We start from the raw sequence: 56385 nt of genomic DNA on the forward strand, positions 1-56385 counted from the left end.
CGGCTCCAGCCGGGCCCACTGGCCGTTCGTCAGATCCCCACGCCCCACAAAGTGTGATCATCTACGACCAAGATCCACTTTCGCAACAGACCCTAGGGCCCGTGCGAAACGAATCCTCCCCGAACGCACTGAGAGTCTGAGGCTGTCGGGGCGTAGCCGGCCTCTCTCCGGTGCCGGGACCAGTGCGTTGTACGCGCCGGAGACGTCGATGCCCTGCCTGTGCATACGCCAAGACCTGCCGCAGCCCCACGCACGTGGAAGGCTTGCCCACCGAATGGGCAAGCCCCTTCCGCCCGGGGCAACCCTGGTGCCGCTCCTGGGCAAGCCTGTCGGGACGGCGATGCCCTTCTCCTGATCGAAATCGCTCAGTGCGTCCGACAGCCCGCGTGTGGACCTGGGCATGGCCGCTGACCGGCCGATTGCCGCAGCCGATCGGCCGCAGAACCAGTCGGCCACGTCGTCCGTCGGATACCCACGGAAGCCGTGACGAGCGAGCGTACGGCCGCTCACTGCAGTCGCCCTGGCAGCGGGTTAGGCACCCCAAAGGTAAAGAGTAAGAAAAATAGACGGGATGGTGTCCGAACCGGCCTTCCAGCCGCACTTGGTCCAGGTGAAAGGACCGCAACCGCTGGAGGACCCATGCAGTACACCCGCCCCGGCCGGAGCCGGGCATGAGCGCCGAGCTGCCCGGCGTGGCAGCCGTCCTCGATGCCGCCCACGTCATCGCCACGAGTGCCCCCTACCTAGCCGTCCTCGTCCTGGCCGCAGCCGTCGCCGCGGGGATCATGGGCCTGCGCCGCCGACGGCAGGCCGGGGCAGCCCTGGCTCACCGGACGTGTGTCGAGCTGGTGCCGACGTCCACGTTCAACCCCGGCATGGAAGAGGTCGGCCGGGCAGCCCACCAGTTCGCCCGGATCCATCACGCGGCCGGTGCCCCGGCCCGCGGTTCCGCCGCCCGCCTGCGCTACACCGTCACCGACGGCCAGATGCGCTGCTACCTCGAAGGCCCGGCGGATGCGGCCGCGGTGCTGCGCATGCCCGCCTACGCCGAGGTCGAGGTCCGCACCCCGCAGGCCCGTCCCGACATCCACCCGGTGCACTTCGCGGTGGCCAAGGAGGCCCGGCGATGACCTCCACCGACCTGACCAAGCCCCGCCAGACCGCGCCCGCACCCGCCCCGGCGGCGCCGCAGTACTTCGAGCGCGCCGAGCTGGTCCTGGCGCTCCCCGATGCCAAGCCCCTGGCCTCCTTGGGCCTGGCCCCCGACCCGCTGCAGCATCTGGCCGCCGCTCTGGCCGGCGTGCGCAGTGAGGACGGCGAACAGACGGAGCTGTGCCTGGACCTGGTCCCGGTCAGCGAACGCCGCCTCGCCCGCCGCCGCCGCAGCCTGCTCGCCGCCGCCCGCCGCCGCGGCCCCTCCGCTTACGGCGAGAGCCTCACCGAGGGCGGCGCCGCCGGCCTCGGCAGCGGCCTCATGGACGCCGTGGCCTCCGACTGGAAGGGCAACCGCTCCGTACGCGTCACCAAGCGGGTGCCGCGGCAGAGCGACGTCCGCGACAGCGTCGGCAAGTTCACCCCCGGCGGCGCGGTCTTCGCCGTCCAGCTCCTGCTGCGGACCGGCGCCCGCCACCCCCAGGCCGCCCACGCTCGCATGAACCAGCTGCTCGCGGCCCTGGCCTCCACCAGCGGCGAGAACTACTTGCGGCCCCACCGCCCCAAGAGCCGCCGGGCCATCGCCCGCTTCGACCGCCGCATGGCCACCGGCGAGTTCGCGCCCCGTCGCCGGCAGTGGCTGACCGTCCCCGAACTCGCCGGGTTCCTCAAGCCCCCCACCGTCCGCTGCTCGGGCAGCAACCTCGTGCGCTGCGGCGGCATCGTCCCGCCGGCCCCGGCCACCTTGCCCGTCTATACCGGGCAGTCCGACCTTGTCCCGCTCGGCGCCGTCACCTACCCCGACGGCCGCGAACGCATCGGCGCCGCCCGCGCCAAGGACCTCCTGTTCGGCCTGCAGCTGGGCAAGGCCGGTCACGGCAAGACCGAAGCCGGCCTTGTCCAGGCCATCGCCCTGGCCCACACGGGCCACGGCGTGTGGTTCCTCGACCCCCACGGCGAAGCCTGGACGCGCGCCCAGCCCTACCTCGCCCACCCGCATCTGCAGGACCGCATCTGGGAGATCAACCTGGCCACTCCCACCCCCGGCCAGCGCGTGGTGTCGTGGAACCCGTTGTCGATGGAAGGGCGCGACGCCACCCACGTCCAGGACGTCGTCCGCGCGGTCACCGAGGGCATCGCCGCCGCGCAGGACTGGGGCGACAAGGCGCCGCGCGCCCGCACCATCCTGGCGCGCACCGTCCAGGCCCTGGCCCTCCTCGCGCTCCAGGCGGCCGCCGCCGGCCGGCCCGATCTGCAGCCCACCATCTTCCAGATCCGCACCTGGCTGACCGACGAGAACTGGCGCGAGGCCCTGCTGCCGCAGCTGCCGCCCACCGTCCGCAAGTACTGGACCACCACGTTCCCGAAGCTGGCGGAGAACGCGGTACCCACCGTCACCTACGCCATCGACCGCATCGACACCTCCATGTCCCTGCGGGCCTTCTTCGGCTCACCGCGCTCCGGCTACGACGTCCGCACCGCCATGGACACCGGCCGCATCGTCTTCGTCTGCCCCTCCGGCTCCGAATCGGACGCACTGGTCTCCTGCCTGCTCATCCACGACCTGCACCGCGCCGGCCTCTCCCGCCAGGACACCCTCCGCGCCGACCGCAAGACGTTCTGGGCCTGGGGCGATGAACTCACCGCCCTGGACTCCTCCAGCAAAGGCTTCCTCGCGGCCATCGCCGAGCAGCTGCGCAAGTACGAGGTCCGCTTCATCGGCATGACGCAGATGGCGCTGCGCCTGTCCGCGACCACCCGGCAGGCGCTGCTGCAAAACCAGTCGCTGCTGTCGACCTGCGCCGCCGACTACGACGAAGCCGCCTTCGTCGCCCGCCGCTGGAACGGGCACGTCACCGCCGAAACCATCACCGAACTGCCCAAATACCACTACGTGATGTCGATCGCCCTCGACGGCCGCCCCACCAAGCCCTTCCGCGTCCGCGGCCTGCCCGTCGACGAAATCTTCGCCCACCACTACAACCCCGACGGCCTGCCCGCCCTGCACCGGGCCATCGACACCAACACCCGCCGACGCCCGGTCGGCGAGATCCTCGACGCCCTCGAAACCCTCGACGACGACATCCTCGCGCTGTTCACCGCCCGCCCCACCCCGCCCGCCCCCAGCACTCCGAGCCCCGGCGGCCCCGGCGACGAGCAGCACACCCACCTCGGCTAGGAGGCGCCATGCCCTACCCCCACCCCGTCCCCGCCGGAGCGAGCGTCACCGGCCAGCACGCCCTCAACGCCCTCTACCAGCACCGTCTGGTCTCCACCGGACAGCTCCACCGCCTGATCACCCCCCAGCACACCCGATCCGAATACCTCCGCCGCCAGCTCCAGAGCCTGCGCGCCGACGGCCTGGTCGAGTGCGTCAACCGCCGCCGCCACGGACAGAGCGAACTGCTGTGGTGGCTGACCGAAGCCGGCGCCGAAGCCGTGGAAGCCACCGGGCTGCTGGCCAAACGCCCCTACCGCATGAGCCCACAGGCCGCCGCCGGCCCCCTGCAGGAGCACACCCTGGCCACCGTCGAAACCGGCCTCGCCTTCGTCACCCACGCCGCCCGCCTCGGCCACGAATGCGGCCCGCTGGACTGGTCCCCGGAGACCGCCCACTACTACCGCTGCGACGACCGCCCCGGCGAAGAGCTGTCCCTCATCCCCGACGCCGTCCTGCACTACGTCCACACCGAAGCCGACCGGCGCACCCTGCTCACCTTCTTCCTCGAGGTCGACCGCACCCAGATGACCGTGGGACGCCTCGCCCACAAACTCCACGCCTACGCCGCCTACCACGCCTACACCCCGCAGCCGGCCAACCGCGCAGCACGCCACCACTCCAGGCCCCAGCCGGCCTGGCGCAGCCGCTACCCCCTCTACCCCCGCATCCTGCTCGTCCTGACCGGCGCCACACCCGCGCGGCTCCAGCGCCGCATCCACGACCTGCGCAGCCTCGCCGCCGCCGACCCCCACCTGGCCACCACCGGCATCAAGGCCGGCGCCACCACCCTCGACCAATTGCGCGACCAGGGCCCCTTCGCCCCCATCGTCACCCCCGTACTCGGCTCCGCCACCCCGACCGGCATCTGGCTCACCGCCACCACGCCCGCCGCCACCGCGGCCTGACCGACAAGGACCCCCATGCTCTGGTTCACCTCCCCCCAGCCGGCCCTCGCTTCCACTCCCGCCCTGTTCCACCGGCCGGCGTGCGATGACCTGGCCACGGCGGACCTGCCGCACACCCCGCTGATCGCCGAAATGCTCGCCCTGTACTGCCACACCCGCCCCCTCGCAACGCTCGCCGGACAGGAGCAGAGCGCGGAGGAGTACCGGATGATCGCCCGCTCCGTCATCCACCACCTCTACGAGGGCTGGCAGCAACAGACCGGCGGCCGCGGACGCATCGACGACCTTCTTCTGATCCCCCGCAGCGACGGGCCGGCCACCGTCACTCCGGCCCCGCCGTACTCGGACAGAGCCCGTACCCCGCACTGAAACGGCAGTGGCCACGGAGACATCACCTCCGCGGCCACCCACGCCTTTCAGCGTCTGCACTCCCCGCTAGGAAAGCGCACTTCTCATCATGCCCGAGCGCCCCACCGGCGACCACCACAGCGCGGAAACCGGCCCGGCACGACCAGAATTCACTCTCGTCCTCGCCCCGGACCACCAGGAATGCCACACCACCGCATCCCGCCGGCTGCGCCGCGCCGAGGACTTCCGCACCGCCGCCCACCACATGATCAACAGCGGCTACCACCCGAAGGCCGGCGTCACCACCCTGCGCCTCGCCGAACTCTTGGCCGCCCGCATGCGCACCAGCCGCGACGGACACTTCGTCTTCGCCGCCGACGCCAGCGCCCGCGCCCTCGGCGTCTCCCGCCGCACCGTGATGTATGCCGCCAAGCACCTGCGCGAGCTCGGCCTGATCGCCTACGTCGAACACGGCAGCAAAGCCAACGTGCTCCGTACGAAAGGCGCCTGGAAAGCGGGCGACGGCTACCGAGCCACCGCCACCGTCTTCGCCGCCGTCGCCCCGCCCGTGTACGACGCGGTCCGAGGCCGGCGCCTCTCCGGCCACGGCTACCACGCCCGCGTCATCGGCGTCACCTCCCGCGGCCGGCGCCGCGCCATCGCCGACGCCCGTCGCACGGCCGCGGCCACACCTGCCGAACACCGGTCGCGTTGCACCCCTTCTGTGGTGGTCTCCACAGACCACCGACATGTGCAGGTAGACGGGGGGAAGAACTACACCTCGCGCACGCGCGCGACGCGCAAAACCCCCACCTCCAGCCGCCACCGCACCACGCCACAGCGCTGCGCCCGCAACATCACCGTCACCGAGCAGCTCCAGAACGAGATCTGGTGGCTCCACCGCACCTGCTCACGCAAACTCGCCTACGCCCTGCGCCCCCTGCTCGACGCCGGCTGGACCGCCCAGAGCCTGGCCGCCGAACTTTGGACCTGGGGTGTCCCCGGACACCTCCGCGATCCCATCGCCTACGTCCACCACGAACTGGCACGCCGCCAGCACACCGGATACCTTCCCCCCACCCACACCCCGGCACCCCAGCCCGCCCCCACCCCTCCCGCGGACGAGACCGCCGAGCGCTACACCGCCTTCCTCCGCTCCCTGAACGGCACCCACACCGGCTTGGCAGCACTATGAGACCAACCTCCGCCCCGGCCTGCGCCGGGCTCTCGCCGCCCGCCGCACCCAGCCTGCCGCGCAGGCGCCCCGGCAGGCGTGGCGACTGCGGGAACCGGAAGGCCACTTCTGGCAGTCGCTCGCAGCCCCGCGCAGCGGCTCTCCGCTCGACATGTACCGACGACGCGCTTGTGGTGCGTGCCCGTCTTCTCGGCCTGCCCCGGACGCGCACGAGGGATGGATGGAAGCGCTGCGCGATCAGCAGGCAGCGCAGCGCGCCTTCGCCGCCCTGCGCGCCGAACTGGACGAGCGCGCCGCCGCCCGCTGACCAGTTGGACCGAGGGGCGGTTTCATGGGCGGCTCCACGGTTGCTTTCATCGTGGGATTCATCGTGGGACCCAAGCACGGACCGAGGGTGGGAAGCCGCCTTCGACGCCACGCCGAATTGATGCAGGTCAGGCCCTGTAGGCAAGCCCTGCCGTTGCGCCGACATCTCTTCCTACGCGATAGACGGAGGAAGAGAATTCCTATCAGCGTGCCGCGCGCCCTGCCGCGCCCGATCAGTCAGGCGGCACTTCAGCCCAAGACCTGCGCAGTCTTCGGTGCACCCGCCGGCCTGGGACGGACCGCGATCGAAACGCAGAACCCTTCCAACAGCACGGTGGGGCTCAGCCACGCCGTGTGAGACTACGCCGATGACCGAGATCGAGACCCCGCGCCTGGTCCTGCGCCGCTTCCGGGTCCAGGACGCGGCTCCCATGGCGGCTTACCGCAACGTCCCGCACATAGCCCGCTACCAGGCATGGCCCTCGCCCCTCACACCCGAAGCCGCCATCCACCAGGCTCGCGTCTACAGCGAACAGGACCCCGAGCAGCCCGGCTGGTTCCAGTACGCCATCGAACTCAAGGCCGACCGGAGCCTGGCGGGCGACCTCGGCGTGAACCTTCACGACAACTGCCTGCAGGCCGACCTCGGCTTCACGCTCGCCCCGGCCCTGCACGGCCAGGGATACGCCACCGAAGCCGTACGCGCCGCGCTCGGCCACCTCTTTTGCCGGGGACTGCACCGGGTGTCCGCCGAATGCGACGCCCGCAACACCCCCTCGGGCCGCCTGCTGGAACGCGTCGGCTTCGGCCTCGAAGGCCGGCGCCCCGAGTACACCTTGAACATCAACACTGGAGAATGGACCGACACCCTCCTGTACGGCCTGCTGGCCAGCCGCTGGCAGACACTGGCTGGATAGACCGGGCCGGCGGCACTCGGGGTCCGACGTCGGGAAAGGGCGTCTATGAGATCGAATACGTCGATGCTGGCGAGCGCTGCGCGGTAGACGATGGGCTTCAGGGACTCGGAGCTGCTCTCCTTCAGCACATCGGCGTGGGTAGCACGGCCGGCCTTGAGGGGCGCGCACTGAGTCGTCTTTCGTCGGTCAGCTCAGGTGCAGGGGACGCGTCATGGCGGCGAAGACGGGGGAGTCGGGGAAGGGCTGCTGGCGGCCGACTTCTTCGTAGCCCCAGGTGCGGTACAGGTCCATGACCTTGGGGTGAGCAGGGTCGACGAGGAGGGTGACGCGTTGTTCGTCGCGGTGGGCGAGCAGTTCGTCGTGCAGGCGCTGGGACAGGCCCTGGCCACGCCAGGGCTTGCGGATCATCAGTTCGTTGAAAGCGAGGGTGCGGTGGCCGTCCTCAACGGCATACCCCTTGGGCAGCGGGGTGATCATGTGGTCCCACCAGGCGGTGTCGGGGCCCAGGGGGACGGCGTAGGCGAAGCCGGCAGGCTCGCCGCCGGCGTAGGCGATGACGGTCTCCCAGCCGGGGCGGGCGGCGTGGCTGCTCAGGCGCTCATCGAACCGGTCGGTGGAGTGGAACGCGTCGTCCTGGTCGGCGTAGACGTCGGCGTAGACCGTCAGGAGGGCCGGCCGGACCGCGTCGACATCGTGGTGGTGGCGCAACTGGACCGTGGTCATGTGGCTATGCCTTCTCTCGGAGGTGGTCGGCCCAGGCGCGGGCCTCGGGGGCATCGGGAGCAAGGGCCTGCAGACGGGCGGTGAAGGCGCTCAGGAGGCGTTCGGTACGCCCGTGCCACGCGTCGTGGGGGATGGCTCGCGCGGTGGCGAGCGCCGGAGTGAGGGCATCTTGTTCGAGCTGGGCACGGGCCAGGTGCACCAGGGCCAAGGCGCGGTTGCGCAGCAGGTCGGGGCGGAGCTGGGCGAGGTGGCGGTGGGCGTGGGCTTCGGTGTCGGCCCATCGGCCGAGGCTGTGGTGGGCGATGAGCGCCAGCAGTTCGAGCTCGGCCTGGTCGTAGAAGTCCATCCAGGGGGGCCGCGGGCGGTCGGAAGCGGTCAAGGCTGCGCGGCCCAGTGCGTCCTGGGCGTGGCCGAGGCTGCGCAGTACGGCCTGCGGGTCGTGGAGGTCGCCGAGGTGGACGGCGGTGCGGGCGTGGACGAGCGAGGCGTACAGCGGATCGCGGCGCACGATGCTGGTGGCGCGCGCGGCGTCATCGGCGGCCAGCGCATCGGTGTATCGGCCCAGCTGCCGGTACAGCGCACCGGCGTGGCCCCAGACGCGGAACTGCACGGGCGAATCGGCGCTCAGGCCCGCCAGCGTGACGGCCTGGTGCATGTGCTGCTGCGCCGCCTCCAGACGGCGCCCGTCGATCGCGGCCCACATGGCCGAGGAGGTGAACGCGGCCGCCAGGGAATACAGGTGGCCGCGGACCCGGGCGGAGGCGGTGCCGCGCTGCTGCAGGTCGAGTGCCTGCCGGGCCAGCGCGCCGGCGCGGGCCTCGATGCCCACCGTGCCGCCGTGCCGGTTGTCACTGGCCACGACGTCGGCCAGTTTCGCGGTCAGGCGCTCGACATCGCTCATGCCCACCCGCCGTCGCCGCTCATCGGCAACGGCGCCTGACGTACTGCCGGCGACACCGAGAGCTGATCCTGCGGTAGCGGTGACGAAGCGGCGACGATGCACGGCTTCTCCCTTCTGCGCGCCGGCGGCGGCCCGCCGGGCGGGCACGACGAAACCCAGCTCGGTCATGTCCCGGCCGGTGACGATGTGCAACGCGACGCTCTGCAGGGACTGGGGCCAGCGGGCCGTGCCGCTGCGCCATTTGTGGATGGTGCGCTCGCTGACCTGGCCCTGGCGTCCGCTCAGGCGGCCGATGGCCGTGTTCACCTCGTCGGCCAGCTCCCGGACCGTCATGCCGTGAGCATCCATCCACCGGACCAGCGCCTCATTGCGCCTGCGTTCCATGAACCCACGGTAGGACCGCAGCACCACCCGAACCCGGTAAAGGAACGGTCAATTGGGCAGGGCGCATGCACGCGGGATTCGGCCCGCTGGGCATGACGGAAGACCGCGGGCGCCGGTTTTCTGTACGTACGGCGCCTGTGGCGCGCATCACACAGGCCCCCTCGCCGGAAGGACCTGCCATGCCGCCCCCTGCCGACCCGAGCACCATGTCATCGCTGCACAAGGGAGCCCGGGTCACCGACACCGTCAGCGGCACCCCCGCCGTCGTCGAAGCTCTGGGCGACGCCACCGGCACGCCCCGCCCCGCGGGGCAGGCCACCCACATCTGGCTGCGCCCTCCGGGCCGGCAGGGCCCGGTCTGGTCACGTCCCGTCGACCGCGTCCGCCCCGCCGACACCCAGGGCGAGGCGTGAGATGAAGCGGCACTGTCCCGGCTGCCGCAGGCTGCGCGCCGAAGCCGAGCAGCCCGGCGCCGACCTGGACGACATCCTGGCGCGTGTCGCGCTGCACGAAACCGCGGCGCACCCCCGGCGGCCGCCCACGCCCAGGACCACGAAGCCGCTGGCGGTACGGAGGTGAGCGCGCACGCCGCACCGCACCGGTGGCGGCCGCGCGAACTGGGCGCGGTCTGCGCCGGGGTGCTGTGGGCCACCGCTCACGCCACCGCGCTCGGACTGCTCGCCGAAATCGTCACGCGTGACCTCGACCAGCAGCACGGCCAGGAGCCGGTCGCCGCGGCCGCCGACACCCTGCCCGACAGCCCGTAGACGGCCGCGCGCCGGGCCGGCGACCGCCCCCGGCGCGCGGCGCAGATGTCGCCCCTTTCCCCCGAGGGGAGCGGCACGGCCCGCCCGCACCCGCGGGCGGGCCGCCACCTCACCACCGGAAGGACACCCACGATGGATGACCAGATGAACACCCTGCCCGACCCCACACAGGTCGGAGCCCGCGCCCGCGAGATCCTCCTGACGTTGCAGTCGTGGCCGGAGTTCGCGCGGCTGGAGGCCAGCACCCTCGCCTACCCGGACTGCTGGGGGACCTACACCGGCTACACCACCATCGCCCGCTTCGACCTGGCCACGGACGCGCGGCCGCTGTGGCTGGAGGCCCAGCGCGTGATGGCCATGAAGACCGCGGTGCACGAGATCACCGGGCAGGACGAGCGGGCCGCCGAACTCGTGGTGCCGGCCCCGGTCGACGAGATGGTCCACGCCCTGCTCGCCCAGCACAACCTGGCCCGCAAGTTCGAGACCGAGACCGGCCTCGCCCTGGTGCACATGACCGACCAGGAGACCTTCGGGTGGGAACCGGGCGACTACACGCACCAGGTCTACGTCGCGGCCTGGGACGCCGAGCCGCCCGAGCGGTACTGGATCCCCAAAACCGAGGCAGCTCGCCGGCACCGCATCCTCGACATGCTCCTGTCGTCCATCGGCATCGCGGACCTGGGGCGCCGGCACCACATCGGCTTCACGCCGGAGCAGGAGGCCGTGGCCGCCGCCGCAGCCTAGGACAGTCGGCCTGACCCCAGCACCCGCCGCAGCGCGGTGACCACCAGGTCCGCCGGGAACCGGGCGGCCGCCACGTCATGGACGCGCTGCAGCGCCGCCTCGAACACCAGCGGTTCGACGCCGCCGAGGTAGGCCAGCAGCCACTGGTCGAGCCCGTCAGCCCCCTCCGGAAGCGGAGGCGGGTCGGCGGGCCCGCCCGCCCCCGGCAGCGGGGCCCCGGCCGACGCGTAGGCGCCGGCCGGCAGCCCGACCCGGTCCGGATGCACGCACACCGGCGTCCCGCCGTCCCGCAGCACCCGGTAGCCGTGGGCACGCTCGTACGCCGACTCCTTCGACGGCTTCGGCACCACGTCGAAGCCGCCCAGCGGCAGACACAGGGACGGGCAGACCCCGCACACCAGGTGCTCACGGCCGGGCGCCAGACGCGGCGCGGCATCAGTCACAGTCCGCACATTAGCCATCCCAGGAGCAAGCCGTGACCGGCTTCATCACCCAGTCCCGCGAAAACCACCCCGAGGTGGAGAACGCGTTCCGCCTCGCCGTCGCATGGTGCGACGGACACCGGATCGACGGCGCACCCGCCATCGCACACGCTCTCAAAGTCACCCGCACCCTCGGAGCACACTGCCCGGACGCCCCCGCGCACGTCATCGCCGCGACGTTGCTGCACGACGCCCCCGACCTCGCCCCCGAAGACGGCATGGAAGCCCGTGTCACCACGGCCGCAGGCACCCTGACGCTGGATTTCATCCGCGACCTCTACGCCGAGCACGCCGTCCTCGCGCACCCGACCGAGGCCGCCGGCAGCGCGCACCTGCGCACGCTCACAACGGTGCCGTGGCTGATGGCGGCCGCAGTCGCCGACAAAATCGTGGCGTTCGAGTACGCCGTCGACCTCGCCGAGCACGCCCCTGACGCGGCCGCCTTCTGGGCCGGACGCCCCGCCTTCACGCGACTGCTGCCGTATTTCCACCGCGTCCAGCGCGCGGCCGACCGTGTGGTGCCGCAGTCCATGAGCCTCGCGTACGGACGTCTGCTGGCCCGATGCCCGAAGGCGACCGCGGCCACCTGACCTACGTCAGGGCGGCCCCCATGACACGAGGGTCTGCTACCGGCAGCCGAAAGCCCGCCGGGGACCGAGCCTCGGGGCGTGTTACTCGGGCACCGGCAACAGGACGCGCTCGTCCTTCTCCAGCGCACCGCTCACAGAGGTGTGCCGCGCGGAACGATAGGCCGTACGGCGCTTGCCGCGACGGTCCCGAAGCCGCTGCGGGACCGTCGCGGCTGCGGCTGCTGCCGGGTGCCGGAAGACGGCAGGTAGCGTCGGGCACATGAACGATTCACCATCCGGCCCCGACGGCAGGACACTGCGCTACCTGGCAGACCAGGTGAACGGCCAGGTACCGATGAGGCTCGTCACGGAGCTGGACCCGCTGCAGCAGGCGGTGCTCGCCACCGGCCGCGCGCTGGAACACCTCGGCGTGCTGGCCGAGCCCGACCCGCGCTTTCCGCAAGACACCGACAATCCAGGCCCGCGGATAGCGGACCTGGCCTACCAGGCCAATGCGGTGCGCCAGCATTCCCACGAACTGTGGGCCCAGCGGCAAAGCGAAGCAGACCTGCTGGCCGCCCAGGCCCAGGAACGCGCGGACGCGGTCGGCGAAGTGCCGTACATCGAGACCGCGGAACTGACGCTGAACCGCCCGGGCGGCGAACCGGTGACGGTACGCGTGTCCTGCGGCGCACAAGGGACCCGCTGGTCGTGCGACGATCCGGCGCTGTCGGGCGCCACCGGCATCGTCGACCATCTGGAAATCGACAACGCGCTGCAGACGCTCGCGCGCGTGCTGGAGCCCTGCTTGCGCCAGGCCGAGTCCGGCGCAAGCACCGCAGGACACGAACCTTCGCCCGGTGGCCGCGCGGCCCTCCTGCCCAGGCGATCCGCGGCGCCGGCCGCTACAGGGTGTGGTGGACAGCTGCGTCCTGCACGCTCGCCGCAGAAGCCCGATGGCGGTGGCGGTGTCCGGGCGCGCTCGGCGGAGCCGTCGATCCGGTCAGTGGCCCCTTGCTTCACCGCGGCCAGGCTCTTGGCATCGGGCTGTTCGCCGCCCGTACGGGTGATCTCCGGGGCGTGGGCGAACCACTGGGCCGCCCGGACGGTCTTGTGATGCGTGAAGCCGATCAGTGAGGTGCAGATCGCCGGGCCGGGGCTGGCCCCGGTGGACGTGGTGGCCGGTGATGAGGAGACCGCGGCTGCGGCTGTCCAGGCGTTGTGCGCGCTGTGGTGGTCCAGCGGCCCGTCGCGGCCGTGGCGGGTCCCCGGCCAGGCCGGTGTCCGGATGCGGGCCTATGTGGACATCCGGCGGGAGCCGGACGGGACCTGCGTCTGACGCGGGGGAGTGGACTCACCGATGGGGGCGGGCCGTCGGGGCGCGGCGGGGTAGGGCTGATGCGTGCCACCACCGTTCTCCCTTCCCACCGGCCTCGCACTGGCGCGCCCCGTCGACAAGATCCGCACCGGACCGGGGTGGACGATGGAGGCCAAGCTCGACGGGTGGCGCTGCAGCGTGCACACCGGCTCCGGCCGTATCTGGAGCCGTCACGGCAAGGAGCTGACCCGGGCCTTCAGCGACGTGGCGGAGGTGGCGCGCCAGCTGCCGGACTGCGTCCTGGACGGTGAGCTCTTGGCGGTGACGGAGGCGGGTGGGATCTCCTTCGGGCGGCTGCAGACCCGGGCCGGACGCGGCCCGAAGCAGGGTGCCGACTTCACCGTGCACTTGGCCGCGTTCGACGTCCTGGCCGTCGGGGACCATACGGACTGCCGCCCCAGCTCGTACGGGGAGCGCCGCGCCATCTTGCTCGACCTTTTGGAGGGCGGGCCGCCGCAGATCCGCCCGGTGCCGGCCACGCGCGACATCGAGGAGGCGATGAGCTGGGTCGGCGCGCTCGGAGGCGTCGAAGGGGTGGTGTCCAAGCCGGACCGGCCCTACGCGGCCGGCCGTACGGCCTCGGGCTGGCTCAAGTGGCGCCAGCGCCACACCCTGGACGTCGCGGTCCTCGGTGTCACCGGCACCACCCCCGCCACCCAGGCCCTCGTGCTCGGCCTGCCCCGTGCCCGTGGCGCCTTGCGGGCCGTGGGTGTGAGCCTGCCGCTGTCGGCCGCGCTGCGCCACCAGCTCGCCGGCCTGCTGCGCCCGCAGGGCGAGGGACGCAGCGAGCTGCCGGGCACCGTCGGCGGGCTGCCCGGTGCGCCGCCGGTCTCCTACCTGCCCGTATGGCCGGAGGTGGTGGTGGAGATCGAGGCGGACCAGCCGGCCGCCTCGGAGTTCGGGCGTTTTCGCCACCGGCCCCGTGCGGTGCGCGTGCGCGGGGACCTGGCCGTCGACGAGCTCCCCGCCGTTCCCTAACCGCACGCCGCTGGCAGCGGGAATACCGGGGCGGGGAGTCGGTTCTTCAAGGTTGAACGAGAGGACGACCACTATGACCACGCCCGCCGCCCGCCCGAGCATCGCGCTGACCTGCCCGTCCGACCAGGTCGGCCGGTGCGCCCGGTGCCAGCAGCCGTGCCACCGCTACGGGTACGGGGGGAATCCTCTGTGCCTGCGGTGTCTGGAGTCGGTCCGTGCCGCCCAGGGCAAGCCCATCCCGCAGGCGGCGGCCTGACCGAAGGCGGCCTGAAAGCCGTCAGGTGTCGGGGTGCAGGGCCTGGCGCAGCAGGGTGACAGTGGCGTCCGCGGCTGTCACGGTGGCGTCGTCCGCACCGTGTGCCGGATCCTGGAGGTCTTCCAGGAGGGCGACGGCGGCTTCGAGGACGCCGGCGTGGACGGGAACGGTGCGCAGGGCGGCCAGGGAGGCGGTGGCGCGTCCGGCCGCGGAGACGTCGCCGGGCTGGGGGATGAGCTGAGCAACGCCCCGGCCGAGGGCCCGGGATGCGGGGGTGGTAGTCACCGCACCAGTGTCCCGTATCGTCCCAGTCCCCCGGGCTGGCGCTGGGAACGCTGAGAAGAAGACAGGAGCCGGGGCGGACCGGGCCGGGTCGTCACCGGCCCGGCCCGCCTGGGCCCCGTTCGCCTTCCTCAGAAGCGAGGGCGAGCCGATCCTGCCCCTGCGGCCGAGCCGATATGCCCCGTGTGCGGCGGGCCCCGGCACGAGCACGACGAAACTCGGCGAGGCCCGCTCAGCATCCTGAGGGCGTCCGTTGGCCGGGCAGCTATCCGGATGGGCATCTGCGGGCGGCCCGGGCAGGCGGGCCTGCCGGGTCCGGCGCTGTTCCTGTGCTCCGGTTCCGTGGTGGTGTGGCCTGGTCAGTGGAGGGCGCCGCCGAGCGCCGTCAGCAGTCGGTGCTCACACTCTCCGGGGCCGTTGACGTGGTCGACGAAGTCGGCGGTCAGTGCGAGCGCGCACGTCATAGCGATCCGCTCGCTGTCGGGGGTCGGCCCGGCCTGCTCCCGCCAGGCGAGTGCGTCGCGTCCTTCGAAGGCGACGGCCGCCACGTGGCGGACCATCGGCAGGTCGGACGGCTCCACGTATCCGGACCACTGCCTGACGATCTTGTTCATCAGGGTGTCGATGAACCGCTGGGCGAACTGCTCACCGCCGGGGGTGCCGGCGCCGATCTGGTCCAGCGCGCCGCAGAGCAGAACGATGGTGCCCCGCAGCAGTTCGCCGGTGCCGTGGGTGGCCGCGGCCGCCGCGATGCGGTTGCCGCCACCCGCTACGTCCTGGCCGCACACCCGGACATGAAGAACGGTCCCATCGCTCCGAGCATCCAGGTCGGAGTCGTGCCATGGGGGTGCGTCCATGCTGCTGCAAAGTGTCCGGGCACAGGTTTCTTCCCCGCGCCTGAGGGCTCCAGGCGCGGGCATCGGCGTCATGGTCCCCTCTCGGCCACTGCGCATGTACCGCACCGACACCGCCGGGCGTGTCCCGTCGGAGGATGGAGTACGACGAGGTGGCCGCTTCCGGCCGGGTGCAGGAGGCGTGATCCCAGGTGGGCGCGTCATGGCGGGCACGGCAGCCCACGGTTCTGGTCCGGGAAAGTCGAAATGCGTATCGACGCATTGCCCGATACTGCTGAGATACGACGCAAAACGGTGTGAAGTCCCCCTGCGGGATGTACTCGCGATGCGGCAGTATCGCCGGGGCTGCGATATCTCTCGCGTGACGCAGTCCTTGCCTTGTCTGAAACCCTTGGTGGTATAGGGCGTATTTGAGCTGTATACATAAAGTGATGGCCAGCCGGGCTGGAGGAGGGAGAAAGCATGGCGCGTGAACAGGTCGCGGAGATCTGTAATGAGGTCAATGCGACGCGTGTGGTGGATGTGGAAGCGGATGTGGTGGTGCTCGAATATTCGGCCACGGGCAGCGGTGAGGTGGCGGGGCAGCGGGTCACCGATATTGCGACGCATGTCTCGAAGAGGTACCCCGATGGCACCGAAAGCGCCACGGCGCGTTTCTTGGTGACGCCGGAAGACGGTGACGGTCAGCTCATTCTGGTCGGCAGCGCGACGGGAACAGTTGAAGACGATGGGGGCGTGCTCTTCAAGGGTTCGCTGACGGCGCGCAGTACCGGCGGGGCGTTCGAGGACCTCAACGGCCAGGCGATTTTGGCGGAGGGAAGGATTCAGCCCGACGGCTCTGTCCGGCACCGGTGGTGGACTTTCTGAAGACTGTGCGTGAAGGCGTTTGACTTCTGGCGCCGCGTGGAGTGGTGTCTCCTTGGCGGCCGGGCTCGCGCTTTGTCGTGGCCCGGCCGTTGCCTTTCGCTCGTTGTTCTGTGCGTCATACGGTGCGCCGTGGGCGCACTTTTCCGCAACGGGTTCACGGCCTGCGGCGTATTCACCACGATCCGGGCGTTGTTGCGGTGAGGGAGAGGCTTATGTGGACGTTACCTGCTGGCCGGGCTGAGGATTTGGTGGAGCCGGTTGCGGTGGTCGGGGCTTCGTGCCGTCTGCCGGGTGGTGTGGATTCCCTTGCCGGGTTGTGGCGGCTGCTGGATGAGGGGCGGGATGCGGTCGGGCCGGTGCCGAAGGAGCGGTGGGATGCCGAGGCGTTTGCCCGGTGTCTTCCTGACCGTGCGGCGGCCCAGGTCCGTTACGGGGGTTATCTCGACGGGGATATCGGGGCGTTCGATCCGCAGGCGTTTGGCATGTCCGGGCAGGAGGCCGACTGGACCGATCCCCAGCACCGTCTGCTGCTGATGGTGGCCTGGGAAGCGTGTGAGCACGCCGGGATCCCACTGGAGTTCTTGCGCGGTTCCTCGACCGGGGTGTTCTGCGGTATCTACGCCATGGATCATCTGGTGCGCGGGCACCGCAGGCCGCTGGAGACCGAGGGGTACTGGTTTTCCGGGGGCGCCCACAGCATGGGGGTGGGCCGGGTGTCCTACCTGCTGGATCTGCGGGGCCCGAACGTCGCGGTGGACACGGCCTGCTCGTCGTCGCTGGTCGCGGTGCACCTGGCCTGCCAGGCCCTGCGGGCGCGCGAGTGCCGGGTCGCGCTGGCCGCGGGGGTGTCGGCGGGCCTGGGCCCGGAGGTGACGGTGGCTTCCGCACGGTGGGAGCTGTATTCGCCGACCGGCCGGTGCCGCACCTTCGACAAGGACGCGGACGGATACGTGCGGGCCGAGGGCTGCGGTGTGGCCGTCTTGAAGTTGCTGCGCGACGCCCAACGCGACGGCGACCGGATATGGGCGGTGCTGCGGGGGTCGGCCGTCAACCAGGACGGCCGCTCGGAGCGGCTGACGGTTCCCTCCGCGCAGGCTCAGGCGCAGGCGTTCCGGGCCGCGCTGCGCCGGGCCGGAGCCCGCGCCGGCCAGGTCGGGTTGATCGAGGCGCACGGCACGGGCACCCCGGTGGGCGATCCGCTGGAGTTCGCCGCGCTCAAGGAGGTCTACGGCGCGGGCACGCGGCCGTGCGCGGTGGGTTCGATCAAGACGAACATCGGTCACACCGAGCCGGCGTCCGGAATCATCGGGTTGCTGAAGGCGGTGGTCAGTCTGCGCCACGGCCGCATCCCCGCGAGCTTGCATTTCACCGGCTGGAACCCGCAGATCGACGCCAGGGGCTGCCGGTTGTTCGTACCGGGCCGGACGGTGGACTGGCCGGCCGGGGCGCGGCCGCGGCTGGCGGCCGTGTCCTCTTTCGGTATGAGCGGCACCAACGCCCATGTGATCGTCGAAGAGGCGCCTGCTGCCGCCCGCCCGCCGGCCGAAGACAGCAGTGCACGGCCTGGGCGGCCGGAGCTGTTCTTGCTCAGCGCGGGCTCGCCGGAGGCGTTGGGCCGGACCGCCGCGCGCATCGCCGACTGGGCCGCGGGCGAGGGCGCCCAGGCGGCGTTGGGGGATGTGGCGTACACCTTGGCGCTGCGGCGCTCGCACGGCCGCCACCGCGCCGGTGTCCTCGCCGCTGCGCGCGGCGAACTCATCGAGCGGATGCGGCAGCTGGCGGCCGGTGAGCAGGCCCCCGGAATCACGGCCGGGCCGGTGCGGCCGTCCGCTTGCGGGGCGGTGTTCGTCTACTCCGGCCACGGCTCGCAGTGGGCCCGCATGGGCCGGCGGCTGCTGGACGCCGACGCGGCGTTCACTACGGCCCTCGACGAGCTGGAGCCGCTCATCGGTGCCGAGAGCGGGTTTTCCCTGCGCGAGGTCCTTGCGGCGGATGCGGTGGTCTCCGCAGTGGAGCGGGTCCAGCCGACCCTGTTCGCGCTCCAGATCGCGCTGACGGCCATGTGGCGCTCGCACGGCGTCGAACCTGCGGCCGTCATCGGCCATTCTATGGGCGAGGTCGCCGCGGCGGTGGCCTGCGGGGCCCTGGACCTGGCGGACGGGGTGAAAGTGATCTGCCGCCGCTCGCGGCTGCTGAACCAGGTGGCCGGCGGGGCGATGGCCATGGTGCGCCTGCCGGCCGACGACGTCCTGCGGGCGCTGCGGCACCACAGCTGCAACCAAGTGGAGGTCGCCGTCCTCGCCGCCCCTGCCAACACCGTCGTCTCCGGTGATGCCGGGCAGGTCGCGCGGCTGCTGGCGGCCTGGGAGAGCGACCCGGACGCCGGTGCCGTGCGCGTCGCCGTCGACGTCGCGTCCCACTCCGCCCAGATGGACCCCATCCTCGGCCCGCTGCGCACGCAACTCACCGGCCTGCTGCCCCGTCCGCCCCGGTGTCCCTTCTACAGCACTGTCACCGAGGACCCGCGCGAGCCGGTGGCCCTCGACGGCGCGTACTGGGCGCACAACCAGCGCCGCGTGGTGCGCTTCGCCTCGGCCGTCCAGGCCGCCGCGGCCGACGGCCACCGCCTCTTCCTCGAAGTCAACGCCCACCCGCTGCTCGCCGGAGCCACGGCCGCCACGCTCGCCGCCGCGGGAGCTGAGGACGCGGTGGTCGTCCCGACGCTGCGGCGCGACGGCGATGAACTGACCGACTTCACCACACACCTGGCCGCCCTGCACTGCGCCGGATTCCCCGTCCCCTGGCACGCGCTTTACAGCCCCGGACAGCTGACGGACGTGCCTGGCACGTGCTGGAGCACCAGTCACCACTGGATCGCCCCCTCCGAGCTGACACAGACCCCCACTCCGGCCGAGCACCCGCTTCTGGGGACACACGTCCTGGATCCAGCCAACCCGCGACGGCACCTGTGGCAGGCCCAGCTGCCGGCCGCTGTCACCGGCTGGCTCGCCGACCACCACTTCGCCGGGGTGCCGGTCATGCCCGGCGCCGCCTGGTGCGAGATGGCACTGGCCGCCGCCGCCCAGATCCTCTCCGGTCACGGTGCGGAGCCCTGCGTACGCGATGTCCGCTTCGAGGCCCTGATGCCGCTCGACCACGAGCGCCCGCGCCTGCATACGCATGCCGAACTCCACGGTAACCAGGCGGACTGGTCCGTGAGTTCCCCGGCCGCGGCGGGCTTCGAACAGCACAGCGGCGCGACCCTCGCCGGCACCGGCGCGGACGTCCCTTTGCTGCCCGTCCCCCTGGCATCGCTTCGCCACAGCTGTCCGCAGGAGGTGGACATCACCGCCGCCCGGCACAGCTGGGAAAGACAGTGGGACATTAGCTGGGGGCCCGCGTTCGCCGCCATCACCTGCCTGCACCTGTCAGCCGGCCACGCCCGCCCGGCCGCCCTGGCCCGCCTGGCCCTGCCGGATGCGGCCCGTGCCCAGGCCAGCGGCTTCCTGTGGCACCCAGCCCTGCTGGATGCCGGACTGCAGACCCTCCTGGCCCTGTGGACGCACATCGTCGCGCTGCCCGAAGGCAAGGCGTACCCGCTGGGCGTCGGCGAGGTGCAGGTCCACGGCGACACCGCGACAGGCGTGTACTGCCACGTACGGGCCACCCACTTCGACGAGCACGGCGTCACCGGCTCCCTGCGCCTGCTCGACGCCGACGGCGTCCTGGTCGGCCGCGCCGAAGGCATACGCTTCGCCCACAAACCCCGCCCGAACACCGGTGGCAGTGACCAGCTGCAACACTGCCTCTTCGAACAGCAATGGCGACCACAGCCCCTGAGCACACTGGGCACCACGTCCGCCACCACCTGGCTCGTCGTCACCGAACAGCTCAAGGCGCACTCCTGGCACACGGCACTGCTCGAAGCCCTCGACCACCGCGCGGACAGGGTGACCCGGCTGTGCGTACCGGTGGAGGACGAAGACGCCGTCGGGCAGGCCCTCCCCACCGCCCTCCACTCTTCTCCGGCCCCCGTCACCGATCTCCTGCTGCTGCTCGAACCCGAAACAGGCACGGACGGCCAGGCAGTCGATCACGCTCACCGGCGCGTGGCCCGCGCCCTGGAGAGCGTCCGTGCGCTCGCCGCACGCGAGGCACCGGTGCGCCTGCACGTCCTGGCCCACCACGGCCAGCCCGTCACCGAAGGCGAGGCCGTCGCCCTGTCCCATGCCGGCCTGCACGGGCTGCTGCGCAGCATCAGCTACGAGCACCCCGAACTGCACCCACGGCTCTACGACACGGACCTGCGCACCAGTCCCGAAGACATCGCGGCGCAGCTCCTGGACGGCGACGCGGAAGACGCGATCGCCTGGCGTGACGGGCACCGCTTCGTGGCCCGGCTCGCCCGCTCCCCCCTGCGTCCGGACGAACGCCACACCACCGGCTGCCTCCCCGGCCGGGACACGGTCCGCGCTGAAAGCAACGGCACCACGGTGCGCTACGTCCTCGACGACCCCCCGGACGTCAGCGGGCCGGACATCGCCCGCATCGCGGTGCACACCACCTGCAAGCGTACGTCCGAGGAACCGGCGCTCGCCCTGCATCCCTGCGCGGGCACGTTCGTCTCCGGCACAGCCGAAGGGCTCGTCCCAGGCCGGCAGGTGGCGGCTCTGGTGGCCGATCCGGGCCCGGTCAGCCAGGTCACCGCTCAGACGCGCTGGATCGTGCCCGTTGCGGAGCACCTGGATGGCGCCGCGGTGGCCTTCTCCCTCCTGCCCTACCTCACCGCCCGTTACGCACTGCACCGCCTGGCTCACCTCGCACCCGGCGAACGCGTCCTCATCCACGGCTCCGGCCTCCTGGCCTCGGCCGCCCAGCACACCGCCCGAGCCGCGGGCGCACGGCTCCATCCCGCGGTCTCCGGTGCCACGCCCCAATGGGACGTCGTCTTCGACACCTGCCCCACCGACGAGCCGAAGCCGGCTCGATTGGCTCTCGGGGGCCGCCACATCTCCATGGGCCCGCCTCCCGCCACCTCCGCTGGGCACAACACCGTCACCTGCACCGTGGACACCGGCGACCTGCTGACCAGCGCCTCGGAGACCGCCGCCGTCCTGCTGGCGGACATCGGACACGCCCTGGCCAACGGCACCCTGCCCCCGCTGCCTTTCGACGACCAGGCACTGGACACCGCCGGCCGGTCGAACGGCGCCCGCCCCGGGACGCCGTCCCTTTACCGGTGGCCTGCGCGCATCACCACCGCATACGTCGCCCCGACGCAAGTCCCTCTGGTCCGTCCCGCCAGCTCCTACGTGATCACCGGCGGGCTCGGCCTCATCGGCATGGCCGTATGCCAATGGCTGGCAGCCAAAGGAGCCGCCACCATCGTCCTCAACGGCCGCACCCGGCCCCGGCCCGACACCCAGGCCGCCCTCGAAGCCCTGCGCGCCCAGGGCACCCGCATCAGCGTCCTGACCGGAGACCTGGCCGCCCCCGGCACCGCCGAGACGCTCCTGCGCTCCGCGCAGGAAAGCGGCTACCCGCTGCGCGGCGTCATGCACTGCGCGGCCGTCGTGGAGGACGCCACCACCGCCCACGTCAGCCCCGAACTGCTCCAGCGCGTCTGGCGCCCCAAAGCGGCAGGCGCCTGGCTCCTGCACGAGGCCAGCACCGGCTACGGCCTGGACTGGTGGGTCGGCTTCTCCTCCTTCGTCCCGCTCCTCGGCTCCCCCGGCCAAAGCGCCTACGCCGCCGCCAACGCCTGGCTCGACGCCCTCATCGCCCACCGCACCCACGCCGGCCTGCCCGCCCTCGGCATCAACTGGGGCGCCTGGCAGGGGCTGACCATCAACGTCAGCAAGGACGCGGCCAGCACCTTCCACCCCATGGCCGCCCACCAGGCCCTCAACGGCCTCGAACTCCTCCTGACCCACGCCCGGCCCAGCTCCGGCCTCGCCGACATCGACACCGAACGGTGGCTCAAAGCTCACCCCCAGGTGGCCGCCGCACCCTACTTCTCACCGCTGCAGCCCACCGCCCCCTCCGACACACCATCAGCCGGCGCTCCCACTTTGCCCGCCACACTCCTGACAGCGGCACCAGAAGAACGACGCCGCCTCCTGAAGACCCTCATCACCGCCCAGGCCGCCAAAGCCCTCCACTGCCCCGCGGAACACATTGCACCCCACCTTCCCCTGCCCACCCTCGGCATGGACTCTCTCGTCGCCGTCCAGCTACGCAACCGTCTCCAGCACGCCCTGGGCATCACCCTCGCCCCCGGTGCTCTGTGGGCCCAGCCCACCGTCAACGCCCTGGCCGACCATCTCGACCACCTCCTCGCCTCCACCACGGCCACAGCCGTAGTCGCCCCTTTCGAGCAATAGGTGTGTTGCTCGAAGAGATGGGTGACGGTGCCGAGACGGGTTGGGCGGGGCGGCTGTGGTCGTCAGCGCCGGGACGGGTTGCACCCGGTGCGCGGTGCGGGGAGGAGGGCAGGGCTGGCACGGTGGCCAGGAGAAGGTCTTCGTAGCTGTGGTGGCGGGTGGTGCGGCGGTGGTGGAGCAGGTGGGCGGCGCGGTCGGGCTGGCCGGTGTCGTTGAGGGCACGGGCGAGGGTGCCTTGGACGATTTCGCGTTCCACGCCGACGCCGCCCAGGCGGGCGAGGTCGTCGGCAGTCTTTTCCAGCAGGTCGGTGGCCGGGCCCGGGCGGCCGGCGGTGATGTGGGCCAGCGCGCGCACCACGGGGGCCAGCACCTGAGCGAAGGCGGGCCGAGCTTCGGCGGCCGCAGTGCGGGCGAGGCTTTCGAGGGTGGGGGTGTCGCCGACGGTGGTCAGGGCCAGGGCGAGCTGGAAGGTGTGGAAGATGCTGGCCGTCCCGCCGGGTTCGGCCAGCAGGGCGCGGGTGTGGTCGGCTTCGACGAGCCGGGCCGGGGCCTGTCCGGCCAGCAGCAGACGCCAGTTGACCGCGGAGCGCGCACCGACGTCTTCGGGGGCGAGTTCGGTGTCGGCCCGGCAGCGGGCGCCGTCCAGGTCGCCTGCGGCCAGGCACTGCAGGGCGGCGTGCCACTGCAGGTGGCGGCGCTGCGGTACGCGGGGGCCCTCGGCCAGCCACTGATCGACGAACGCCAGGTACTCCGTCCAGCTGCCGAGATACCGGCGGAGCGTAGCGATGGGGAGCAGCCCGGCGGCGGTGTTCGCGCGGACCGGTCCGAAAGGGGCCCAGCGGCCACCGGTCCGCTGTGCGGGCGCCGGTCACTCAGCCCGCGGGCCGGGGGCGGGTTTCGCGGTCGGTGGGCTCGGCGTGGCTGCCGTGGGCTCGGCGCAGGCCGGGCTGGGGCCACCAGTACGCCCGGTGCACGGTGCCCCGGTCGGGGTCGGTCTGGAGGGTGACCTGGTACTCGGTGCGGCCGTCGGCGTGGTCCAGGCGCGCCATCACCGGGGCGTACTTCCACCTGCCGCCGTCGTAGACGTACAGGGCTGGCCGGTCACCGGCTGGCCAGCACCGCACCCGCGGCTGGGGCCCGTTCTCGGGCCGCCACGGTGGGACCTGCTCGGGTTCCTCGATCTGCTCACTCACGCCTTCCATGATGCGCGTGAGCACGGACAGACCGGGCGCGCGCCTTCGGCCGCAAGCGTGCACCGGCTCCGGAGGCTGCGCGCATTGCTTCTCTCGCGCGCGGCGCGCACCGCGTTCTGCGACGGATGCGCGTTCGGCAAGGGGGCGCGCGCCGCTCCTGCCCGGTTCGGCAAGGGGGTACGAAGGAGCGCTGCATTTTCGGCAAGGGGTGGTTGCCGACCGGGCCGCGGGATCCGGAGCGTTCCCCGGTTTCGGCAAGGGTGTCGGCAAGGGGGGCTGTGATACGGCGCGGGTGAGGTGCGGTGCGGCGCGCTCGAGGTGATCAGGCTCGGCTGGTGCGCGCGGCGCGCCTCGGCGAGCGCGCCGCACCCTGCGAAGGCGCGCCACCCGGTGCGCGCACGCGCCTGATGCGCGGCGCGTGCGCGCACCGGGCGCGCCAGGCCTTGCCGGGTGCGCGCGTCTGCTGGGGCGGGGCGCGGTCAGGGCACGAGATGCGCGTCGGCTGTCAGCCCGTGCGCGCGGGAGGAATCGGCGGGTTGTCGGTGGGCCTTTGCTGAAGATCGCGCGGCGTCCGGTCACACGGGGGCGCTCGACCGGACCCCTATAGGTCAAAGCGCGGGTTCTGCCCGGAGCCCGCACGATCGCTGGAGGTCACCCGCGATGACGTACCACCACCACGCCCGGACGACGGCGGCGGCCGACGTGCGCCCCCTTGCCGACGGCCGGCAGGCCAGTGTCGTGACCAGTGCCGCGAACGCGGCGGCGGCCACGCAGGAAACCGCAGGCCACACCCCTGATCCGGCCGTATCCCGGCGGGCCGACACCTCTCTCCTTGTCCCTGAAGCGTCAGCGACCGGGACAAGCTCTACTTCTACTGCTTCCCGGGTCCGTGCGGATGCTCTGCGGATGCTGGGGTGCGTGCGGATGGCGACGGTCCGGCAGATGGCTCAGCTCATCACAGCGGAAGGTTCGGACGGCCGGTCGTACGTACGCAGGGCGATGCAGCAGCTGAAGGTTCAGGGCTTGGCAGAGACGAACGGTAAGTCTGGTCGGGATCGGATCTGGAATCTGACACCGTCGGGGTTGAAGGCTCTAGCTGAAGGCAATGAACTGCCGTCACGCCCGCGGGCCGGTACCGGTGCCAGGGGCATCCGGGCCGGTTTCGGGCCGCACGGCATCGCGGTGACCGAGACGATCCTCGCCTACGGCGGCCGCCACCATCTGACCGGCTGGCAGGTGGAAGTCAACCACGCCATCAAAACCATCGGCCTGAGCTTCAGCACCGACGCCGTCCTCACCCTGCCCACCGCCACCAGCGAGGCGAGCTTGTTCGAGGTCGACAACGGCACCATGACCCGCGCCCGCCTGGCGAAGGAGGTCTGGGACTACGAGCGCTACGCCGGCCACCGCGTCTGGGAAGGCGCGCGCGGCACCATCGGCCGCACGTACGACTTCTGGGCCCGCCACCGCTACACCCGCAGCCGCCTCTTCCCGACCCTGCACGTCGTCCTGACCGGCCTGCCCGAACACCGCCTCCAACGGCGCCTGGAAGCCCTTGCCCGCGACGTCGACGGCATCACCATCGCGGTGCTGGCCACCACGCTGCCGCGCCTGAAGCGCGGCGAACCGTGGTACGAGCTCGCCGTCGACGACGACTACCGCCGGCGCACCCGCTACCCGCAGGCGTTCAGCCGCTGACCGGACCGGCCGCCCGGGGCCGACGAGCCGGACCACCATCGTCCGTCCGCCGCCCCGGGGAAGGCCGCCCGCGTTGTCGGTGGCTGCTGGGAACCTGGCCGTATGGACAGGGACAGGGATGAGGAGCTGCTGCGCGGCCGGGTCTACGGCACGGACTTCGACGACCCGCACCCCGGCCCGCAGCCGGGCCGTACGTACGCGGAACTGGTCGGCGGGCCGCTGGACGGCCTGCTGCTCGACATCACCAGCTGGACACCGGACGAGATCGCCACGGGCGCCGCGCTGATGACGGAGATCGGGCAGTTCGGCGCCGGCGGGCGGGCGCTGTACGAGCCCCGGCCGGAAGATGCGGGCCGGTGGGACTGGGGCGGCGACGTCCCCTGAGAGCCGGGCTGCTGGCCGGGGCCGGAGGCGGCCGCCACGTGCGCGATCTGCCGTCCGGAGGCGGTTTCGCCGCAGCTCGGAGCCTTCGCGCGTACGTCGGCACAGCGCCGCTCACTTGGTCCTCGGGCACTAGCCACACCGTCGTTCACCGCAAGGTCTGCAACCGCTGTTTGAAGCGGACTACTCGCCAATGGGCGTTCGCGGCGCTCACCCGCTCCCCGGGCTGCCGCGCGCTGTACGAAACGCGCCGAAACCGCGTTGACGGCTATGCGGCCGCACTGCGCCATGTCGGGAACAAGCTCTGCAACGACCTGTACCGGTGCCTGACGACCGGCGACCTGTACCGGGAGGAGATCATGTTCCCGAACCCGTAGGGCGGGTCGGGCCGGTGGGCGGCCGGAGGTACATCTGGGCACCACCTTGGGCCACCAAGCCCTCATACGGGTGCGGTGCCCGGCAGTCCTTCCGCCCGCCCCGCGGTGTGTGGGGTATGAGTGCGACACGACGAAGCCCCACCAACTTGGTTGGTGGGGCTCCTACGTCGGTGCCCCCGCGCGGGCCTCCGAGCAGGAGACGGCAAAATCAGCGGGAAGCGCCGGGCAGGGCGAGGAAGCGGCCGATGGCCGGCCTGTTCTCAGCGAGGTTTCCGTTGAGAATATTCTGTACGTCCTGGTAGACCCGCCCGTTGATCGTGACCGGCGTACCGGGTTGGTTGTCTACGACGTTGCGGCGGACGAGGTTGGACAGATGCGCCCACTCCAGTTCCAGGTCCATACCGAAGCCGCCGAGCGTGTCGACCCAGTGGTGCTGGTCGTCCATGACGCCTCCGCTGTGAATGGTCTGGCTGATGCGAGCCTGGATCCATTCCATGCGCGCGGCTTCAGAGGTGAGGCCGATGATGTAAGCGAACGGCAGACGGTAGCTGTCTGCGTTCGCCCGAGAAAAGTCCCTCAGCGACATCAAGTGCCTGTGCACCGCACCGCGGTTGTAGGACTCGTTTCCCCGCCTCTGTCGACTGTCCAGGTGGTTGTAGTTCGAGTCGTAACCAATGTCTGTGAAACGAATTGAGTTGTCCCTGTACTGGCGACGCATCTCCCCCTGCAGTGCCGCCGGGGCGTTGTTGAAACGGAACCTCTCGCCGTTCCTTTGGAACCCTACGAAATACAGGTTGTCCGTCTCGAAGAACAGGTTAATGTGATTCTGGGACCTGTTCCAGATCCTGACCTCGACGAATCGGTTCTGGTGGCTCTCCGCTACCCACAAGCGCGGGTCGCGGCTAGTGTTGAGCTGGTGCCCGACGGTGCGGTAAAGCTGGTTGATGAATTCGTTATAGCTTCGCGCGGCTGCGTCGTCATTGTTGCCGTTTAGGGCCGTGATGTCCCAGTCAAGGATGGTCCACCTGTTGATGGTGTCCGCGTGGGCTGGCGTGGCGTTGCTGCTGAGCAATCCGAATGCGGCGAACAGGGCAATGAGCAGTACGCCAAGTTGCCTGCCGACGAGGCGAACGGTGGGTATTGGGAGCATGAGGGATCTTTCTGTGCTTCAGCGGCAGTCACCCGACGGGTGTGGACGTCCATCACTCTGTCCTGTCGACCTAACGCATTTCTAATGCTGGCCTCATTAGCCCCCTGTCTCTCCGCCCGACCACGCGCCCGCTACTCGCAGGTGTTCATCCGCTGACCGGGGCGGCCGCCCGAAGGCGGCGGGCCAGTCCACCATGTGTTGACCGGGCGAAGGCTGCCCGTGTTGTCGGTGGGTGCTGGGAGTCTGGCCGGTATGGACAGGGCTGAGGAGCTGCTGCGGGGCCGGGTCTACGGCACGGACTTCGACGACCCGCACCCCGGCCCGCAGCCGGGCCGGACGTACGCGGAACTGGTGGGCGGCCCGCTGGACGGCCTGCTGCTCGACATCACCGGCTGGACGCCGGACGAGATCGCCACGGGCGCCGCGCTGATCACGGAGATCGGACGGTTCGGCGCCGGCGGCCGGGCGCTGTACGCCCCGCGGCCGACAGACTTGGTCCGGTGAGACTGGGGCGGCGACATGACGGCGCTGCTGGCGGGAACCCGGTCGTCGTGGAGCGACGGCTGCTGCAGAGGAACGCGGAGAGTGCGCGTGAGGCAGCGCGGGCGCTGGTGCGGCGAAGTCGCGCGGCGATCGCGGAGAGTCATCGCCTGCTTGACGTGAACTACCGGCTCACCCGCCAGCTTTGCCGTGTCGCCGCAGGTGAAGAGGCAGATGACCGTGCTGCGCCGAGAGGGCCGCTGCAGCTTGGCTGACGGCTGCGGACGTGAGCCGGGCGTCAGATGTGTTCCGGTGGGCCGGGGAAGAGGGGGTCCCGCCGGTCAAGGCGAACGGCTTGGATTCACTCCCACGAAGGACAGCGCGAAAGCGCGAATCGTTTGCGCACGGCTGCCGTCGAAGCCAGCGCCCTAGGGTGGAGACGGGCATCAGCTCCTGTTCCAGCCCGCAGGCATAGGAAAATGCTGGCACCACGGCTCCGGGAGGCCGCCCGTGTCCCACCCGCCCGGCCGTCTTGATGACTGCTCGACGGTCCGCATTTACCGGCTGAAGCAGGCCACCGTGATCGAACTTCACGGAGAGATCGACATGTGGACCGCTCCCGCCGTCCGCGCCCATCTTCAGCACCTCACGGAGCCCGGCGCCGTCCTGCTCGTCGACCTGCGCCCGGTGACCTTCTTCGACTGCTCGGGACTGGAGGTCCTGCTGGACGCCCACCACCGGTCGGTGCTGGGCCGCGGCCGCATGGAGGTGGTGTGCGGCGACGCGCGCATCCTCAGCCTCATGAGGAGCACCCGCACCCGCAGTCTCTTCCACCCTGCCGCCACGCTGGCCGAAGCACTCGCCGGGTAGCCCCCGATGCCGGTCGCCGCAGGCGTGCGCATGCGGAACGCCCTTGTTGTGCGCCGTCACGCCGGTGAAGGATGGACGTAATGCCGGGCGGCGGGCAGCATTCCGCGCTGGTTTCTTCCCTCTGTCCGGCAGGGCTGGCCGCTCGGCCGCTGTGACGATCACCGGCACTCTTGTCCAACACCAGATCACGGGACTGTACTGGTAGCCGGGCCTCTCAGGACGAAGACGGGGAAGCCCGTGATCGAATCCGGGAGCCGGGGCAACCTCCAGCGGTTCGCCACGCTCGTGACCGTGGGGTGCCCTGCCGGTAAATGAGGCTCTGAAGGGCGGTAGGTGCCCGGGGCAGTGGTCCGGCGCCGGTGCGCGCTGCACGTTGGTCTGCACGATGCCGACCGCGATGGCGGTCAGAACGTGCTGGACATTGCCGTCCGGCCCGCGCCCGGATCCGGTACGTCCGCGTGCAGGGCCGGTATCCGAAAGAGCGAGTCCGCTTCGCGCGAGGTCAGCGGGTGAGGGAGAGGGCGAAGGGCTGGAAACCGTGCTTGCGCAGGATGTGGGGGACCAGAAGCGTCATGGCCTCGGTGGCACGGGCGGTGGTGATGCCACCGAGGTCTTCGATCCATGCGGGCTGCCAGCCCAGGTCACCGAGCAGGTCGGTGACGGTCTTCTTCGCGTCTTCGTCGTCGCCGGACACGTAGGCGGTCGGCGCGGTGGACAAGGACCCGGGAGCGGTCATGACCATGAACAGCATGGTGTTGAGGGTCTTGACCACGCGCGTGTGCGGCAGGGCGGCCTGGAGTTCTTCGGCGAGGCTGCCACCGGGGTAGCACAGGTCGCCGGGCAGGCCGTCGTCGCCGTGCCGGGTCGCGTTGGAGACATCGACGAGGATCTTTCCGGCGAGCTCGGCGCGCAGGCTCGCAAGGCGTTCGAGGCTGGTGTCGCCGGGCGTCGCGTTGATCACGATGTCCGCGGTTCGGGCGGTGACACGCTGGTCGGCAAACCGGATGCGAGGATCGAGTCCGGCCGTGCGGGCGGCGCTCTGTGCCTCTGGGCGCCGGTAGCCGAGGGTCACGTGGTGGCCGGTCGCGGCGAGCTTGCGGGCGAGGCCGCCGCCGACGCGGCCGGTACCGAGGATGCCGATCGTGGTCATGCTGATGCTCCTTGAGGTATTCGGTGCCGGGATGAACGAGCGGGGAGGTCAGGCGATCGCGGAGAGGATCTTCAAGGCGGGGGCGTGAACGCCGGGGGCGGCGGCCAGGAAGCTGCTGCCGGCCACGCTCCAGGGGCCGCCCGCCAGGTCGGTGACGACGCCCCCGGCCTCGGAGACCAGCAGGGCCCCGGCGACGAGCCCGGAACGGACGTCGGAGAACTGCCAGAACGCGTCCATGCGGCCGGCGGCGACGTGGATGAGCTGCAACGTGGCGGGGACCGAGACACGCACGACGAGGCCGCCCAGCAGCATGGCGGTGACCGAGTCGCCGATCCGGCGCAACGTGCGCTCGTCCTCGCCGGGCTTCGCCTGGCCGGTGCCGGTCAGCGCGGCGCCCAGGCCGGTCTTGGCGGACACCTTCAGGCGCCGGCCGTTGAGGTGCGCGCCGCCGCCTGCGGTCGCGGTGTAGGTGTCGCCGGTCAGCGGCAGGTGAACGACGGTGAGGACGGGCCGGTTGTCGCGGACCAGGGTGGCAGTGACCGCCCAGTCCGACATGCCGTGGACGTGGTTGATGTTGCCCTCGGCGGGATCGGCGACCCACCACTCCCCGGGCGGGAGCGCGCCGCCGGCCAGCTCGTCCTCGGCCCAACTTGATCCAATCCGGGCCCGCAGCAGCGGTTCACGCAGTACGTCCAGGACGGCGTCGTCGTTGGCGTGGATCTCGTCCACGACCTCGGCCAGGCTCACGCCTCGGGCGTGCGAGGTGAAGCGGTCGCGCAGAGTCGTGCCCGCGGCTGCCACCACGGCACTCACGTCTCTCATGAGCGTGGTGTCGGCGGCAAAAGGCATGGCTGTGGGCATGGTCGGCTCCCTTAGGTCGGTCGAAGCGGCGGATCGCCCGCCTTCGCATGCTGACGGTAGGCAGCCCACCCATTAACAGCAAGTGCATGCTTTTCATTTGTAGAGTTACTGCCATGCAACTGGATTTGAACCTGCTCACAGCCCTGGACGCGCTCCTCGAGGAGGGGAGCGTCCAGGGCGCGGCGGCCCGCCTGAATGTCACCGCGCCGGCGATGAGCCGCTCACTGGGCCGCATCCGCAAGGCCACCGGCGACCAGATCCTGGTCCGTACGGGCCGCCACATGGTTCCCACCGCACACGCCTTGGCGATCCGGGCACAGGTCCACGACGTCGTGCAGCAGGCCCAGCGCCTGCTGTCCCCGGAGCAGGACCTGGACCTGGCCACGCTGGAGCGGGTGTTCACGGTGCGCTGGCACGACGCCCTCACAGCGGCCTGCGGTCCGGCCCTGATCGCCGCCGTCCACCGTCAGGCCCCCGGCGTCCAGCTGCGTCTTCCGGCCGAACCTGGGGCAGACAGCCCGGAACTGCGCCGTGGCGAGGTCGACCTCGAATCCAGTTCCACCCGGCCGACGCTGCCCGACATCAGCTACCGCTTGGTCGGCGAGGACGAGTTGGCCGTCGTTGTCCGCCCGGGGCACCCGCTCATCGAAGGCCGGCTGAGCGCCGAACGTTACGCGGCTGCCGAGCACGTCACCGTCTCGCGGCGCGGACGCCTGCGCGACCCGATCGACGACACCCTCGCCGGGCTCGGCCTCGAACGCAGGGTCGTCGTCGCCGGTCTGAACACCGCCACTGCGCTCCGACTCGCCCTGCACACCGACCTGGTGGTCTCGGTACCGCACGCGGTGACGCGTGCCGCCCGGGACGAACTCGGCCTGCTCACTCTGCCGCTGCCGGTAGCGATGCCCGCCATCCCTCTCTACCTGGTGTGGCATCAGCGGTACGACAACGACCGCGCCCACGCCTGGCTGCGCGACCAGGCCGCCGGAACCGTCCAGGCGTTGTTCGGGACACCGGCCACCTCGGAGCGGCTCTCACGTTCCGGAGAGGAACGCCGCCGCGGGCGCCCAGCAGGCGACCGACTGACGTGGTGATCCCGGAGCCGATCGGCGAGGCCTGAAACCGCATCTACGACGAACCGTTCGCGGTTTTCGGATGCCGCGTCCTGGACGACGCGCACGGCCGTGACCACCTGTACGAGGCGCAGAGGAAGGAAGCCCGCCGGACTGCCGGGCCCCGGACCACCGCGCCCGCCCGGGCGCCGGTTCCTGATGTCCACGGACGCGCTGGCCGTCTGCGCCTTCGCCGGCCTCGCCCGGTCGCCACCGAAGCGGTCCTGCAGATCCGGGCCGCGACGCCTCAGGCGGAACTGGAGGCGTACGACCGGCCTGGGGCCGCGGGCAAGGGGCAGTTCACCGGCTGGCATGCGCGTGCCGTTCGGCTGTTCGAGTCGATTCGGGGGCGGGTGGGCGTCGGGGGGAGCGGGGCGCGGGATTCTTCCTGCGGTGCCGCGGCGTGTGGCCGGGCGAAGGAGTGAGGACGATGCGCATCAATACCGGTCCCCAGCACCGGCTTGGACGACGGGGGAGATGGCTGACCGCTGTGCTGGCGGCGGGGGCGGTGCTGGCCCCGGCCGTCATGGTGCCCGGCGCGGCGGCTGCCGGGGAGCGATCGGTGGCGCGGCCGAAGCCGCCGGTGCATCCGCCGCAGTCGGCCTGGGGCCGCGCCTACAGCTTCACGCCGCTGCTGCAGGCCGGCGGCATCACCTCCGGGCTGGCCCTCACCCCGACGACCACGGTGGTCATCTACAACAACACCGGCCACACGCTGCATCTGTCCAAGAGCCACATCGTCGGGGACACTCCGTCGTGGTCGGAGGGCAACGGCGTCGACGGCCAGTTCCCCTACGGTGTGCCGCCCAAGTCGATCGCTGCGGGCGCCAGCGGCCGCGTCCAGCTGGTCAATAAGAGCGGCGGCGGAATCGGCGGCGGCGTCAATTACTACGCCAAGGACGGCAGCCTGACGTACTTCGCCAGCCTGGACTTCGATAACTGGATGTACCAGAAGAACAAGTACACCGTCGAGCTGATCACCTGGAAGTACAAGGGCGGTCACGGCACTCCGGACGGCCCCAAACTGCGCGTCGGACTGATCGACGACGACGGCAGGAAGGTCTCCACCAACGACCGCAAGAAGCTCTGGAACTCCGACACCATCGGCAAGGGCATGGACCCCGTGATCGGCATGGTCGTCAACGAGCCCCACGACAGCGGCACCTACCCCCAGCTCGGCTCCCGCCCGGACAAGAAGGAAAAGGCCTGCGAGAACTACCGTCAGCTCGCCCGCAGCTACGGCGCCAAGCGCCAGACGCTGGAGCAGATGTGGAAGGGCGGGAACATCGGCGCCGTCGCCGGAGCCTGGATTGGCATGGCCTTCAAATGCGTCGACTGGTAACCCACGACCACGGTCGCCAGACCCAGCCCTCCTGCCTCGGCGCACCACCCCGCAGCGACCCCTCGGGATACGCCATGCCGCTTCGCCGTGCCCTGCTGCCCGCCGCCCTCGCCACCGCCTTGTCCACCGTCCTGGTCGCCCCGACCGCGGCCCAGCCCCGCCCCGCCCGTCTCGCACCGGACGCCACGCCGCGGGCGGAGTCCTGGCCGCCGCTGCGCAACGTGCCGACGAAGAAGACCGCCGACGCCTTGCTGGCCGGGATCACCACCGACAACAACGCGCCCAATGTCCCCGACTACGACCGCAAGAAGTTCCAGGAGACCGATACCGCAGCCTGGAAGACCTGGCCGCCGGAGAACTGCACCACCCGCGACAAGACGCTCGTCTACTACGGCAAGAACATCAAACACACCAACAAGAAGAATCCGTGCGAGGTGACCTCCGGCCGCTGGGGCAACCCCTACGGCGGCCCGGACGCCAAGGTCAGCTACACCAAGGACGCCGATGTGGACCACATCGTGCCGCTGAAGAACGCCTGGCAGTCCGGCGCCAAGGAATGGACGAAGCAAAAGCGCGTCACCTTCGCCAACGACATGGTCGAACCGCAGCTGCTGGTGGTGCACAAGAAGGACAACACCGCCAAGGGCGCCAAAGGCCCCGAAGCATGGAAGCCGCACACCACCTACCAGTGCACCTACGCCAAGGCCTGGGTGCGGGTCAAGAGCCACTACACCCTGACCGTCACCACCGCCGAGCGCACCGCGCTGGAAGGGATGCTCGGCGCCAAAACCTGCACGTGACCGTACCGGTCCGGGGGCGACTGAAGCCTGGGCGTGGAGCATGCGCCGGCGGGGGCCTGAGCGTGGGGCATCAGCAGGCCGCGCGCCGCTGACGGCAGGCGGCCGGTGCGGGCGGCGCGCCGGGCGCGGCCTGGGCGGGCAGCGGACCCGGGCCAGGCGGATACCGGTACGGGCTACCGCAGCGGGCGGGGTAGCACCGCTCACGGTCCACTGGGAAGGGCGAGCGCGTGTCCCGAGGGGCCGGGGCCCATGCGACGTTCCTGGATCGCCCGCTCCGGTCTCGGTGGTGCACCGGCCACGGGCCGGCGCCCCGCGCCCTCGGCCGGGCCCGAGCCCGCCGGAGCACCGGCACGTTCGATACGAGAGGAAACAGGCCATGACGCGTGAGGGCACCGAGCAGGAGACCGGCCGCGGCTCCGGGCCGCCCGAGGCTGGGGCGCGGGACGGCAAGGTCGACATGGTCGCGAAGCTGGCCGCCTGGAAGAAGTGGGATGACCTGGCTCCGCACGACAAGAGCGGGGACCGCAACGAGGGCGCCGAAGAGCCGGTCGAGCACGAGGGCGTCGAGGGCAAGAAGCAGAAGGTCACCTCCACCCGGACCCCCAGTGAGATCATCACGTTCGACCCGGATGCGGACATCCTGTGGCCGGGGGAGATCGTCTCGGCGAAGGCGCTGATCGACCACGGCGGTCTGGAGATGGTGGGGGTACGTGCCGAATACCGCGCTCCTTTGAAACTCGCCATCGACGCCCTCTCGGCCGGGGACATCAAGACGGTGGAGGAGCCGGACGGGGCGACGGTGCTCGCGGCCATCCGTGCGGCCGTGAACGGCAAGCCGAACCAGTCACCCGACATCGTCTTCCGGCAGACCAGCGCCTACTCGAGTGCGGAACTGTGCCTGGAGCTGGGGCTGTCCGCGAAGTACGGAAACTTCTCGGCGAACCTCGAGTCGACGTTCAGCAGGAAGGAGGGCATGAACAGCCTCGCGCTGTACCTGCGCGAGCGCGCCTTCACCGTGACGGCGGTGTGGGACGACGCCAACTCCCTCTTCAACGACTCCTTCACCGAGGAAGCGCTCACCGAGCTGCAGGACTACGGCCTCCTGGGGCCGGAGAAGCCGCCGCTGCTCATCTCCTCGGTCATCTACGGGCGCGTTCTGATGGCGTTCCTGACCAGCAGTACGAGCGAGACCGAGCTGAACGCCGCCGTCGAGGCCAGTTACAAGGGCTTCGCAGGCCTGGACACAACAGTCAAGGAGCGCTACAAGAGCGTACTCAGCGAGGCGGAGATCTCCGTGGAGAGCCACGGCGGCGATCCGAGCACAGTGGGCCAACTGCTCACCGACGGAAAAATCGCGGAGTACTTCACCAAAGAAAAGCAGCTGCAGGAGTACTCCATCATCGGCTACACCCTCAAGCAGCTGCATCCGCACAAGCTCGCCACGATGAGCGAGAAGACCACCTACGACCGGGTGCGGTGGCATTTCCCGATGCCCGGATCGTACGACGCCAGACTCATGGTCAAGCGTCTGTCGTACCAGGACCAGATCTTCATCTGGCACTACGTGGACAACTTCGACTGCACCCTCGACGGTGAGCACTTCAGTGTCGAGTACGGGGACGACATGACGAAATGGGCCAGGTCCGAGCGTACGTTCAGTGCCCAGGGGCAGGGAGAGCCCTTCTTTCTGACCATCACGACGCCCGGATGGGAAGGCTCGTCGACGGAGCTGACCCCCTCCAAAGAGGGCTGGTTCCCAGGCGGCGATACGTCCTACAGCGGCTGGGTGAAGAACCGCAGGAACACGAACAACCACTGGCTGCCCTACTACTGGTCTGTCGAAGTTTACGCCGACAAACACGAATCCTCGCAGGAGCCACACACTTCGCGGCGGCACCCCCCTGCCGGGAACGGTGAGGAAAGTCAGTAGCCCCGGGCCCAGGCGGGCCGGGCCGGGGCGTCACCGGGGTGCCGCCGCCGGCCGGCCCGCCTGAGCCCCGTTCGCCTTCCTCCGAAGCGGGGAAGCGGAAGCAACTCGCCGGTGCAGCAGCGCCCTCAGCCGTTCGATCCGTCCCTGCGACGACTGCGTATCCGCCATCGTGAACCGCCCCCTTCGTGCACACCGGCGCTTGCGGCGTACTGGTCAACGCCATCGACCAGACTGATCACTGCTCAGCTCACAGTTCCAGGTGTTCGCGATCGACCTGCGCGGCCAGGGCCGCACCACCTGGACCCCCGGCCGCTACAACCTGGGCACCTGGGGAGCGGACGTCGAGCGGTTCATCGACCTCGTCATCCAGCGCCCCGCGATCGTGGCCGGCAACTCCTCCGGCGGCATCATCACCGCCTACGTGGACGCCTACGGCAAGCCCGGCCTGGTGCGCGGCGCGATCCTGGAGGACCCGCCGCTGTTCTCCTCCCAGGCGGCCCCGCCGTACGGGCCGGGCATGATGCAGACCCTCGGCCCGATCTTCAAGCTGTGGGCCAAGTGGCTCGGCCTGCAATGGTCGGTCGGCGACTGGAGCGGGATGGTCAAGGCCGCCCCCGACGAGCTGCCCGCCTTCCTGCACCCGGGAATCGGCTTCATGATGGGCGACGGCGACCCCGGGGCCGGCGCGTCTGCCACCCCGGTGCAGCACCTGAAGGAGTACGACCCCGAATGGGGCCAGGCGTGGGCCGACGACACCGCCAATGCCGGCGTCGACCATGCCACCCTGCTCGCCCAGGTCAAGAGCCCGGTGCTGCTCACCCACCACTTCCACATGACCGATCCCGACACCGGACAGCTCATGGGAGCGATGACCGACATCCAGGCCGCCCAGGCCCGCCGCCTGCTCGAATCCACCGGCCGGCCCGTCACCTTCACCCCGCTTGACGCCCCGCACACCATGCATGAACCGATGGCCCAGCACTACGTTGATGTCATCACCGAGTGGATCAAGACCATGCCCTGACCGAGGCAGCGCTCCGCCACGCCGTGCCTGCCGGCTCGACGTAGGCATTCCAGCGCCGAGCGCCCATGCTTCAGCCCCGGAAGGATCTCGGAAACACAACCGAACAGCCACCGCTGGAGGCGCCGCCGAAACTGGTGAACATCAGCTCTACTTGTTCACCGCGCTCGCCGAGGACCTCACCGCCTTCGCCGCCATCGACACGCCCCCGGCGTCACCCTGACCTTCGAGCGCCTGGCCGGCACCGAAAGCGCAGATCACCGAACTCAGCCTGCCCACCGCCCCCGTCAAGGCCACTGACGCCACCCAGGCGGAAGCGCTCAGCCCCGCCGCCCTGGCCGGCATCGTGCACACGGCGATCAGCTGCCACCGCGACCCGGATCCTGAACGCTGTCCTGGCACGCGAGCACGCCGAGCGGCAGGCCCTGCTGCGCCGCCTCGGGCACGGACGGCACTGAACGGGCCGCATCGGCGCGGCGATCGGTACAGGCCGTCCATGCGGCGGACCGACAGGTGCCCAGACGCTCGCACGAGTGATCTCGCTGGTCTGCCAGCGTTCGCCGTTTGCTGACGACAGCAGCTCCAGGCCGTATGGGTCCGGGGACAAAGCTGACATTGGTCGCCGTCGGCCAGGCCCGTCGGCTCATTCGGTTCCCCGAGGCACGAGCCGGTCTGATCCTCCCGCTGGTCGTGCAGGGCAGGGTGCGCGGCGATTGGGCGGGCGTCCTAGGGTCAGGGTGTGCAGGAGTACGACGCGGCGGCAGCCCACTGGGGTGACGGTCCCTTGGTGGAGGTGGCGTTGCCGGACGGGCAGACGGTCCGGGCGGTGGTCACCCGGCGCCGCCGTGACCGGTCCGGCACCTGGTGGTACGACTACGAGCTCACGCTGCCCGGCCGGGTGGACACGGCGCGCGGTCCGATCCAGCAGCCGTACGTCGTCGGTGGATGTGCGCCGTATCCGATCGTCAAGCCCATTGAGGGCCAGGACTACACCGCCCTTGATCCGCCGCCGCCCGAGAAGCGCACCCGCTGGCGCGTCGACGAGACGCGGGAGGGACGCCGCCTGGTGCACCGCCTGGACTGCGCCGCCGGGTCCGAAGGCGGCAGCCTGACCACCGACGCGGATGCCCTGCGACTGCTCGCTCAGGGGCCGGAGGTGGCCACCACGTGTGCGGTCTGCCGCCCGGAGGCGGTACTGCGGACGCTGCCTCTGCCGCCGGAGGAATCGTTGTGAACGCTGAGTCGCGCTTGCGGGAACCGGCCGCGGCAGGCCTCCGGTTCGGCCACCTTGGGCCAGAAGCGTCGTCCAGGCGGTGGCCGGTCCGGGCACAGTCCGGACGGGAAGCGGGAGGACAGCATGGATCCGCGGGGCGGGGACTACCAGCAGCAGGCACGCTACTTCGCGGCCAGGGCTGTACTGGAGGGAGAAGGCCTCACCACGGAGCAGGAGGATCTGGCGCGGGCGGTGCTGGAGGTGGTGCTGCTGGCCGGCCTTGTGCCGTACAACATCGAAGCGGCCGCGGACGGGGAGGAGACCGGGGTGGGCCTGGCACCGGTGCCCTACAACCGCCGCGCCCTGCGAGTGGAGTGGCAGCAGGACCCGGCGGCCGCCCGGCACCTGCCCGCCGGGCTGTGCGGCATCCAGCAGGCCGCCATGCACCAGGCGTTGCGTGCCATCTTGTCCGCGCACCGGTTCTGGGTCGAGGACGCTCCGCTGGGCGAGGCCCCGCTCGTCCTCGCACGCACCCGCCGCGGCCGCTGACGCACACATCGGTGAGCTGGTGGCTGGGTGGCGCGCCGGCCGACGGTGTTGCGGACGCAGAGACTGAGCCGGCCTGCGGAAAGAGCCGCGTGCTGGCTGCCGACGGGGAGCGGTGCGTCGGCTGCGGTGATGAGGCGGGGTGCGTCAGAGCGCGGCGTAGTCGAAGAGGGCCACGGTGGCGGCCAGCAGGTGCCCGTTGCGTGCCGCGTGCTGTAGCAGGCGGTACTGGGCGGCGGTGTCGGGGTCCGTGGGGTCCAGGCGGGCCGGGCCGACGTACAGGGCGACCGCTCCACGTTCCAGCGCGGTGGGACGCCAGGTGGGCGGGGTGCGGATGGTGCCGAGGAAGAAGTCGGCGCCTTGGGCGTCGGCGATGCTCAGGACGCCGATCTCCCCAACCTCTGCTCCGGCCGGGTCCTCCGCGAGGACCGCGGCCCATCCCTCGGCTGCCGGGGGAGGAGGCGTGGTGGTGTCGCTGGCCATTTCGAATCCGTGCTCTTGAAGGTAGGGCGCCAGGACGCCGGTGAGCTCCGCGTGTTCGTTGGGGGCGACGAAGACGGGGCAGGCCAGCTCGGCGACGAGCATCGGCAGCCGGTGCCCGTCGGCCGGGGCGGGCAGCGCGGTCATCCGCATGTCATTGCCTGCGGGGTTGCGCGGACTGCCGGTAGCGAGAGTGGTCACCGTGGACGGCGCGCACGCAGGATGGGTGAAGTACACCTGCAGCCCCTTGGGCGGGTTCGTCGCTGCGGGTGACGACGATGTTCGCCTCGCCCGAGGAGCGGATTATCTGCGTGCAGACGGCACACTGAGCGTCCTGCGCTTCCTTGCGGGCCTCCGCCGCACCGAACGGGCCGAGCAGAGTCTGTCTTCAGCGCTCATATGGACGGTCGTCACGGAGCCCTCCCCAAGTGTTCGGGGTCGTCACAGGACGGCCTTTGCGAGGGGTCCAGTTTCTTCCTCAGGAGAAGATCACGTCAGCCGGTCCCCAGATCCCGGGCCGCCCGTCGCACCACTGGGTTGCTCCATGGCCCTGCGCCCGGCTGGCGCACCGCTGCCCGCCCCGACCACGGGGGACGCGGTCCATCAGCCCGAGGGGGACGTGGTGACGGTGTACGGCAAGCTGAAGGAGTGAACGACAAGCACCCCATCGAACTCACTGAAGAGATGCACCAGGCCATGGACAGCGCCCGGCGGCAGGGACTCCAGACAGATCTGCGGACGCTGGCCGCCCGCATCCGGGCCGAGGCCGAAGGCCGGTACGGCAGCGAGGCTCCCGGCTGGCAGGCCGGCGTCGAATGGTCCCTGCTCTACATCGAGAACATCGCCAGCGGCCTGACCGAGGGCAGGTCATAGCGGCGGGCGGCGGTGTTGCCATGGCCGGGCACCGCCGCGCCCGCAACCGCGGCTGCGCGGAAACCCCTGGTCACCCGATGACCGCCGATGGCAGGCTCTCTCCACCCGAAGGGAGATCCGCGATGACCGACCAGCCGGAAGCGGAACGCGTCGACTGCACCGACTGCTTCGCCCTGCCAGCCCCTGACAACACCCGCATCGCGTATCTGAAGGCCGGCGGCAGAATCAGCGAGACCTGGCACACGCCCGACTGCCCGGCCCTGGCGATCATGGAAATCAATCTGGTGGAGGGCGGCAAACGGATCCAGGAGCAAGAGGAGTGGGCCCGCGGCGTCTTCCCCGCCGCGCACGACCGGCTCAAGAAGGCGGCCGCCGAACTGCCCGCCGGCATCGCCGCACAGCCCTTCGCCGACGCCCTCACCGAACTGGTCCAGGCGCAGGCCGACACCACCGGCTACGTCCCCCTCCACCGCTGGGCGCAGATCCTGGAGCGCCACTTCCCACCGGAACTCCCCGACCCCGACCGCATTACCGGGTGACACCCGAAGCAGCACGGTGAGACAGCGGAGCCGCCCAGCCAGCAGATGCCCCATGGCCGGCAGCCGGGCGGTCAGCCACGACGCTCTCGGAACCGGCGCGCAGGCACGGCAGCCGGGCGGAGCACGAGGACGTCCGCTGCGCGGGCCTTCGGGCCCTCCGGCATGGCCGGCCCGCCGTACTGCGCCTCCTGCCCGTGGGAAGGCCGCCCGTGTTGTCGGTGGGTGCTGGGAACCTGGTCGTTATGGTCTGGGACAGGGATGAGGAACTGCTGCGCGGCCGGGTCTACGGCACGGACTTCGACGACCCGCGTCCGGGCCCGCGGCCGGGCCGTACGTACGCCGAACTGGTGGGCGGCCCGCTGGACGGGCTGCTGCTCGACATCACCGGCTGGACGCCGGACGAGATCGCCACCGGGGCCGCGCTGATCACGGAGATCGGACGGTTCGGTGCCGGCGGCCGGGCCCTGTACGACCCGCGGCCCGGAGACGCGGGTCGATGGGACTGGGGCGGCGACGTGCCCTGAGCTCCGGGTTGCCGCCGGGACGGACGCAGCGGCTGCGGCGCGGCTTCGTCCGACGCGCCGTGGCGCTGCGCGGTGTGGCGCGGTACATGTACCGGTATGGGCTTACGGCGGGTTCGGTGGGCCGCGGTGGTGGCGCGAGCACGGCAGATCGCGAACGGCTACGGGCCGGGCAACTGCACGCTGCGCCAGCTGCACTACCGGCTCGTCGCCGAGGGCGTGATCGCGAATTCGCCGCCGATGTACCGGCGGCTGTCGGCGCGGTGCGCCGAGGCCCGGCGCCGGGGTGACTTCCCGGACATGGTCGACACCCTGCGCGAGGTCCACGTCCCGCCCGCCTGGCCGGACGCCGGAGCGTTCCTGCGCGAGGTGGTAGACCGGTTCGGCCTGGACCGTACGCAAGGCCAGCCGTGCGCGCTCTACCTCGCGGCCGAGAAGGACACGCTGCGCACGCTGATGACCGGCTGGGTCGGCGAGCTGGGCATTCCGGTGCTGGTGGTGCGCGGCTTCGGCTCCCAGTCCTACGTTGACGTCGTCCGGGCCCGCGCGGCCCACGACGAACGGGACCACCGTCTGCTGTTCGTCGGCGACTGCGATGCGTCGGGGGAGGACATCGAGCGCGACTTCGTCGCCCGCACCGGCTGCTGGTCCACGGTCGAACGCGTCGCCCTCACCTACGGGCAGGTCCTCGCCTACAGTCTGCCTCCGGCGGAGGGCAAACGCGGTGATCCGCGCTGGCCGGCCTTCGCCCGCCGCCACGGCCTCGATGCCGCCCGCCCGGTGCAGTGGGAGGTCGAAGCCTTGGACCCGGACGAACTGCAGCGCCTGGTCCTCGCCGCCGTCGCCCCGCACGTCGACCGCACGGTCCTGGCCCGCCAGATCGCGCGGGAAGAAGAACAGCGGCGCGCCCTGCGGCGCTTCGCCCGCAGCTGGCCGGACGGCTCCCGCGCCCCTGCCGAGCCGGCGGAGGATGCTGCGGTCGATGAGCCCACCGTGACCTCTCCGGCCGAGCAGGATCTCGCCGCGGTGGAGCGGTTCTGGACGGCGGAGCTGATGCGGGAGGCCGAGCCCTTGCCGATGCCGGACTACGACGAGGACGACGAAGCGAGCGGCCCGGAGATGTAGGCGGGCCGGGCTGGTGTCGTCACCGGCATCTGGCCGCCGCCGGCCCGGACCCGTTGTGCTCGTTCGTCTTGCCCGGGGAACGAAGCGCGTTGATCCTGCCCTGGCGCCTGGCCAGGCCACACATCGCTCCGCACTGACGCCCACGCTCGGCAGGCAGTCCGCAAAGGAAGCCCAGCGCCACGCCCCTGACCGGCTTCCTCGGTGGCTAGGGCACGGCGGGCGAGTAGGACCGGGCTACTGGCCCGCCAGGGCGTGCCGTCGGGCCAGTAGCGTCGAGGTCGGGTCATCGCCTCCTCATCACCGTCTGGTGCGGCCCAGCGCTCAGTGCTGCCCGTCGAAGGCTGTGCACTGAACCGGCCTCAAGCCGGGGCGACACTCATAGCGTTGCAAAACGGTAAAAGTTATCTCGGTCTACGCATAATGGCAGCGCTTACTGACTGGCGAGCCCCTTGAGGGTGAGCTTGTTCCTTAACCTCGGGCCCGGTCAGATGGTCACTCCAAAGAGTGGCCATCTGACCGGGCCCGAGGTTAAGGAACAAGGTGAGAAGCTGTGTCATATCCGCTGATCAGCTACCGCGCGTGACTTCGTGAGGTTGCCTACGCGCGGTTCTCCTGGCGGCGGATGCGGAAGCTTGGGTCGCAGGGGCGGGCAGTCGTCCGCCGTGGTGGTATCGGCTGCTGTGACCGCCCGGTAGAGCGGAGTCACCGTTCTTCGCTCGGTGCCCATTGGCGACCATCCGCTCTGTGACCCGCGCAGCCCCGCGCGTCACTCAAGCAACTCAGCAGCTGCAAAGGCGCCTAGTCGTCATACTGGCTCGGGCTTACCCAGGGCGCCGCATTTGTTGTAGGGGATTGCGGCCGGTACCTGGCCTGCAGTGCTGACGAGGAGACCACGGGCGTTTGCGGTGGCGTTCGCGAGGCTTTTTGAGTGGTGATTGATGCATGCGTTACCGAAGGTGGGGTTAAGGAGACCTCCGTAGGCATCGGCATGGGCGGCACCATCTGTGGTGATGACCGCGCTGAGCATGACCGCCCCGACAGCACTGGCGCGGTATGACCATGACGTCTTCATGACGACTCCTGGGAGACTCGCTGGTGCGTCATACCGCTAACGACACAGGGGTTGCACGGGCGTGTGGATGTCCCTCAGAAAGCGCAGCAAGGGACTGGATCCGTGGTGGGCCGACGGTCTTCCCACGCCTGGATCTCAGCGGGCTCTTAGCTCAGGGGCGCGTGGGCGAGGCGGATGGTGTGCGGCTGCTGCAGCCGGAGGCGTATCGGAGTCCCGCGTACGCGAGGTGCCGACTCGCGGTCCCGTGTTTGTGAGGCAAAAATCCACCCGTGCGGGCCGCCGAGCACTGCCCGTCAGGCTCCTGCGGACCGGTCTCGGCGAACCCGCCGTACGGTCACCGCGCCGCTGATGTGCTGGCCCTTCAAGCCCACGAGAGGAGCCGTGCGTGACCTACAGCAGGGGCTACACGGTGGAGGGGCGGGGCGCCTGGTCCCGCTGGACCTGCGAACGCGAGGGCTGCGGGCAGACCGGTACGACACGCGGCGACCAGCACGACGACCTCGCCGCGGTCCACGCCGCCCGCCACCAGCAAGAAGCCCACCACGAAGCTCTCGTCACCGACGCGGTCGCCGCGCTCACCGACGCTAGGGAGGTGCTGCGCCTGCTGCCGACGGTGGTCACCGACGTCGACACGCACACCTACCGCGGCGAGGCCTGCGTGACACCCGAGGCCGTAACGGACGCCCTGAGCGCCTGGGGGTACCAGCTCACGGCCATGCTCCCGGAGCCGGCCGACCGCGACGAACGCGCGCGCTGGCAGCGAGCCCGCGACCGCGGCCGCAACGCCGCCTGCCAGCACGATCACCGTCAGCCCGTACCGACCCTGGACCTGGAGACGGGCCGGTCCACCGTCGTTCGCTGACCGGGGTGTGCGGTTGCGTGCGACGCGCCGCGGCGATGAGCGGTGGGGCGCGGTAGAGGTGCCGCATGGTGGAGCAGTGGATGCGGTGGTCGGCTGTAGCGTCATGCCGGCTGCCGGCCACGGCCCGGCTACCACGGCAGGAGCAAGAGATGACCTATATGGAGCGGTTGCGGCAGCAGCTGTTGGCGCAAGCGCAACCCCGGGATCACTGGGACCGTCCCGGCGGAGACTGGGAAGGACATCCGCGCCAGCCCCCCCTGCTGGTGTGTCCCCGGCGTTCGGACGCCAACAGCGCCTACCGGATCGGGTCCAGGGCACTGCACCGCGGCGAGAACGAGACGGCCGAGTCCATGCTTCACTGCGCCCTGGAGGCCCGGCATCCGGGGGCGGCGTTTCGTCTGCTTGCCGCTGTCGCTCGCCGCAGCACAGCGGCCCACCGGCAGGGGCGCGGACATCTGCTGGGGATGCGCGCCGCCGTCCGGTATCTGCGGCGTGCGGCCGTATGGGGACACGGCGATGCCCGGCAGCTGCTGGACTGGCTCGACTCTGCGTCCGCCGGCCCGGACCGGCCGGAAGACGGGGAAGCACAGGACGCCGTCACCGGCTACACCTCCCAGGACCCGGACTTCTACTCCGAGATCCGTCTGTTCCTGTGCCACCTGATGGCCGCCTGCCCTGCCGCGCCCGACCGGTGCACGACGAACAGCGCGCCCTCGTCCTCCCCGGTGTTGTCGGGCGGCGCCTCTGACGGAAGCACCGGCTGATCGTCTTGGCCGTCCTTGCCGTTCGCTGAACCCGCGGTAGGCCACGGCCGCGACGCTGTAGGCCGGGGGCGAGCAGTATCAGCCCTTCCGTTTCTGGTCCTGGAAACAGGGCAGGGGTGGGACCGTGCAGGATGCGGACCGTACGGGCCCGGATCCCGTTGTTCTCCTGCGGTCGCTTGAGTTGCCCACCAGCGGGGCTGGTCCGGGAACGCTCCCTGAAGTGCGGACAGAGATCAGCGCGCGGCCTACTCACGTGCTCATCTGGCGTGCTGCTTTGCGGATGGCCTCCGCGTACGGCGCGTCGAAGGCGCGGGTTTTCGGGTCGAGATCGTCGTAGGGGATCAGCGCTTCGTGAGCACTGTTGACTGTCTGCATCAACGCGGACCAGGCGTCGTGGACATCCTCGTCGGTCACCTCCGCCCCTTTGACCTTCAGCAGGACTGCGGTGTCTTCCCGGCCGCCGGCCGCCCATGAACGCCTGAAGCAGGCCGCCGCCGCGATGTCGCCGGACACGCCTGACCAGCCGTTCATCGACGCGTTCGCCGACCTGGTACAGGCGCAGGCCGACACCGCCGAGTAGTCGGCCGCGCCCACCACATCGACCGTCCCGACCACGAACGGGCGGCGCGGCGATAGCGTCCAGCTCCATGACCACCACCGACACGATCGCGGCCCTGGCGCTGGGCGTTGCGATCGTCGCTGTCGTCGCCGCCATCGGCTCCTGGAAGGCGGCACGCAACTCCAACGGGGCCGCGCAGGCCATGCCCCGGATCGAGCAGCAGCGCCTGCACGCCGACCTCACTCCCGTCTTCCGCTGCGCCATCGTGGCCAACGAAGCCCGCTCCACCGCCATGCTGCGGGCCCACCTCGAAGGCCCACCAGGGTTGCTGTCCCTCGACGCCATCGAGATCACCATGTCCATCCGTAACGACAATCCGCACCGCGGCAACGGTCCCCAGCTCGCCGGTACCGCCACCCCCGAGCAGGTACGCGCGCACATCTGGGGGCCGTGGAAGTTCAGCGCGGACCGCCATGACGACACCGGCCGCACGGTCGCCGCGACCGGCGCGGTCATGTCTCCGGAGGATGGCCGTCGGTCAGCTCCACCACGCGGGCGGCAGCCGATGGAGGGCCGCCCGCAGACGGTGCGCCTTCACGCGGGAGCGGCGCCTGTCCGCGGGGCTGGTAGGCGAGCTGCCCGTTGTCCGCCCGGGTCTTCCAGTACTCCCCGCGGGTACGGCCGTTGTTCATGGCCGTGAGGACAGCGCGCTGTTCCCGGGTGAGTGGGCTGGAGCCGTACTTCACGTCGGCCAGGACCACCGTCAGTTCATCGAGTGCCCGGGTGCCTTGCCGGATCTCGAAGAGGCCGTCGAAGACCAGGAAGTCGATGATCCTGCCGACGTGGACGATGTCCTTGGGGTGGTAACTGTGTCCCGCCGCGTAGGGGAACGCGTTCTCCGCAACATGGCCGTCGAAGGTACTGCGCGCGCTCCGGGCAGAGGCCTTGCCCCGTTCCGCTAGCTCCTTCCTATGCTTCTCCTGGTCGGTCAGGAGCTGCTGATGGGCCTCGTCGGCACGCCGCTGGGCCGCCTTCGCGTCGGCCCGGGCCGAGCGCACCAGTAGGACCGCCATGACCATTACAGCCATGGAGACGGCCGTCACAGTGGAGGACAGCTGCCACCTATTTCCCCCAAGGCATCGACGGAACGCAAGGCCAGTCTCACAGCGATGGCCCCCAAGCGGAGTCGGTTTGCCAGCAGTCCTACATCGAGCAAGAGCTACCCGCTGAACAACGGCGGGCTCGCACATGAGTACCCGTACCTACCGGCCTGCGTGGACCGCTGGACTGGCGGTCCACGCAACCAGTTCGTTGGCGCCTACACCGCCCACTCCAATCCGAGGCCGACCAGCACGGTGCGCTGCTGGCCGGTGAGTTTGGTGCGTCGGCTCTTGGTGTTGGACAGCCATACGCCCAGTCGCACCAGCACCTCCTCGCTGCGGACTCGCGGTCCAGTGTTCGTGAATCTCTCATCTCGGAATCCTGGCGCTGACCTCGCAGCCCCTGCCCAGCACACCCCGCCGCGCCCTGGCGCCGGCCGAACCCCAGCACCTGGGCTTCGCCGCCGTCGACCCGTACGTCGGCCGCGACGTTCCGCCCGGCAGGTCACCCGCCAGGAGGCAACCCTGCGCCCTGGCCGCCTTCCTGGACGGCTGGGACAAGGTGGCCGGGCCAGCGCCCGTGTAGTGCGTTCAGGTCCGGCTCCCGGTCTGCCGCCGACGCCGAAGCTCTGGCCAGCATCGATGCACGGCCGTGATCAGCATGGTTTCGGCCACGGCACGAGATTGCCCGGCGGGGCTGGGACCGCTGCGGATACGGTCGACCGGTTTGACGGCTGGCGGTGGCCGCTGGTGGGAAGTGTCCGGTCGGCGTGTCGTCGCATCGCGGGTGGGGGTGGTTCGGTGGGCAGCACCGAGCAGCAGATCGAGGAGCAGCTGGCGCAGCTTCAGCACAGGGTCGGTGCTCGCCGTGCGGAGGTGCTGAAATACGACGTGGACGATGACCAGTTCGCGGTGGAGTACGCCCGGCTGGTGGACGTCACCGGCGAGCTGGTGGAGTTCGAGGCGACGATTCCCGAGCGTCTGGCCGAACCCGAGCGCAGGCGCAGTGAGCGCATCGTGACGTGGTCCTGGCGCGGCCAGGCGGCCGTCGGCGCCGTGCTGATCGCACTGGTCTTCGTCCTGGACCGCTCGACATGGTGGTTACTCCTGCTGGTCCCGCACTTCGTGGCAACGGTGGCCGGCTGTTTCCAGAAGGTCGACGCCGAGCAGCACCGTGACCGCCGTTTCGGGGCCATCGCCGTGCACGTGGTCGCCCTCCTGGTGGCCCTCATCAGCTTGAGCGTGATCAGCCGGTGGTTCATCATCGCCGCCGCCCTGGGCTGGATGCTGGTCGCCGGGTCCGCGATGGACAGCACGGGCGCCGACCCGAAGGGGGCGCGGCGGTGAGCGACGACTACGGCTACCAGGTCCGCCGTCTGGAGACCCGGACCGGCTCGGTGGAGAGCGAGCTTTACTCGCTGCGTTCGAAGCTGGGGGAGGTCGAAGACCTCGACGACGAGCTGCGTGACATCCGCGGCGACCTCCGCAGGCTCGAGGACGATCTCAGTACCGTCCGCAACGAGCTGACGGAGCTGGACGACGACGTACGCGGCCACATCCAGGACACCGGTCAGGCTCTCAAGCGGCTGACCGGCCGTGTCCAGGTCCTCGAAGCCCACCTGCTCGCCGCGGGCGGCGCCCCGCGCGCCGACCTCGACACCATCGACCCGCAGTGGACGAAGCTGGCCAGGACCGCCGACCACGGCTGCCACGTCCGCTCCGGCCTGCTGCCCACGCACCAGCGCGAGGCCCACCGCCTGAAGATCCGCGCGTACGAAGGCGCGGTCGAAGAACGTGACGAGCACCGCGACAAGGTGGTGGAGGCCGCCGGCATCCTGGCCAGCCGGCCGCGCACGTCCCGCGAGTTCAAGCAGGCCGTCATGGACTTCGGCATGTCATGCCAGCTCGCCGAAGGGCACGATCAGCGGGCCCAGAGGCTGGCCGGCCCCGCCCGGGCCGCGCAGGCCGCACTGGCCCGGGACGACTCGCTGCGGCAGGCCAAGGCCTCCCTGATCGAGCAGGGCGACAAGGCGCAGCGGAAACTGAACTGGCTGCTGCGCGGCCGTCTGGCCGACGCGATCCGTGACCGCGCCTTGCTGCCCATGTGGTTCGTGACCGTGCTCGGTCCGGTCCCGCCGGCGCACAGGACGCAGGAGTGGATGGACCACGCCACCGAGGTCCTGGCCTACCGGGTCACCTACGGAATCACGGACCAGGCCCTCGCTCTCGGCGCGGCGCCCGATGGGTACGTGCCGCGCCGCACCGAGTGGCACCGCGACCTCATCGAGAAACTGCGCCGCTGGTAGCCCGCGCCGGTGACGTACGAGGCCCCGGGCCCTGTGCGGGACCGGGGTCTCACGGCGGGGGAGCGGTCAGAAGTCGTCCCCGTAGCCCTCCCGCTCGGAGGGCGGCCCGAACCGCTTGATGGACCAGCAGGTGCAGGCCCCGCCCTCGGCAGCTCCTCGTCACACTCCTCGTGGTGCACCCGCACCGGCCGCTTCGCCGGGGCGGCCAACGGCGCGGGCAACTCCGGTGCGGGCGACTCCGGGACGACCTCGGCGGCTGGCACCGTACCCGCCCACTCCATGCCCAGCCCGGCACGCCAGGAACGCGAGACACACGGCTGTTTGCGGTGCACGGCAACAGCGCCTCGGGAAGACGTCCGTAGCGGCCGGTCCGCGTGAGAAGTTCGGCCGCAACTTCGTGATCGTGTGTGCCCGGCTGGTGAACGCATCACCAGGCGGGCACACAACCGTCCGATCCCGTGAGAAAGTCCTTCGCGACCGGATGGCGCGGTGCCGTGTGCGGATCTGACGCCGCCCGTCAGGTTGAGGGAGGAAACTGCGCGGTTCCACACGCACATGCCCGATCGTGCGAGGCGATCTATGCGTAAGCCGGGCTCGCTGGCCGTCATCCTCTCCGGCTTCAGCAAGCTGCTCTTCCCCCGTGAGCCGCCGCATGACCTCGTCGCTCGAAGTCGACGCGAGCGAGACACCGAACCTGACCAGCTGCTTCGCTGGACCGCAAGCACCGTGTACCGGCCTTGTCTGCCGGTACCGCCGCAACTGCCTATCAGTGCGGGCGCCCGTCATATCCACCTCAGGCGGTCGACGCGTGGTCAGCCGCCGACACCTGGGCCCGGAACCGTTCCCCTGCCCAGCCCTGCCTCTACGCTGCCTTCATGACGTTGAATGCCGACGAGCATGAGCTCCTCCGCCTGATCTCCCATTCATCAGAGCCCGTGGCCGCCTCCGACTTCTTTCACACCATCCACCCGGCGAACTTCGAGCGAAGCGCCGCCGAGGAAGATCCTCGGCGCGTGGCATGGCAGGAGAAGCAGTTCGGGCTCTACAAGGCGATGATCGACCTGCACGACGGCGGTCTCATCCGGATTGTCCACCCAGCCAACGGAGAGCGGCCTGACCTGATGGAGGCCACCGAGGCCGGCCATGCTGCCCTGACCTGAAGGCATTGCCGGGCGGGCCCGGTCCGGGCCCGCCCCAGCGCCGAGGGAAGAGCGGCAGCACTACGTGGTTGCGATGCTGTTCCCGTTGAAGTGCTGCCAGCCGGTCGCTTCAGCACATGGCGAGCTGTTCGTGCTCGGGCAGGCCGAGGTGGACGATCCGGCCCTGGGGCAGAACGACGGCGAGTTCGCGTGACTCGTGGGTGCTGCGGACCAGGACCAGCTCCTCCGTGAGTGCGGGGCAGCCGGCGACCAGGTCGGGGCAGGGCCGCACGATCCCGTACAGCGTTCGCCGCTTGTCGGCCACGTGGATGGGAACCCCGCGGGCGTACTGCGGCCAGATCGTCGGCTTCTCCGGGATTTCCACCCGCAGATTCGACTCGCGCCAGGCGTACTCGGCGACGGCGGCGAACAGCCCGGTCTGCTGCTGTGGCGACAGCCGGCCCCACCACGCTCGCGCCGTCTCCAGGGCCTGGCGCTCCCTCTCCTCCCGCTCGGCCTGCTCGCGGGCCAGACGCGCCTCGCGTTCCACCCGCTCCTGCTCTCGGCGCGCGTCCTCCTCTGCCCACCGGCGCTGCGCCTCCTTCAAACGCACGCGCGCCTCCTGCCCCCACTGCAGGCGCCGGCGTTCGGCCTCCTCGGCCTTTCGCGCCCGCTCCTGCTCCTCCACCTCCTGGCGGCGCCGCTCCGCGGCCTCCTCCTCCTGCTCCTGCTGCCGGGCCTCCCGCTCCGCCCGTGCGGCTTCCTGCCGCTGCCGCATCAGCTCGTGCTTGTCCTGCTCGGCGATCGACCTTCGAGATGTCCACCACTGACCCCGGCGAAACCGCCGCTGCTCACCGTCGACCACCCGGTACACCCGCCGATAACGGGGCAGCACCTCCGCGGATACGAGCTGCTCCTCCAGCACCCAGCGCACGAACCGCTCCAGCGGCTCTTCCTGGAACTCCCACCGCCCGCTCCGGTACACGAACTCGGCAAGCCCGTCGTCCACCACCCACGGCTGATTCCGCTCCTGCGGAGCCCTGACCCGGATGGCCGGCACCGCGCTGATCCACTGCGGCGGCCGCATACCCGGGTGCACCCAGCACACCCGGATCCCCTCGGCCGCGTACCGCGAGGTGCGGGCGGCGATGTCATCCACAGTAATCGGTGACAGCTGTGCCTCCCAGGCCATGCGTCGGCTCCCGTCAGCGGACGAGGCCATGACGTCCGCCCGCCACGACCCGTCCTCGGCCGGCACCTCCAGTGCCGCGAACCACCCGGCCGCCCGGATCGCGCTCGCCATCTCCAGCTTGAGCATGCGGTGCTCCCACGACTCGTTCAGCAGCTCGCACGAATCGGGTCGGTCACGGTCGTGGCAAAAGAACCGGACCCCGTAGCGGGAGACCTTCGGGTGCAGGCCCCAGGAACAGTCGGGGCAGGTGAGCAGGACGCGGGGGTGGACCTTGTAGGTCTGGCCCCACTCCAGGTCGTGTCCCAGGCATGGGAGGGCCGAGTCGAGGAGGCCCAGTTCGGCGTGCAGCGCAGTGAAAGGCATGAATCGCATCTCCCAGCGATCCGGTGTACTTACGACGTACCTGACAGGGCAGCAGATATCAGACGCCACTGACCGAGGGGCTCCAGCCTGCGGCGTTGAACCTTCTGCAGACTCGGCCTGCACCTCGGTTCGAAACTCTTCCGCGCACTGCCGGCAGCGCCACCACACCACGCGGCCGCCTGCGCTCCTGGCGCATCTGACCGGGTGGCCCTGCACTGCCTGCGTGACACCCGAGGCCGTAACGGACGCCCTGAGCGCCTGGGGGTACCAGCTGACGGCCAGGCTCCCGGAGCCGGCCGACCGCGACGAACGCGCGCGTTGGCAGTTCGCCCGCGACCACGGCCGTAGCGCCGCCTGCCAGCACGATCACCGACAGTCCGTAGCGACCCTGGACCTGGGGACGGGCCGGTCCACCATTGTTCGTTGATCGGGGGAAGGCCGCCTGTGTGGTCGGTGGGTGCTGGGAGCCTGGCCGGTACGGACGGGACAGGGATGGGGAGCTGCTGTGCGGTCGGAAGGAGCGCAGCAAGTTCCCGCCGCGGCGGCGAGGCAGTCGAGGATCTCCTGCACGTACCGGGCGTCGTCGATCCAGGCCGGATCTCCCGGCAGCACACAGAGATGGTCCGCTCGGTTCTTCGTCACCCGCCTACTCTCCCCGTGCGGACTACCGGCGGCCTGATGGCGCCGCCGGCTTTCGTGCTGGAAGCGCTGTGGGAGGTCCTGGGCATCCTGCGGCGGGCACGGGACGCGTACGACGCCGCCGCCGAGGACTACGGCCTCGTACGCGACCACGCCATGCGCTGCTTCACCCCGCCCCGCGGCCTCGACGAGGTGGTCGCCGACCTGGAGCGCATCCTCGCCGTCCTCTCCCTGGACATTCCGGCAGTCCGCACGGTGGCCACCCGTTGCTCCTCGAGGGCGAGCGTGACGACACCTTCCGCTCCGCGCGCGATGCCCTGTTCGCGGCGTGGCAAGCCGCCGGCCTGGCAGGCATTCCAGGCTCAGGCGCCTCGCCCTGAAGGGCCGCTACGCACTGTCGCCTCGTGGTGTGTCCCATTCCGCTGGCACTGCCCCACAGGCCGGTCTACCCTGCGCGGACGGCCGGGGCGCAGCAGGCGTCGATCAATCGGCGTAGTAGTTGTCTGAGGTGTGGTCCTCGGCGATGGCGAGCAGGAGTATGGGGCCGACAGGTTGCCGGTTCTGGCTGGGTTTGAAGGTGGCACCGAGCATGGCTTCGATAGTCCAGTGCGTGGATGGCAAAGCGCTGAGGGCGAGGTCGAGTGAGGCTGCGACATCCTCGTTCTGAAGGGCCTGCACAAGAGGTTCCGCCGGTCCGCTGTGTAGGACGACAGGAATGGCGGTTCCAGGCGGGGGGCCGGAGAGACAGAAGCGGGAGTCCGACAGCGTCGCGAGGCCGCTTCGTAGGACTTGTAGATCCTTGTCGCTGAGGCCGACAGGTTCCACGAGTTCCTCGAGGTAGGCAGGCAACGAGACGGTCTTCGCGTCTGGACCGTAGAAGAGAGTGACGTGACCCAGCACACGGAAATGGGCTTCCGTACCAACGGTGCCCTCAAGGGGAATGCTGCGTGTTGACATACCCTGCCAGGCGCCTATTGCCTGCACCTCAGTCTCAGGCATCGCCAGCGCGCTGTAGGCATTGAGCATGCTGGTGAGCCGTGCGTCGTGAGAGGGGACCTCCATGGCCATCTCTTCCAGCACAAGGGCGGAAGCGGCTCGGCGTGCGGCTCCGGCTGACGCAGCGGAGCTAATGCGGTCGTAGACGAGCCGACGGTAGGTGTCTGTGCTGGCGATGCGCAGGAGTGTTGTGGCGAGGCGCGGCATGTCAACGACCGGTGGGCGGTCCAGGACGCTGAGCAGCCGTTCAATGAGACCTCGTTCGAAGCGGGGCCGTTTAGTGGCGAGATTGTCATCGAGGATATCCGCGGCGAGCGCTGGCGCGGCGGGGTAGCGGGCGTTCAGCCGGTGGGGATCGGAGTCGAGGTGTTTGAGTAGGTCGAGGATTCTCTTTTCGAAGCGTTCGGAACGTAGGAGGAGCTCGCCGCCGGCGAGCAGCCAGGTGTTGCGCCAGTGGGGGTGGTGGGCGATCAGCCGTAGCCGGGACATCACGACAGCGTCATCGCCTTCGGCGATGGCGCGCGCGGCCATCAGCTCTTGGAGGGTGCGGATGTCGAAGCCGACTCCGTTGTCCCGGGGGCCAAGTAGGACCAGCCGGTGGGTGGCGGCTTCGACTAGGGCTCCGGCATGGGTTTCAGCATCGGCGCGTGTGAATCCGCGGTCCAACAGGCGCTGCAGGGCAATGTCGTGGAGACCATAAGGGCTGATCGTTGCTTCGGCTCCGTCCGCGGTTTCGGAGGCGGCTTGGAGGATGAGCCCGACGTGCTCGTGGAGACGGTCGATTTGGGTGCGGTGCTGGGAAAGGAACCGTGCGATGGGGATGTCTTTGGCGACTTCCCGATCGAACATCGTCCGGTAGTACATGTCGAACAGCGTGAACCGGTCAGGGGGCAGCGTGGGGAATTTCTCCACGATGAACGACATGATCGTCACCTGCAGCGGTGTTTCCATCAGGCGGATCGTCACCGGGTCGCGAGCAGCGTCTCGCATGCGCGCGGCCACCTTGATCCGCATCTCGTCATCGTCGGTGAAGCGCTTGTCGGTGATCTGCTGAGCGAAGGCTGCTGCCTCACCGGCAGGGAGTTGCTGCAGCTGCAGGTGCTCGAAGCGGTCTGCGGAGAAGCGTTCGTCATAGCCGGTGGGGCGGGTGGTGACCACGATGAGGAGATCGGCGTCGAGGTCCTCGGCACTGGTGAGCAGGTCGTCGATCTTGCTGTAAATGAGACGGCGAGCGTCAACCGAGGGAACCTCATCAAGGCCATCGAGGATCAGAGCCCACGGCCATGCTCGGAGCCACCCACGGAGCGTGCTGGGAGAGATATCCCGGTCGGTGCGTTCGGACAGCCGTGTGGAGATCCACCGCAGCAGGGAAACCTCGGCGCCGCTGGCCAGCTCCTCGGCATACTTGGCGAGGTCGATACGAGTCGGCCAGCGACGGTTGCTGGGGACTGACAGTCCGAGTCGGGCGAGAGCCGAGCGGGTGCCGTCGATAACTTCCTGGATTGAAGGCCCCGGGCTGGCGCCCGTGAGCAGTGCCACCCGGTAGGCCTGAGCGATGAGTTGGCTGAGGGTGGACTTGCCCTGCCCCGGGCCGCCAACGAGCACAACGTTGGATCGCTTGATGCGGTCTGGTTGGCGCTGACGCAACACCATGTCGCCAAGCTCCAGCACACGCTGAACGGCTCGGACGGTCAGGTCGCCGTCGGGACTGCCGAGAGTTGCGGGCAGGTCAATCGCGATGTCGTCGAGCCAGAGCTTCGCCTCACCCGGACCGCCGGATTGACTCAGCCGGATCCAGCGGTCGTCCTTGATCGCGTGAAGGAGCTGCTCGCGCAACGGGTCCTGCGCATCGAAGGTCCCCAGGCTGACCCAGTCGGGGGCCAGTTTCGCCAGAACGTCACCGGCCGTCAGAAGAGCGGGAAAGGCGTAGCGCACTTCCTGGTTGGCATCCAGCATCGAGCGGATCTGGTCCCCATGCCAGATCGCGAAGTCTTTGACCCGCAGGCCGCTACGGGTGGTCTCCATCTCAGTCAGCCGTCTCCGCACGGCCTGGTTCACTTTGTCAATCCCGCCTACCTTGGCAACAGCGGACAGGTCGACGTTGGTGACAAAGATCAAATAATCGGGAAGACGAGAGCGGGTGCTCGCTTGCGCAGCTTTGATCCAACCGTCGATCTCGTTCTTGATCTGTGCCTGCAACCACAGAGCGTTGTCGTGTGGGGTCTGCCCGGGTTTCACATGGAATTTGGCCTGCAGGACGGTGTACCCCGACCAGCAGTCCAAGCGGTCCGTGCCCCCGGCTGATGTGCTGGACCAGTTGATCGTGCCTTCGAACGTTGCCTCACGGCCACCGTCGCGTCCGTCGCCGAAAACCTGCACCCCCGGTCCGATGTCCCGACGAGCCAGAGCAACCACGAGCTGCTCAAAGGCGCGAGTTCCAAGGCGTGTCAGGTCATAGTCGGGCACGTGGTCCACTCTGCCAGAATCGAGGGTTGCTCGTGGGTTGAGGAGGAGCCTCGGTCCCCGACTGAGGAGACGAGGGCCCCAACCCCTGACAGGACATGGCCAGGACCGCATTCCGATGGCCAGCAGGCGTGCTCACGCCCACTCCACCCCCAGTTCGGCGAGTGTTGTCCGCTGTTCGGGGGTGAGTTTGTCGCGGCGAATTTTGGTGTTGGAGACCCATACGCCCAGCTTCACGATCACCGGCTCCGCCTCGCCGTCGATCGTGAGCTCCTCTGCGTGACTCCTGGGGACGCGGTGGTGGCCTTCGCGGGCGATGTACTGGGCGAGGGCCGCGGTGCCGCGCTGGAAGGCCGCTGCCGCCTTCCCGGCCGTCTTTCCAGTGCCCATGGCCTCCGGGGCTGGAGCGGGTCGCCCGGCGGGCTTGACGCCCAGTTCGGAAAGTCGCCGCTGCTGTTCTTCCGACAGTTCCGTCCACGCGTTCGTCTGCCGCTGGAGCCACTGTCCGATGTCGTCGCCGTCGAAGGTCACGCCGGGCTGGATTTCGGTGAGGATGGTGGGGCCGTCGGCGTCGACGAGGTCGGCGAGGACGCGGTAGTGGCGTTGCCAGTTGAGCGGCCAGGGGCAGTTCCAGTCCGGGTCGATCGCGGTTAGCT

General features: G+C 70.3%; 56 protein-coding genes (1 of these 56 only partly in view). 40 read left to right on the forward strand and 16 right to left on the reverse strand.

The window, feature by feature from the left end; translation table 11 throughout:
* Positions 1-671 precede the first annotated feature (671 nt).
* The 7 genes from ACZ4QV_RS40165 (at position 672) to ACZ4QV_RS40195 (ending at position 7044) form a co-directional block, all read left to right on the forward strand.
* Complete coding sequence (locus ACZ4QV_RS40165) at positions 672-1130, forward strand: hypothetical protein (RefSeq protein ID WP_467764287.1); 459 nt, start codon at positions 672-674, stop codon at positions 1128-1130.
* Positions 1127-3331, forward strand: coding sequence for a type IV secretory system conjugative DNA transfer family protein (locus ACZ4QV_RS40170; RefSeq protein ID WP_467764288.1), 2205 nt, complete (start codon positions 1127-1129; stop codon positions 3329-3331). The genes ACZ4QV_RS40165 and ACZ4QV_RS40170 overlap by 4 nt, the downstream gene beginning before the upstream one ends.
* A gap of 8 nt (positions 3332-3339) precedes the next feature.
* On the forward strand, positions 3340-4278 hold the full coding sequence (locus tag ACZ4QV_RS40175) for a replication-relaxation family protein (protein WP_467764289.1): 939 nt from the start codon (positions 3340-3342) through the stop codon (positions 4276-4278).
* A gap of 15 nt (positions 4279-4293) precedes the next feature.
* Complete coding sequence (locus ACZ4QV_RS40180) at positions 4294-4647, forward strand: hypothetical protein (protein ID WP_467764290.1); 354 nt, start codon at positions 4294-4296, stop codon at positions 4645-4647.
* Positions 4648-4735: 88 nt separating this feature from the next.
* The gene (locus ACZ4QV_RS40185; protein ID WP_467764291.1) at positions 4736-5821 is read left to right on the forward strand and encodes a hypothetical protein; all 1086 of its coding nucleotides are present in this window, start codon (positions 4736-4738) and stop codon (positions 5819-5821) included.
* A gap of 151 nt (positions 5822-5972) precedes the next feature.
* Positions 5973-6128, forward strand: coding sequence for a hypothetical protein (locus ACZ4QV_RS40190; protein ID WP_467764292.1), 156 nt, complete (start codon positions 5973-5975; stop codon positions 6126-6128).
* Between the two features lie 367 nt (positions 6129-6495).
* Positions 6496-7044, forward strand: coding sequence for a GNAT family N-acetyltransferase (locus ACZ4QV_RS40195; protein WP_467764293.1), 549 nt, complete (start codon positions 6496-6498; stop codon positions 7042-7044).
* A gap of 186 nt (positions 7045-7230) precedes the next feature.
* Here the strand turns inward: ACZ4QV_RS40195 and ACZ4QV_RS40200 are convergent, their stop codons facing one another.
* Positions 7231-7767, reverse strand: coding sequence for a GNAT family N-acetyltransferase (locus ACZ4QV_RS40200; protein ID WP_467764294.1), 537 nt, complete (start codon positions 7765-7767; stop codon positions 7231-7233).
* Positions 7768-7771: 4 nt separating this feature from the next.
* Positions 7772-9052, reverse strand: a complete 1281-nt coding sequence (locus ACZ4QV_RS40205; protein WP_467764295.1) for a Tat pathway signal protein — start codon at positions 9050-9052, stop codon at positions 7772-7774.
* 179 nt (positions 9053-9231) lie between these two features.
* Between ACZ4QV_RS40205 and ACZ4QV_RS40210 the strand changes: the two genes are divergently transcribed.
* The 4 genes from ACZ4QV_RS40210 to ACZ4QV_RS40225 all read left to right on the forward strand — a co-directional run bounded on the left by ACZ4QV_RS40210 (position 9232) and on the right by ACZ4QV_RS40225 (position 10563).
* A complete protein-coding gene (locus ACZ4QV_RS40210; protein ID WP_467764296.1) occupies positions 9232-9465 on the forward strand; it encodes a hypothetical protein in 234 nt (77 codons plus the stop codon).
* 1 nt (position 9466) lies between these two features.
* Positions 9467-9631 carry a hypothetical protein gene (locus ACZ4QV_RS40215; RefSeq protein WP_467764297.1) on the forward strand — a complete coding sequence of 55 codons (165 nt, stop codon included), beginning with the start codon at positions 9467-9469 and terminating at the stop codon, positions 9629-9631.
* Complete coding sequence (locus ACZ4QV_RS40220; RefSeq protein ID WP_467764298.1) at positions 9628-9819, forward strand: hypothetical protein; 192 nt, start codon at positions 9628-9630, stop codon at positions 9817-9819. The genes ACZ4QV_RS40215 and ACZ4QV_RS40220 overlap by 4 nt, the downstream gene beginning before the upstream one ends.
* Before the next feature lie 132 nt (positions 9820-9951).
* Positions 9952-10563 (forward strand): hypothetical protein, encoded by a 612-nt coding sequence (locus ACZ4QV_RS40225; protein WP_361157560.1) that lies wholly within the window; start codon positions 9952-9954, stop codon positions 10561-10563.
* Here the strand turns inward: ACZ4QV_RS40225 and ACZ4QV_RS40230 are convergent.
* Positions 10560-11006 carry a hypothetical protein gene (locus ACZ4QV_RS40230; protein ID WP_361157558.1) on the reverse strand — a complete coding sequence of 149 codons (447 nt, stop codon included), beginning with the start codon at positions 11004-11006 and terminating at the stop codon, positions 10560-10562. The genes ACZ4QV_RS40225 and ACZ4QV_RS40230 overlap by 4 nt on opposite strands.
* 32 nt (positions 11007-11038) lie before the next feature.
* On the opposite strand from ACZ4QV_RS40230, the gene ACZ4QV_RS40235 reads away from it, so the two are divergent.
* The 5 genes from ACZ4QV_RS40235 to ACZ4QV_RS40255 all read left to right on the forward strand — a co-directional run bounded on the left by ACZ4QV_RS40235 (position 11039) and on the right by ACZ4QV_RS40255 (position 14226).
* Entirely contained in the window at positions 11039-11635 is a 597-nt protein-coding gene (locus ACZ4QV_RS40235; RefSeq protein WP_467764299.1) for a hypothetical protein, read from the forward strand.
* Positions 11636-11894: 259 nt separating this feature from the next.
* On the forward strand, positions 11895-12731 hold the full coding sequence (locus tag ACZ4QV_RS40240) for a hypothetical protein (RefSeq protein WP_467764300.1): 837 nt from the start codon (positions 11895-11897) through the stop codon (positions 12729-12731).
* Positions 12732-12734: 3 nt separating this feature from the next.
* Positions 12735-12953, forward strand: a complete 219-nt coding sequence (locus ACZ4QV_RS40245) for a DUF6207 family protein (protein WP_467764301.1) — start codon at positions 12735-12737, stop codon at positions 12951-12953.
* Positions 12954-13016: 63 nt separating this feature from the next.
* On the forward strand, positions 13017-13970 hold the full coding sequence (locus tag ACZ4QV_RS40250; RefSeq protein WP_467764302.1) for an ATP-dependent DNA ligase: 954 nt from the start codon (positions 13017-13019) through the stop codon (positions 13968-13970).
* 73 nt (positions 13971-14043) lie between these two features.
* Positions 14044-14226: a hypothetical protein gene (locus ACZ4QV_RS40255; RefSeq protein ID WP_467764303.1), complete on the forward strand. Its 183-nt coding sequence runs from the start codon at positions 14044-14046 to the stop codon at positions 14224-14226.
* 21 nt (positions 14227-14247) lie between these two features.
* Here the strand turns inward: ACZ4QV_RS40255 and ACZ4QV_RS40260 are convergent, their stop codons facing one another.
* Together ACZ4QV_RS40260 and ACZ4QV_RS40265 are read right to left on the reverse strand one after the other, a co-directional pair.
* On the reverse strand, positions 14248-14511 hold the full coding sequence (locus tag ACZ4QV_RS40260; protein ID WP_467764304.1) for a hypothetical protein: 264 nt from the start codon (positions 14509-14511) through the stop codon (positions 14248-14250).
* Between the two features lie 356 nt (positions 14512-14867).
* On the reverse strand, positions 14868-15365 hold the full coding sequence (locus tag ACZ4QV_RS40265) for a hypothetical protein (RefSeq protein ID WP_467764305.1): 498 nt from the start codon (positions 15363-15365) through the stop codon (positions 14868-14870).
* 459 nt (positions 15366-15824) lie between these two features.
* Between ACZ4QV_RS40265 and ACZ4QV_RS40270 the strand changes: the two genes are divergently transcribed.
* Both ACZ4QV_RS40270 and ACZ4QV_RS40275 read left to right on the forward strand, forming a co-directional pair.
* The gene (locus tag ACZ4QV_RS40270) at positions 15825-16229 is read left to right on the forward strand and encodes a hypothetical protein (protein ID WP_467764306.1); all 405 of its coding nucleotides are present in this window, start codon (positions 15825-15827) and stop codon (positions 16227-16229) included.
* 212 nt (positions 16230-16441) lie between these two features.
* Positions 16442-22612 (forward strand): SDR family NAD(P)-dependent oxidoreductase, encoded by a 6171-nt coding sequence (locus ACZ4QV_RS40275; protein WP_467764307.1) that lies wholly within the window; start codon positions 16442-16444, stop codon positions 22610-22612.
* Positions 22613-23484: 872 nt separating this feature from the next.
* Here ACZ4QV_RS40275 and ACZ4QV_RS40280 read toward each other — a convergent pair.
* Positions 23485-23805 carry a hypothetical protein gene (locus ACZ4QV_RS40280; protein ID WP_361879921.1) on the reverse strand — a complete coding sequence of 107 codons (321 nt, stop codon included), beginning with the start codon at positions 23803-23805 and terminating at the stop codon, positions 23485-23487.
* Positions 23806-24747: 942 nt separating this feature from the next.
* Here ACZ4QV_RS40280 and ACZ4QV_RS40285 point away from each other — a divergent pair.
* The 3 genes from ACZ4QV_RS40285 (at position 24748) to ACZ4QV_RS40295 (ending at position 26261) form a co-directional block, all read left to right on the forward strand.
* A complete protein-coding gene (locus tag ACZ4QV_RS40285; RefSeq protein WP_467764308.1) occupies positions 24748-25503 on the forward strand; it encodes a replication-relaxation family protein in 756 nt (251 codons plus the stop codon).
* Positions 25504-25605: 102 nt separating this feature from the next.
* On the forward strand, positions 25606-25887 hold the full coding sequence (locus ACZ4QV_RS40290) for a hypothetical protein (protein WP_467764309.1): 282 nt from the start codon (positions 25606-25608) through the stop codon (positions 25885-25887).
* A 38-nt stretch (positions 25888-25925) separates the two neighbouring features.
* On the forward strand, positions 25926-26261 hold the full coding sequence (locus tag ACZ4QV_RS40295; RefSeq protein WP_467764310.1) for a transposase: 336 nt from the start codon (positions 25926-25928) through the stop codon (positions 26259-26261).
* A 208-nt stretch (positions 26262-26469) separates the two neighbouring features.
* Here ACZ4QV_RS40295 and ACZ4QV_RS40300 read toward each other — a convergent pair whose 3' ends face one another.
* A complete protein-coding gene (locus ACZ4QV_RS40300) occupies positions 26470-27411 on the reverse strand; it encodes a ribosome-inactivating family protein (protein WP_467764311.1) in 942 nt (313 codons plus the stop codon).
* Between the two features lie 252 nt (positions 27412-27663).
* On the opposite strand from ACZ4QV_RS40300, the gene ACZ4QV_RS40305 reads away from it, so the two are divergent.
* Positions 27664-27915: a hypothetical protein gene (locus ACZ4QV_RS40305; protein ID WP_467764312.1), complete on the forward strand. Its 252-nt coding sequence runs from the start codon at positions 27664-27666 to the stop codon at positions 27913-27915.
* A gap of 486 nt (positions 27916-28401) precedes the next feature.
* Positions 28402-28761, forward strand: a complete 360-nt coding sequence (locus tag ACZ4QV_RS40310; protein ID WP_467764313.1) for an STAS domain-containing protein — start codon at positions 28402-28404, stop codon at positions 28759-28761.
* A gap of 502 nt (positions 28762-29263) precedes the next feature.
* Here ACZ4QV_RS40310 and ACZ4QV_RS40315 read toward each other — a convergent pair.
* Both ACZ4QV_RS40315 and ACZ4QV_RS40320 read right to left on the reverse strand, forming a co-directional pair.
* Entirely contained in the window at positions 29264-29911 is a 648-nt protein-coding gene (locus ACZ4QV_RS40315) for an NADPH-dependent F420 reductase (RefSeq protein WP_467764314.1), read from the reverse strand.
* 48 nt (positions 29912-29959) lie between these two features.
* A complete protein-coding gene (locus tag ACZ4QV_RS40320) occupies positions 29960-30772 on the reverse strand; it encodes an inositol monophosphatase family protein (RefSeq protein ID WP_467764315.1) in 813 nt (270 codons plus the stop codon).
* A gap of 113 nt (positions 30773-30885) precedes the next feature.
* Between ACZ4QV_RS40320 and ACZ4QV_RS40325 the strand changes: the two genes are divergently transcribed.
* The 7 genes from ACZ4QV_RS40325 (at position 30886) to ACZ4QV_RS40355 (ending at position 38739) form a co-directional block, all read left to right on the forward strand.
* Positions 30886-31866, forward strand: coding sequence for a LysR family transcriptional regulator (locus tag ACZ4QV_RS40325; protein WP_467764316.1), 981 nt, complete (start codon positions 30886-30888; stop codon positions 31864-31866).
* Positions 31867-32314: 448 nt separating this feature from the next.
* Positions 32315-33226 (forward strand): hypothetical protein, encoded by a 912-nt coding sequence (locus ACZ4QV_RS40330; RefSeq protein WP_467764317.1) that lies wholly within the window; start codon positions 32315-32317, stop codon positions 33224-33226.
* A 74-nt stretch (positions 33227-33300) separates the two neighbouring features.
* On the forward strand, positions 33301-34026 hold the full coding sequence (locus ACZ4QV_RS40335; protein ID WP_467764318.1) for an HNH endonuclease family protein: 726 nt from the start codon (positions 33301-33303) through the stop codon (positions 34024-34026).
* A gap of 376 nt (positions 34027-34402) precedes the next feature.
* Positions 34403-35956, forward strand: coding sequence for a thiol-activated cytolysin family protein (locus ACZ4QV_RS40340; protein WP_467764319.1), 1554 nt, complete (start codon positions 34403-34405; stop codon positions 35954-35956).
* A 238-nt stretch (positions 35957-36194) separates the two neighbouring features.
* Positions 36195-36980 (forward strand): alpha/beta hydrolase, encoded by a 786-nt coding sequence (locus ACZ4QV_RS40345; protein WP_467764339.1) that lies wholly within the window; start codon positions 36195-36197, stop codon positions 36978-36980.
* A gap of 736 nt (positions 36981-37716) precedes the next feature.
* Positions 37717-38211, forward strand: coding sequence for a DUF6233 domain-containing protein (locus ACZ4QV_RS40350; RefSeq protein ID WP_467764320.1), 495 nt, complete (start codon positions 37717-37719; stop codon positions 38209-38211).
* Between the two features lie 123 nt (positions 38212-38334).
* Entirely contained in the window at positions 38335-38739 is a 405-nt protein-coding gene (locus ACZ4QV_RS40355) for a hypothetical protein (protein ID WP_467764321.1), read from the forward strand.
* Positions 38740-38883: 144 nt separating this feature from the next.
* Here ACZ4QV_RS40355 and ACZ4QV_RS40360 read toward each other — a convergent pair whose 3' ends face one another.
* Entirely contained in the window at positions 38884-39363 is a 480-nt protein-coding gene (locus ACZ4QV_RS40360; protein WP_467764322.1) for a hypothetical protein, read from the reverse strand.
* A 501-nt stretch (positions 39364-39864) separates the two neighbouring features.
* Here ACZ4QV_RS40360 and ACZ4QV_RS40365 point away from each other — a divergent pair.
* The 4 genes from ACZ4QV_RS40365 to ACZ4QV_RS40380 all read left to right on the forward strand — a co-directional run bounded on the left by ACZ4QV_RS40365 (position 39865) and on the right by ACZ4QV_RS40380 (position 42274).
* On the forward strand, positions 39865-40089 hold the full coding sequence (locus tag ACZ4QV_RS40365) for a hypothetical protein (protein WP_467764323.1): 225 nt from the start codon (positions 39865-39867) through the stop codon (positions 40087-40089).
* 122 nt (positions 40090-40211) lie between these two features.
* Positions 40212-40628 carry a hypothetical protein gene (locus ACZ4QV_RS40370; protein ID WP_467764324.1) on the forward strand — a complete coding sequence of 139 codons (417 nt, stop codon included), beginning with the start codon at positions 40212-40214 and terminating at the stop codon, positions 40626-40628.
* A 242-nt stretch (positions 40629-40870) separates the two neighbouring features.
* On the forward strand, positions 40871-41152 hold the full coding sequence (locus ACZ4QV_RS40375; protein WP_467764325.1) for a hypothetical protein: 282 nt from the start codon (positions 40871-40873) through the stop codon (positions 41150-41152).
* 126 nt (positions 41153-41278) lie between these two features.
* Positions 41279-42274, forward strand: a complete 996-nt coding sequence (locus ACZ4QV_RS40380; RefSeq protein ID WP_467764326.1) for a hypothetical protein — start codon at positions 41279-41281, stop codon at positions 42272-42274.
* Positions 42275-43079: 805 nt separating this feature from the next.
* On the opposite strand, the gene ACZ4QV_RS40385 is transcribed toward ACZ4QV_RS40380, so the two are convergent.
* A complete protein-coding gene (locus ACZ4QV_RS40385; protein WP_467764327.1) occupies positions 43080-43346 on the reverse strand; it encodes a hypothetical protein in 267 nt (88 codons plus the stop codon).
* 385 nt (positions 43347-43731) lie between these two features.
* On the opposite strand from ACZ4QV_RS40385, the gene ACZ4QV_RS40390 reads away from it, so the two are divergent.
* Positions 43732-44208, forward strand: coding sequence for a hypothetical protein (locus tag ACZ4QV_RS40390; protein WP_467764328.1), 477 nt, complete (start codon positions 43732-43734; stop codon positions 44206-44208).
* Positions 44209-44357: 149 nt separating this feature from the next.
* Positions 44358-44972, forward strand: coding sequence for a hypothetical protein (locus ACZ4QV_RS40395; RefSeq protein ID WP_467764329.1), 615 nt, complete (start codon positions 44358-44360; stop codon positions 44970-44972).
* A 249-nt stretch (positions 44973-45221) separates the two neighbouring features.
* On the opposite strand, the gene ACZ4QV_RS40400 is transcribed toward ACZ4QV_RS40395, so the two are convergent.
* Both ACZ4QV_RS40400 and ACZ4QV_RS40405 read right to left on the reverse strand, forming a co-directional pair.
* A complete protein-coding gene (locus ACZ4QV_RS40400; protein ID WP_467764330.1) occupies positions 45222-45566 on the reverse strand; it encodes a DUF7701 domain-containing protein in 345 nt (114 codons plus the stop codon).
* 477 nt (positions 45567-46043) lie between these two features.
* Positions 46044-46619 (reverse strand): Holliday junction resolvase-like protein, encoded by a 576-nt coding sequence (locus ACZ4QV_RS40405; protein WP_467764331.1) that lies wholly within the window; start codon positions 46617-46619, stop codon positions 46044-46046.
* Between the two features lie 813 nt (positions 46620-47432).
* Between ACZ4QV_RS40405 and ACZ4QV_RS40410 the strand changes: the two genes are divergently transcribed.
* The 3 genes from ACZ4QV_RS40410 (at position 47433) to ACZ4QV_RS40420 (ending at position 50097) form a co-directional block, all read left to right on the forward strand.
* A complete protein-coding gene (locus ACZ4QV_RS40410; protein ID WP_467764332.1) occupies positions 47433-47978 on the forward strand; it encodes a hypothetical protein in 546 nt (181 codons plus the stop codon).
* Entirely contained in the window at positions 47975-48937 is a 963-nt protein-coding gene (locus ACZ4QV_RS40415) for a hypothetical protein (protein ID WP_467764333.1), read from the forward strand. The genes ACZ4QV_RS40410 and ACZ4QV_RS40415 overlap by 4 nt, the downstream gene beginning before the upstream one ends.
* Before the next feature lie 875 nt (positions 48938-49812).
* Complete coding sequence (locus ACZ4QV_RS40420) at positions 49813-50097, forward strand: hypothetical protein (RefSeq protein ID WP_467764334.1); 285 nt, start codon at positions 49813-49815, stop codon at positions 50095-50097.
* A gap of 109 nt (positions 50098-50206) precedes the next feature.
* On the opposite strand, the gene ACZ4QV_RS40425 is transcribed toward ACZ4QV_RS40420, so the two are convergent.
* A complete protein-coding gene (locus ACZ4QV_RS40425; protein ID WP_467764335.1) occupies positions 50207-51631 on the reverse strand; it encodes a competence protein CoiA family protein in 1425 nt (474 codons plus the stop codon).
* Positions 51632-52288: 657 nt separating this feature from the next.
* Between ACZ4QV_RS40425 and ACZ4QV_RS40430 the strand changes: the two genes are divergently transcribed.
* Entirely contained in the window at positions 52289-52777 is a 489-nt protein-coding gene (locus ACZ4QV_RS40430) for a hypothetical protein (protein ID WP_467764336.1), read from the forward strand.
* On the opposite strand, the gene ACZ4QV_RS40435 is transcribed toward ACZ4QV_RS40430, so the two are convergent.
* On the reverse strand, positions 52754-55732 hold the full coding sequence (locus tag ACZ4QV_RS40435) for an NACHT domain-containing protein (protein WP_467764337.1): 2979 nt from the start codon (positions 55730-55732) through the stop codon (positions 52754-52756). The two genes, ACZ4QV_RS40430 and ACZ4QV_RS40435, sit on opposite strands and share 24 nt — an antisense overlap.
* A 132-nt stretch (positions 55733-55864) precedes the next feature.
* On the reverse strand, positions 55865-56385 hold part of the coding region annotated (locus tag ACZ4QV_RS40440; RefSeq protein ID WP_467764338.1) for a helicase associated domain-containing protein (this coding region is incomplete at its 5' end). The annotated region continues 1386 nt past the right edge of the window; 521 of 1907 annotated nt are visible.

Source organism: Streptomyces sp. NPDC026394 (assembly GCF_055567735.1).

Coding starts and splice junctions, on each gene's coding strand:
- ACZ4QV_RS40240 (WP_467764300.1), top strand. CDS start 11,895: ATGAACGATTCACCATCCGGCCCCGACGGCAGGACACTGCGCTACCTG.
- ACZ4QV_RS40305 (WP_467764312.1), top strand. CDS start 27,664: ATGGACAGGGCTGAGGAGCTGCTGCGGGGCCGGGTCTACGGCACGGAC.
- ACZ4QV_RS40405 (WP_467764331.1), bottom strand. CDS start 46,619: ATGGCTGTAATGGTCATGGCGGTCCTACTGGTGCGCTCGGCCCGGGCC.
- ACZ4QV_RS40275 (WP_467764307.1), top strand. CDS start 16,442: ATGTGGACGTTACCTGCTGGCCGGGCTGAGGATTTGGTGGAGCCGGTT.
- ACZ4QV_RS40395 (WP_467764329.1), top strand. CDS start 44,358: ATGACCTATATGGAGCGGTTGCGGCAGCAGCTGTTGGCGCAAGCGCAA.
- ACZ4QV_RS40175 (WP_467764289.1), top strand. CDS start 3,340: ATGCCCTACCCCCACCCCGTCCCCGCCGGAGCGAGCGTCACCGGCCAG.
- ACZ4QV_RS40265 (WP_467764305.1), bottom strand. CDS start 15,365: ATGGACGCACCCCCATGGCACGACTCCGACCTGGATGCTCGGAGCGAT.
- ACZ4QV_RS40255 (WP_467764303.1), top strand. CDS start 14,044: ATGACCACGCCCGCCGCCCGCCCGAGCATCGCGCTGACCTGCCCGTCC.
- ACZ4QV_RS40300 (WP_467764311.1), bottom strand. CDS start 27,411: ATGCTCCCAATACCCACCGTTCGCCTCGTCGGCAGGCAACTTGGCGTA.
- ACZ4QV_RS40340 (WP_467764319.1), top strand. CDS start 34,403: ATGACGCGTGAGGGCACCGAGCAGGAGACCGGCCGCGGCTCCGGGCCG.
- ACZ4QV_RS40165 (WP_467764287.1), top strand. CDS start 672: ATGAGCGCCGAGCTGCCCGGCGTGGCAGCCGTCCTCGATGCCGCCCAC.
- ACZ4QV_RS40190 (WP_467764292.1), top strand. CDS start 5,973: ATGTACCGACGACGCGCTTGTGGTGCGTGCCCGTCTTCTCGGCCTGCC.
- ACZ4QV_RS40375 (WP_467764325.1), top strand. CDS start 40,871: ATGGTCTGGGACAGGGATGAGGAACTGCTGCGCGGCCGGGTCTACGGC.
- ACZ4QV_RS40420 (WP_467764334.1), top strand. CDS start 49,813: ATGACGTTGAATGCCGACGAGCATGAGCTCCTCCGCCTGATCTCCCAT.
- ACZ4QV_RS40285 (WP_467764308.1), top strand. CDS start 24,748: ATGGCTCAGCTCATCACAGCGGAAGGTTCGGACGGCCGGTCGTACGTA.
- ACZ4QV_RS40180 (WP_467764290.1), top strand. CDS start 4,294: ATGCTCTGGTTCACCTCCCCCCAGCCGGCCCTCGCTTCCACTCCCGCC.
- ACZ4QV_RS40330 (WP_467764317.1), top strand. CDS start 32,315: ATGCGCATCAATACCGGTCCCCAGCACCGGCTTGGACGACGGGGGAGA.
- ACZ4QV_RS40425 (WP_467764335.1), bottom strand. CDS start 51,631: ATGCCTTTCACTGCGCTGCACGCCGAACTGGGCCTCCTCGACTCGGCC.
- ACZ4QV_RS40335 (WP_467764318.1), top strand. CDS start 33,301: ATGCCGCTTCGCCGTGCCCTGCTGCCCGCCGCCCTCGCCACCGCCTTG.
- ACZ4QV_RS40205 (WP_467764295.1), bottom strand. CDS start 9,052: ATGGAACGCAGGCGCAATGAGGCGCTGGTCCGGTGGATGGATGCTCAC.
- ACZ4QV_RS40360 (WP_467764322.1), bottom strand. CDS start 39,363: ATGACCGCGCTGCCCGCCCCGGCCGACGGGCACCGGCTGCCGATGCTC.
- ACZ4QV_RS40325 (WP_467764316.1), top strand. CDS start 30,886: ATGCAACTGGATTTGAACCTGCTCACAGCCCTGGACGCGCTCCTCGAG.
- ACZ4QV_RS40200 (WP_467764294.1), bottom strand. CDS start 7,767: ATGACCACGGTCCAGTTGCGCCACCACCACGATGTCGACGCGGTCCGG.
- ACZ4QV_RS40270 (WP_467764306.1), top strand. CDS start 15,825: ATGGCGCGTGAACAGGTCGCGGAGATCTGTAATGAGGTCAATGCGACG.
- ACZ4QV_RS40215 (WP_467764297.1), top strand. CDS start 9,467: ATGAAGCGGCACTGTCCCGGCTGCCGCAGGCTGCGCGCCGAAGCCGAG.
- ACZ4QV_RS40320 (WP_467764315.1), bottom strand. CDS start 30,772: ATGCCCACAGCCATGCCTTTTGCCGCCGACACCACGCTCATGAGAGAC.
- ACZ4QV_RS40225 (WP_361157560.1), top strand. CDS start 9,952: ATGGATGACCAGATGAACACCCTGCCCGACCCCACACAGGTCGGAGCC.
- ACZ4QV_RS40315 (WP_467764314.1), bottom strand. CDS start 29,911: ATGACCACGATCGGCATCCTCGGTACCGGCCGCGTCGGCGGCGGCCTC.
- ACZ4QV_RS40170 (WP_467764288.1), top strand. CDS start 1,127: ATGACCTCCACCGACCTGACCAAGCCCCGCCAGACCGCGCCCGCACCC.
- ACZ4QV_RS40290 (WP_467764309.1), top strand. CDS start 25,606: ATGGACAGGGACAGGGATGAGGAGCTGCTGCGCGGCCGGGTCTACGGC.
- ACZ4QV_RS40370 (WP_467764324.1), top strand. CDS start 40,212: ATGACCGACCAGCCGGAAGCGGAACGCGTCGACTGCACCGACTGCTTC.
- ACZ4QV_RS40195 (WP_467764293.1), top strand. CDS start 6,496: ATGACCGAGATCGAGACCCCGCGCCTGGTCCTGCGCCGCTTCCGGGTC.
- ACZ4QV_RS40385 (WP_467764327.1), bottom strand. CDS start 43,346: ATGAAGACGTCATGGTCATACCGCGCCAGTGCTGTCGGGGCGGTCATG.
- ACZ4QV_RS40185 (WP_467764291.1), top strand. CDS start 4,736: ATGCCCGAGCGCCCCACCGGCGACCACCACAGCGCGGAAACCGGCCCG.
- ACZ4QV_RS40355 (WP_467764321.1), top strand. CDS start 38,335: ATGGATCCGCGGGGCGGGGACTACCAGCAGCAGGCACGCTACTTCGCG.
- ACZ4QV_RS40210 (WP_467764296.1), top strand. CDS start 9,232: ATGCCGCCCCCTGCCGACCCGAGCACCATGTCATCGCTGCACAAGGGA.